This window comes from Streptosporangium sp. NPDC006930, from assembly GCF_040635605.1.
In the GTDB taxonomy this organism is placed as follows: Bacteria; Actinomycetota; Actinomycetes; order Streptosporangiales; family Streptosporangiaceae; genus Streptosporangium.
Genome location: NZ_JBEYID010000033.1, coordinates 1 through 57,671, shown reverse-complemented (window position 1 = coordinate 57,671; position 57,671 = coordinate 1). Strand labels below are relative to the sequence as shown.

Genomic DNA, 57,671 nt, shown 5'->3' with positions numbered 1-57,671 from the left:
CCCGAGTGCTCCCCCGGGGCGGGCGAACAAGGCTCGTGATGGCCGGAAGTGGCCAGATCGGCCGGTCATCGGCCTGATGGGCGCCCACCTGGGACGATCCACCCGCGCGGTACTGGAACGGTCCCGCGAAGGGTCGTACGCGCCTTCGCGGTGTACGGCGACGGGTTCACAAGGGGTCGGCGGTCGGAGGAGACTCCGCTGGGAAGCACCCGCCGCGCGTGCCGTCAGGGAGTCACCCTCCCCGGATGAGGCGGGGTCACGGAAGGAGAGGTGGGCATGCGTTCACTCGGCATCGAGGGTGCGTGGGTGTTCGAACCGGAGGTGTTCCCCGACGACCGGGGCAGCTTCCACGAGTGGTTCCGCGCGGAGAGCTTCCGTGAGGTCACCGGCCGGCCCCTCGCCCTCTCGCAGGCGAACTACTCGGTCTCGCGCCGGGGGACGCTGCGCGGCGTGCACTTCGCCGACGTCCCGCCGAGTCAGGCCAAATACCTCAAGTGTGTCAAGGGTGCGGTTTTCGATGTAGTCGTCGACATCCGCGTCGGATCGCCCACCTTCGGGCGGTGGGAGTCGGTGGTCCTGGACGACAAGGACCACCGGGCCGTGTACGTCTCCGAGGGGCTCGGTCACGCCTTCATGGCGCTGACCGACGACGCGACCGTGGTGTACCTCTGCTCGGAGGGATACGCGCCGAGGCGTGAGCACGGCATCGATCCTCTCGACCCGGAGTTGGGGATCGACTGGCCCGCCGGAGTGAGGCCGCTGCTGTCGGACAAGGACGCGACGGCCCCGACCCTCTCCGAGGCTCGGCGGCAGGGTCTGCTCCCCGCCTATGAGGAGTGCAACCGGTTCTACGCCAGGCTCCGCGCCTGAGACGGGTCTGAAAAGACGGGCGTGAGACGGCGTGCGGCCCGCGGGCGGTGGCGGGCGCGGAAGGCGCGCCTCGCCCGACCGTCCCTCGGCCTCTGACGAGCGGCCCACCGGAGCCGCTCGCCGGAGGGGCGCCGTCCCCGGCGAAGGCGGAATTTGGATGAACTCGCGGCAAAGAGGTCTTTGCCGAGCGAGATTCTAGAAGCTAACGTCGGAAAAACATCGGAAACACGGCTGTACCGGATCAGCGGATGACCGGGCGCCCGTCCGGAGGTGGCATGTCGATGCCCGCGCGATCCCCGCACGCCCTGCGACGGCGTCTCGAATGTTCCCGGCCACGCTGACGTCGGTGTCGGCCCGGTGCCCGCACGCCACGCTCAAGAAGAGCGCTTGGCTTTCACGACCCCTTTTGGCGAGATTCGGTGACGTGATGAAGCGAGATGGTGACCATGTCGGGACGGATCTTCCATGTCGAGGCCAGGCCGGTGGGTCGGGAAGCGGAGTTCCGCACACTGGTGTCCTGGCTGGAGGGGGCCGCGGAGGGCGGGGCGTCTCTGACGCTGTTGCGAGGTCCCGCGGGATCGGGGAAGACCGCACTGCTGGACGCACTTGAGCGATATGCCCGCAGCGTCGGAGTGACGATCCTGCGCGGCTCCTGCTCGCCCGCAGGGGCCCGCCTGCCATGGGGCGGCGCGGAAAGCCTGTTCGGCGGAGGGCCGCTTCCGATGCGAGATGGCACCGTGCCGCTGTCACACCTGTTGTTCCGGCGTGTCGGCGAGGCGGCCGTGTCGGGACCGGTGGCCGTCATGCTCGACGACACGCAGTGGTGCGACGAGGAGTCGTTGGCATGGCTGGACTTCCTGGTGAACCGCGGGCACCATCTGCCGGTGTTCGTCCTGCTCGCTCAGCACCGCTCCGGCCTGTCGAACGGGCGGGCGGTTCCCGGTGTCGTCGCGCGCGGGCACCGCGTCGTCGACCTTGGGCCGCTCTCCGAGGAGGACGCGGGGAAGCTGGCCCGGCGGTGCTGGGAGACCGTACCAAAAGAGCCGTTCGTTCGCGTATGCACCAGTGTTTGCCGGGGCAACCTCGCACTGCTCGCGCGGCTGTTCAGGCGCCTGAGCGAGGAGGGCGTGCCACCTGACGCCCGAGGCGAGTCCAGGGCCGCCGAACTCGGGGCCGAACTCCACGCCGGACATCTGCTCGCGACGCTCGATCGCCGGCCGGAATACGTGCGTGGGGTCGTGGAGGCCTTCGCGGTGCTGGGGCGCCCCGACACGGAACTGGTGGGCATGCTGGCCGGGGTCCCCGAGCCGCTGGTGTCCGCCGCGATCGAGATCCTGCGCGATGAGGAGATCATCGACGCCGGCCTGGACGAGCTGAACGAGCATCATGTGCGGGCCGCGGTGCTGAACGACATGCCGGCCGCCGCGCTCGACCGACGGCGGGAACTGGCCGCCAGGCTGCTCAACGACGGAGGCCGTCCGGCCGAGGAGGTCAGCGCGCAACTGGCGCTGCTGCCCGGACTTCCCGAGACCTGGATGCGGGGCGTGCTCGGGGAGGGAGCACGCCGTGCCGAGTCGAACGGGGATGCGGAGGTGGCGGCGCACTACCTGGACCGGATGGTGATGGCCGATCCCGCCGACGTCGGCGCGCGGGCCGACCTCGCGCGGCTGGTCGGACACGACGATCCGGCGAGAGCGTACGCGATGCTCTGCGACGGGCTGCGGGAGACGGGCGACGTGCGGGGAAGAGCACGTCTGGCGATCCAGATGTCCAGGGTCGCACCGCCCCTGGGAAGGGAACCGGAGGTGGTCTCGACGTTGAACACCGTCCTGGCGGAACTCGACGGAGCGGCCACCGGGGATCACGAGTCGCGGATGCTGGTGGAGTCCGCGCTGTTGCTGATCGGGTGGAACCGCAGGTCCACCGCGAAGACCGTCTCGGAATGGGCGGTGATGTCGCGGACCCCGGGGGTGTCCGCCGGGGGCGGACGCGAACTGCTCGCCGGGCGGGCCCTGGTCTTCGCCATGTCGGGTTTCTCGTCCCGGACCTGCCTGCCGCTCGCCCGTAAGGCGCTCAGCGGCCCGGACGAGGTCTCCTGGAGCCAGGCGGTCGGTGCCGCCGCGTACGTACTCTCGCTCGCCGACGAGGTCGAGGAGGCGGTGCGGGCCATGGGCCGGGTGATCTCGCACGGCGCGGAGCAGGGGGACACCTGGGGGCAGGTGATGGCCCTGTCCAGGCGGTCGTGGATCCTGGGCGAGGCGGGCAACCTCGACGGGGCGCTGGTGGACGCGATCAGGGCCATGAAACTGGCGGACGAGCAGCCGTGGTCGAGAAGTGTGACGGCACCGCGGACGGCCCTGGCCGCGGTGCTCGCCTGGCGGGGCGACCTCGGCCAGGCCGCTTCAGTACTCGGCCAGATGGGCTCGCCGGAGGCGGAGGATTACCTTCTCGACTATCCACGGGTGCTGATGACGAAGTCGTATCTGGCGGCGTCGCGAGGTGACCACGCGAGTGCGCTGTCGTCCCTGACCGAGTGCGGCGCGCTGCTCGCCGAGGCCGTCGTCAGGCATCCGATGTTCGTGCCGTGGTGGCTGGAGGCGGCCTGTCTCCTCGCCGAACTGGGGCGTGGGAACGAGGCGGGGGAGTTCATCGAGCACGGCGAGGAACTCGCCGAGGCCTGGGGGAACGCGCCTGCCCGAGGGCTCGCCCTGCTGGCGAGGGGGGCGATCGCGGAGGGAGGCGACGGGGTGGAGACGCTCACCGAGGCGGTGGAGACGCTGGCCGGGACCCAGGCGCGCTGGTATCTGGTCCGGGCCGAGAGTCTGCTCGGCGAGGCGCTGCTGCGGATGGACGACCGCGAGGGCGCTCGCGGACATTTCCGTCGCGCCGTGCACCTGTCGGTGCGGTGCGGATTTCGCAGGCTGGCCGAGCAGGCCCGTGGCCGGCTCGTCGCCGCGGGCGGCCGGATGTACCAGGGAGCCGGTGGGGTCAAGAACGTGCTGACCACGGGAGAGGGACGCGTGGCGGAACTCGCGGCGACCGGTGCGACCAATCAGGAGATAGCCCAAGCCCTGCGCATCACGTTACGCACCGTCGAAAGCCATCTCACCAGTGTCTTTCGCAAGCTGGATGTGAGTGGCCGTGCGGACCTGGGATGGGCGCTGGAAACGCTTCCCACCCCCTCGCCGAATCCGCCAGCGGATTCGCGGAATACTATGCAAACACCTAGGTATCGCCGAGGACAATCAGCAGACCTTCGTGGGGAGCATCGACCACGCGGCGAGATCGCAGGATGACGGATCGCGATGATCTCGATGGGATGATCATATCCCATCATCGTGCGATCTTGAGGCAAATGATCTTTCGAGAGCAGGTGAGATCCCGGCGATGTCCAACGGTAGGAGGCGACGACGGCGATTCGCTGACAAACCCAGCTACCATGCTTCCGCGTTCGGCGGCTGGGGCGACTACAGGACCTGGGCCGAGCACCAGTTCCTGCCCAAACCCGCGGAAGCGGAGGCGGAAGACGCGCAGGACGTCGAGGTGGAGGACGGCGCGCGGGACGTCGAGGCGCACGACGGCGCGCGGGATGTTGAGACGGACGACGGTGTCTGGGATGCCGAGGTGGCCGTCGTCGGTCAGGAAGGGGCGTACGGCGCCCCGGAGGGATATGACGCCCCGGAGGGGTACGGCGCCCTGGAGAGATACGACGCTCCGGAGGGGTACGGCGCCCCGGAGGGATACGACGTCCCGGAGGGATATGACGCCCCGGAGGGATACGACGTCCCGGAGAGGTCGTGGGCGGACGCCGACGAGCACCACTATGTCGAAAGTTCCCCGGACGCGGTGCCTCGTGCCACCCCCACGCCGGCAACGGACCCGGACTGGGCGCCTCCGCACTCGACGAGGTACGAGAACGAGAACTCGCGGCCGGTCGGACCACGGCCGTACGTGATCTCCGGAGGGCGTACGCACGGCGACGCCCCGCTGCGCATGGACACGCTGATCTCGGTGACGCCGCAGGGCACGCTGAGCGCCGACGATCCCGCGCTGTCTCCGGAATATCGCTGGATCTGCGACATGTGCCGGGAGCCCATGGCGGTGGTCGAGATCGCGGGACGCCTCAGGATGCCGATCGGGGTGGCCATCGTCCTGATCGGTGACGCGATCGGTTGGAACCTCCTCAGAATGCATCCCCTCGCCGAGGTCGACAACCAACCGTCGCTCAGCATCATCACGCGCGTGCGCGAAGGGCTGCTCCGGCTGCCCTGACGCGAGGCGTCTGTGGATCGACCGGGCAAGACTAGGGGTTTTCCCGGCGCCGCCGCTGGTTCACTTACGGTTCGGACGACGGGCGATTCGCAGAGGTGAGCGATGACATTTCCCTCAGTGGCTGTGGTGGACCGAGATGAGCCGTCCCTTGACCCTCGCGACCCGGCGGTTCGGATGTCACGGCTGTCGGATCCGGGCTCGCTTGAGATCATCCACCGGCGCGAAGGCGTGGGAGTGGCGGTCGCCTACGGCCGGGTCGACGGCGTGCGAGTAGTGATCTACTGCACCGACGCCACCGTGAAGGGCGGTGCGATCGGGGTCGACGAGTGCCCGCTGATCGCCGACGCCATCGACCTCGCGGTGCGCGAACGTTGCCCGGTGATCGGCGTGTGGCACTCCGGCGGCGCGAAGCTCAACGAAGGCGTGTCGGCGATGCACGAGATCGGGGAGATGTTCGCCGCGATGGTCCGGGCCTCGGGCGAGGTCCCGCAGCTGTCCGTCGTGCTCGGTCCCGCGGCGGGCGGCGCGGCCTACGGTCCTGCGCTGACCGACATCGTGATCATGTCTGACGCCGCCCGCGTCTTCATCACGGGCCCGGACATCGTCAGGTCGGTCACCGGCGAGCAGATCGACATGGAGAGCCTCGGCGGGCCGGACGCGCACAGCCGGAAGTCCGGGGTGGCCCACATCGCCACGGGGTCCGAGGAGGAGGCCTTCGCCCACGCCCGCCGGCTCGTCACGCTGCTGGCGAAGCCGGGATTCGTCGACGTGGACTCGGTGCGCGAGGCGAGGCCGCTGCGCGACCTGCTCCCCGACTCACCTCGGCGCGCGTACGATGTTCGCCCGCTGGTCAGGGCGATTCTGGACGGCGAGGACGCAGAGAACGGGGAGCCGGGTTTCGTCGAGTTGCAGCCCAGGTGGGCGCCGAACATGGTGATCGGGTTCGGCCGGCTCGCCGGGCGGACGGTAGGGGTGATCGCGAACAATCCGCTGCGCAAGGGCGGTTGCCTCGACTCGCTGTCCTCGGATAAGACATCAAGGTTCGTTCGGATGTGTGACTCGTTCGGCGTGCCCCTGCTCGTGCTTGTCGATGTCCCCGGCTACCTGCCCGGAGTCGGGCAGGAGTGGGAGGGTGTGGTTCGCCGGGGAGCGAAGCTGCTGCACGCGTTCGCCGAGGCGAGCGTGCCGCGGGTCACGTTGGTCACGCGCAAGTCCTACGGTGGCGCCTACATCGCGATGAACTCCCGGTCACTCGGTGCCACCGCCGTGTTCGCGTGGCCGGAGGCCGAGGTGGCGATCATGGGGGCGAAGGCGGCGGTGGAGATCCTGCACCGCAAGAAGCTCGCCGCCGTGGCGCAGGACGAGCGTGAGGAGCTGCTGGCCGGCCTGGCCGCGGAGCACGAGAGGATCGCGGGGGGCGTGGCCAGGGCGGTGAGCATCGGCGTCGTCGACGAGGTGATCGACCCGGCGTACACCCGGCTGCGGCTCGGCGAGGCCCTGGCCGCCGCTCCGGCGCGCCGGGGCCGCCACACCAACATCCCCCTGTAGACGTCAGGTCGCGGGCGCGCCGCCGTACCGGTGAGGTGTGAGGTCGTCCGTTGTCGTCGTGCCACCGCTCGCCCGCTCCTCCTTCGGAGGGGGGCCGCTTCTCCGAGACGCCGGCCCGGTGTCTCCGGCCATTCGAAGGAGAGGTGGTCAGGCCGTCGAACACAGATAAATAAAGGCAATCACAGGTAAATCCAAGGCAAATGCTTGTAAACCAACATTGCTGTGATTAAGGTCTCCTCAGTAGGCGATCGGAGTGCTTGAGATCAAGCGCATGCGTCGTCGATTCGAGGTGCGAAATGTTCAGCGATACTGGACACAGAGTCGAAGCCAAGGTCACGGACGGATCGGTCGGGCTGAACGGCGAGGTTCCCGCGCCCGTCCGTGGCACTGATGCGACCGTGGTCGGGGCTCCGAGCCTGCCCCGGAGGGCTTCGGCCCCCTCTCGTGTCACGGCAGGCCCCGGCGGGGAGTCCGAAGCGGTCTCGCCGGCCGTCAGCGACGAGCCGGTGTCGTGCGCATGGCGCTAGCGAAGGGGAGAGCCGCGACGCACGGGCCGGCACGCACGTGGTCGGTGAGTGTCACCGAGCGAGGCGCTCGCTGGAGGGATGCCGCACCGGAGTTCCTGGCCGAGAGGGAAGGGCAGACAAGCCTGCTGGGTAAGCAGGTGGCGATGCTCCTGCGTGGCCGTCCGGGGGTGGTGACCGTACTCGGGGCGCCGGGCACGGGAAGGAGCGCGCTGCTCAGGGCGGTCGTCGCCCGCGCCAGGAAGGCCGGGCTGCTCGCTGTCCTCGCCCGCTGCTCGCCCGCCGAGGCCGATCTCCGCTACAGCGTGGTCTCGCAGATCGCCGCCGGACTGGCCGGCGCCGGATATCCGGCCTTCGCGCGGCGCCTGTGGGCGGAGGAACAGCCGGCCACGACCTTGATTCCCGCGCTGTGCGGGGAGTTCGTGGCGCTCGCGGGAAACCGTCCGTTGCTGATCGCCCTGGACGATGCCCGGTGGGCGGACGAGGAATCGAAGGCATGGCTGGCGGCCATGACACACCGGCTGCGATATGCGCCGATTCTCCTGGTGCAGGCCGGAGCTCCCGGCGAAGACTGCGCCGTCGAACCGGTCACCGAGCCCGGGCCGGTCTCCAGCAGCGTGATCCACGTGCCGCCGCTGCGCGAGCACGGGGTCCGGGAGGTGATCGTCTCCCGGTACGCGGGGCCCGTCGACGGGGCGTTCGTGACCGCGGCCACCGAAGCCACGGGCGGCAGCCCGGCGGCCCTGCTCGCCGTGCTCGACCATTTCGTGCGCGCCTCCCTGCCGCCCGTCGCGCGGTACGTCCCGGCTCTGCTGGAGCGGGCCGCCGAGGTGAGCGGTGACCAGGTGACGAGGGGCATCTCCCGCCTGCCCGCGGACGCGCTCGCGCTGCTGCTCGCGATAGCCGTCTGCGAGGGCGGCCTCGACGCCGACCTGCTCGCCTCGCTGGCGCCACCGAGGACGATGTCCTCCGAGCAGGCACTGTCCGTCCTCGTGCGCCTGGGGCTGGTGACCGAGGGGAGGACCCCGTCGCCGTCGAGCCCGCTCATCGCCGCCAGGGCGCTGGCCCGGATGGAGATCGGGGAGCGGCAGGCACTCGCGATGCGCGCCGTCGAGCTCGGGTACCGGGCGGCGATCCCGGAGGAACGGCTCGCCCGGTTGCTGCTCAACACGCGGCCGGTCGGTGCCGAATGGGTGGTGAGCCTTCTGAGCCGGGTGGCCACGCAGCGTCGTCTCGACGGGGATCACGAGGGTGCCGCGGCACTGCTCGGCCGGGCGCTCAGGGAGCCGGTGGGGGACGAGCAGCGGCAACGGCTGCTCATCGAGCTGGCGATGATGGAGGCGGACCGCAACTCGGAGACGAGCGACAGGCGGCTGCAGCAGGTGCTGCTGAACAGCGGTACCGAGGTGTCGGTCGGGACACTCGTCCGGGCGGCCGATCTGCTCGGCTCGCGGGGCGACGCGTCCGCCACGTACCGCGCCGTCGCGACGGCCCACGCGCGCAGAGGGGCGGGTGGAGCCGGCCTCGAATCGCTGGCGGCCATCGGATGGCTCGCGGAGAACGACTGCGCGCCCGGTGATCCCGCGCTGCCCGTGCACTCGTTCCCCGAACCGTCCGACGAGCCGGGAGACCCCGTGCGGGCGGGCGTCGCGGCCTGGATGCTCGCCGCCAGGGGGGAGCGTCTGCCACGGGTGCGGGAACTGGCCAGGACGGCCTTCCAGGTGAGGGGTGAGGAGCAGCCGTTCAGCCCCAGGATCCACGCGGCGAGGGCGCTGCTTCTGGCCGACGAGGTCGCCGAGGCGGTGATCGGGCTGGACGAGGTCCTGGCCGACGCCCGGCGCTGCGGCGCACGGGCACCGGCCGCGCTGGCGCTGATCCACCGCGGCCGATGCGAGATGCGGCGGGGAAACCTCGGGCAGGCGGTGTACGACTTCGAGGCGGCACTGGCGGAGTTGCCGCTCACCTCGTGGCATCCGCGGATGGTCCCCTTCCTTGTCGCGACGGAGGCCTACCTGCATCTCGCCGGCCGGTCCGTGGAGAAGGCCGAGCAGTCGCTGGCCTTCGAGTTCCCTTCGGGAGCGGACCAGGGCGTGGCCTGGGCGGCACTGCTGTACACGCGCGCCAGGGTGCACATGGAGCTGGCGGACCCCGAGGCCGCGCTGCGCGACATCAACGAGTGCGGGCGCGTGCTTCTGTCCAGGGGCTGGACGAATCCCGCGGTGCTGTCATGGCGATCGGTGGCCGCCGTGGCGAACAGCGCGTGCGGCAACACCGAGACCGCCAGGCGGCTGGCGTTGGAGGGGTGGGAGCGGGCGAGGGAGTGGGGCGCCCCCAGTGCGCTGGATGTCGCGCGACTGTGCGCGTCGCAGGTGCTGGACGGTGTCCAGGCGGCGAGCGACCTCGAACACGACGTGCGAATCCCGCGGGAGCCGGCGCCGTACGGCCGCCACGCGACGGTGCCGGCCGAGCCCGCCGCGGCGTCGTCGGCGGCGAGGGGATACATCGTGACTCGGAGTCGATCGGAGGCGACGGTGAGAATCGACGCGCCTGCCGCTAGACTCACCGGACGGTCCGAGCGCCCTGCCGTGGAGGTTGTCGCGGAAGGGGCGTCGGCGCTGAACGAAACGAGGTACCCACTGACCGCCAATGAGGAACGGGTCGCGGGGCTGGCCGCCGCGGGTCACTCGAACGCCTACATCGCGAGCGTCCTGTCGGTGAGCCTCCGGACGGTGGAGCTGCGGCTGACCACGATCTATCGCAAGCTCGCGGTCACCAACCGCAACGAACTCGCCTCGCTCCTCGCCTCGATCCCGGCACCGCGGAACATGGGTGAGTGAATCCATGCTGCTGGAACGGGAAAAGGAGCTGGCGCGGGCGGAGCAGGCGGTTCAGGCGGCCGTGGCGGGCAACGGATCCATGATGGCGGTCATCGGCCCGCCCGGCGTCGGCAAGTCGGCCCTGTTGCGCACCCTGGCCGACGCGGCCGCCCCGCACGCGCGGGTCCTGCGCGCCGGCGGCACGCTCCTCGAACAGGACTTCGCGTTCGGCGTCGTCCAGCAGTTGTTCGAGCCGATCCTGGCCGGGGCGGAGAAGGATCGCTGGGATACCTGGTTCCAGGGCACGGCGAGCCTGGTGCAGGGGATGTTCTTCGGTGAGTCGCACGCGATCGGACCGAACCGGTCGCTCAGGCAGGAGTCGGTCCTGCAGGGGCTGAACTCGCTGATCGCCAACCTCAGCGAGGGCGGCGAGGGCGGCGAGGGCAGGGCCCTGGTGGTGGTGGTCGACGACCTGCAGTGGGCGGACGCGCCGTCCCTTCGCTGGCTGGCGTACCTCGCCAGGCGGCTGGACGGCACGCGGGTTCTGGTCGCCGGGGCCTTCTCCGAGGAGTGCGCGGCCTCCGACCCGATGTTGCTCAGGGAGATCGCCGCCTCGGGCGCTCGTACGCTGCACCCGAGGCCGCTCTCCGTCGGAGGAGTGCGTCGGCTGATCGGCGAGGAGTTCGGGGAGTCCTGCGATCTCGAATTCGCCCGAGCCTGTCATGAGGTGTCCGGTGGGAATCCCGCTTCGTTGGCCGCGATGCTGCACAGGTTGCGCACGGCCGGCTTCCAGCCGGTCGCGGCACGGGCCGGTGAGGTTCACGCCGCGAGCCAGCCGTTCCTCCGCGACCGCCGGATGTTCTGCCTCGGCATCCAGCCCGTGGTCGTCCGGGATCTCGCGCAGGCGATGGTCGTGCTCGGAGACCTGGCGGAGCCGGAGCTGATCAGCGAACTCGCCGGTCTGGACAGTATCGACTACAAGTCCGCGATGCAGACCCTGGACCGCCTGGGCCTGCTCGCCGGCGGCGAATTGCCCCGGTTCGTCCACCAGAGCGTGCGGTACGGCATCGAATCGGGGATGAGCACCGACACGCGCGCCTCGATGCACCGCCGGGCGGCGGCGCTTTTGCACACCGTCGGCCACCCGGCCGAGCACGTCGCCGACCAGCTTCTGCAGGTCACCGCAGGGTACGAGGCCTGGGAGATCGGTGTCCTGCGCGCGGCCGCCGGCGCCGCGCTCGAACGCGGTGCCGGGAGGAAGGCGGCCCGTTACATCCGGCACGCGCTGCTGGACAGGCCGCCGGACAGCGAGGCCAGGGGGCGGCTCCTGGTCGACCTGGCCGCCGCCGAGCGGGGATTCGACCTCGCGTCCTCGGTCACCCACATCTCGCAGGCCGTGCCGATGCTCACCTCGGTGACGGAGCGGGCGGAGGCGGTGCTGTGGATCCCGCCCGTGATCGGCACGGTCAACCCGTCATCGGGCGCGCTCGTCCAGGACGTGGCGCGGCAGCTCCATGAGCGGGGTCCTTCGTACGCGCAGGGAGACCTCGGCCTGCGGCTGGAGGCCCGCACCCGCTGTCTCGGGATGCAGGACGCCGCGCATCTCGGCGCGGCGGCCGACCGGCTACGGGGGTTCGGTGCGGAGGTGCCGGTCTCCACGGGTCCCGGGCGGGAGCTGCTGGCCGTGCTCGCGTACGCGGCGACGATGACCGGTGGTGCCACGGCCGCCGAGATCTCCGCCCTCGTCGGCCGGATCCTGGAGCGGGAGCCGCCGCGCGCGGGGCATGCCTACACCGCTCTCCCGCTGCTGGTCCAGGCACTGGTCCTCGCCGACACGGCGGCTTCGGTGACCCCGTGGCTGGAGGCGATGCGAGAACAGGCTCAGCGCCAGGAGCTCGAAGGGGTCATCGCGCTGGTCAACGCGGAGCGGAGCATGATCCTTCGCGCGTCGGGGCATGTGCTCCAGGCCAGGAGCACCGCGCTGAGCGTGGCCGACAACGCCGGTTCGTCCTGGCCGGAGGCGAGGACGCTGTCCATCTGGACGCTCGCCATGATCGCGCTTGAGACGCAGGACGTCGAGCTGGGCGAGCGGGTGATCCGCACCAGTCCGGAGAGCGGTGACCTCCGGGTGGTGGTCGCGCATCGCATGGTCCGGGGGATGCTGGACGCGGTGCGGGGCGATCTGGCGGCAGCGCTGCACAGGTTCCTCGACAGCGGCAGGCAGCTGTCGCGCTGCGGGTGGACGAACGCGGCACTGTACCCCTGGCGGGTATGGGCCGCGGCGGTGAACCACCGGCTCGGGAGGGTGCAGGCGGCGACCGAGCTGGCCGATGAGGAGTACGCCTTCGCCTGCGAGTGGGGCGCCCCCTCGACGTACGGCCGTGCGCTGCGGCTGCGCGGCATGATCGCTCCTGGTGAGGAGGGCGTCGATCTCCTCAGGCGGGCCGTCGAGGCGCTTCGCCGTTCCGAGGATCGGATCGAGCTGTCCAGGACACTCACGCTCCTCGGCAGAAGACTCGCGGAGATGGGTGCCGACGACGCGGAGGAGTTTGTCTCCGAGGGCACGCGGATCGCGAGGGAACGTGGCGTCTCCTGGGCCGAGGGCGACAGGGACTCGGAGCTGAACGGCCCGGCGCTGCGACTGTCCGCACCCGAGCGAGGCGAGCTGACCAAGACCGAGGAGACGGTCGTCGCCTTCGTACTGCGGGGATGGACGAACCAGCGGATCGCCGACTCACTCGGGGTGACCCGGCGTGCCGTCGAAAAGAGCCTGACGAGCACCTATCGCAAGCTCGGGGTGAGCGGCAGGGCGGCGCTCGTCGAGGAACTGGGCGCGCGGAACGCGGACGAATAGGCGGTGTGACGGCCGCTCCGCCGGATCCCGCCAGGCGAATCGCCGCCTGCCACCTTCTGTGAAGGTCTCCGGGGCGTGGCCCCCGATTCCCGCCGTCGTCCGGCGCGGTCTCCGCCGGTCGGACGGCCGGGTGGTCCGCCGGCCGGATGCCTGTGGGCGGTCACCCGGCGGGGGCCGAGGAGCCGGGAGTCCGCGAAGTCATCGCTTCGGGCCGGTCGGCGGAAATCCGCGCCGGGGACCCCGGTCGGCGCCGGGCATCACGGTTCGCGGGTCCGGCATGATCCGCGTCGCGACGGGTAATTTCCGGCGGGCGGTGTGGTGCCGTCGCCGGTTCGAGGGCCCCGGCCGCACGCACGCTATTTAGTGCGGGACGTGAACTATTTCCCCGGGTGGGCGCAGGGAAGTTCGGTACCGAACGAGACCGCCCCACCGCACCGCAAGGTCCGAACCGGACGCCTCACGCACCACAGTCTTTTACTGTTTGTCGTGGACTTATGTTGACCTGCTTTCGGACCGATTAATATCATGTTAATAAGTGGATTTGGTCGTTACCCCATAGTTATCGGGTCATCGTCTCGTCTGCTGGAGGAGAGGAATGGTAATCAGATGAGTATTGATATCGGCATCGCTCCGGTTGATGAGGAACGGCGGCTTCGGTTAGTCGGCCAACCCGCCGACGGGATAGACCAGTATCGTTCCTTTTTCGACCAGTCGGGGATCTGCGTGGCGAATCTCGACCACGCGACCAGGGTTATCGAGGCGAATCTCGAATTCACCAAGCAATTCGGGCGTTCCCTGGCGGACATTCGAGGGCTGGCGTTCTGCGAGTTACTCCATCTGAGCGTCCGCGACAAGCTGGGACAGCAGTTCACCCATCTGACGGACCACCGGCGCGCCCGCTTCGAGGAGCGGGTGATCGCCGTGCGGCCGGACCAGACCGTGCTCGGCGGTGAGCTCACCGGGATCGCGCTGCACGGCGAGGCCGGCCACGTCGAGAGCGTCATGGTGGTGGTACGACCCGACCGGGAGCAGCGTGACGACCTGCTGACCGGGAAGAAGAGACTGCTCAGCAGCATGGAGGCGCGGGTACTCGAAGGGGTGGCCGCCGGGGTGTCGACCGTGCAGCTCGCGTCGATGCTGTACCTCAGCCGCGGCGGCGTGGAGTATCACGTGACGACGCTGCTGCGGAAGCTGAAGGCCACCAACCGCCCGGCTCTGGTCTCCAAGGCGTACTCCATGGGCATTTTCCGGCTCGGCTCCTGGCCGCCCCGGATTCTGCCCGACTTCGTGAAGTAAGTCCATGTAATCGGCCTGCGGTCGCGTGGTGATCTAGACGACCGCGCCGCCGGAACGGCAAGGGAGGTTTCATCGTGACCAGTGCGAAAATTGTGCTATCCGGTGGGCCGGAGCGACTTTCCGGTCAAAGCCCCGTTCGAACCATGGTCGCCCCGGAGGAGAAGGTGAAGATTCTCTCCGGTGCGGGATACGAGCACTTCGTGCACAACGGTGAATTTCTTACGGTCGACGGGGAGAACCTTCCGGTCTTCCAGTGGTCCGAGCGTACCAAGATAGCCGAGTAAACATACTCGACAACTTTGGAAGTGAGCGGTAAATCGTATGCGGGATAACCGTGGTCGCGCTCCCATCGGAATCGGGAGTGGGTTTCCGCGGTTATCGCAGACGATTATCCGAGCAAGAGGTACCCATTTCGGGAAAACGTGGCTCTGGTGAGGTGCGGTGTGGTGGTAACGGGTAAGCTCGTCAGCTTCGATGAATTTCGCGGATTCGGTTTCATCGCCCCCGACTCGGGTGGCGAAGATGTTTTCATGCACGTCAACGACCTGAACAGCGACAAGCGTCTCCTCTCGATCGACACGAGAGTCGAATTCAGGGTCGAGAACGGCGGAAAGGGACTGAAGGCGTCCCAGGTCCGCGTACTCGACAGGCCTGCCGCACCGAAGGCCGCCCTGTCCTCGCCGCCCTCGCCGTCCCTGTCGTCATCGTCGTCCCTGTCGTCTCCGCCCGCCGTGCCGAAACCCGCGCCGACGCCCGCGTCGATCGCGGCGGCACCGGCATCGGCGCCGGCACCGGCTGTCTCCGCCACCGACCGCCAGGGCAACGACGCCGGTTTCTGTGACGTGCTCTCCGTCGGGGAAATGACGCAGGAGATCACGGAAGCCCTGCTCGTGGCCGTGCCGACGATGACGGCGGAACAGTTGCTCGGCGTCCGCCGATGCCTCGTCGGCCTCGCCCAGACACACGGCTGGGTCGAGGAGTAGCGCTTCCGGCACCGGGCCGCCGATCTTGTCAGCCGGATGGCCCGGGTGCCGATCACGATCTCGCCGACGGTTCCGTGGGAGTTCGCGGTGAGCCCTCCAGTCTCTAAAGTCCCAGAAGTCCCAGAAGTCCCAGGAATCCCTGGAGTCCCGGTAATTCCTCGGCGTTTCCCGGCCTTCTCGACTCTGGTGGCAGGCCACTGTCACCGCCGATCATCTGACACCCGGAAGAACTCCCTCGGTCACGGGCCGGCGGTCCGCCGGCCCGACGGACTCGATTCCCGCTGTGGGCACGCCGTCGGCGTCTTCGCGGTCGCGACGGTGTCCGGTCGGAATCTGTTCGCGGTGCTGAAAGGAAAGTGCATGTCCAGGCGCGCGCTGATCACCGGTATCACCGGTCAAGACGGCTCTTATCTGGCTGAGCATCTACTGTCCCTGGGATACCAGGTTTGGGGGTTGATCAGAGGCCAGGCGAATCCCAGGAAATCCCGTGTCAGCCGCCTTGTCAGCGATCTGTCATTCGTCAACGGCGACCTGCTGGACGAGGGGAGCCTGGTGAGCGCGGTGGACAAGGTGCAGCCCGACGAGGTGTACAACCTCGCGGCGATCTCCTTCGTCCCGATGTCCTGGGACCAGGCCGAGCTGACCACCGAGGTCAACGGCATGGGCGTGCTCCGGATGCTGGAGGCGATCCGCCTGGTATGCGGGCTGGACAAGTCACGTGACGGCAACAGTGGTCAGATCCGCTTCTACCAGGCGTCGTCCTCGGAGATGTTCGGCAAGGTGGCGGAGAGCCCGCAGCACGAGACGACGATCTTTCATCCGCGCAGTCCCTACGGGGTCGCGAAGACATACGGCCATTTCATCACCCGGAACTATCGCGAGTCGTTCGACATGTACGGCGTCTCCGGGATCCTGTTCAACCACGAGTCGCCGCGCCGGGGCACGGAGTTCGTGACCAGGAAGATCTCCCTGGGGGTCGCCCACATCAAACTCGGCCTGCAGGACAAGCTGTATCTCGGAAACCTCGACGCGGTCCGCGACTGGGGATTCGCCGGCGACTACGTCAGGGCGATGCACCTCATGCTGCAGCAGGACGAACCCACCGACTACGTCGTGGGCACCGGGCACATGCACTCGGTGCGCGACGCCGTACAGATGGCCTTCGAGTATGTGGGACTGGACTGGCGCGACCACGTCGTCGTCGACCCGGCGCTGGTGCGTCCCGCGGAGGTGGAGACCCTCTGCGCCGACCCGAGCCGCGCCCGGATCGAGCTCGGCTGGGAGCCCAGCGTGAGCTTCGAGCAGCTGATGCACATGATGGTGGAGTCCGACCTCCAGCACGCCTCGCGCGAGCGGGACTTCGGAGACCTCATCCTCGCGTCGAGCTGGTGAGTTCACGGCCGTCTCTCAAGCCCTCGGCGTACAGGGGGAGAGGCGGCCCGTGAAGCACGGGAAAGGCAAACTCGAACCGCTATGTGAGGCTCAGGGATGAACGAAGTGGAAGATGCCCGTCTGGGGGTCCTAGGGGCCGGAGTGATGGGCACGGGGATCGCGGTCGTGGCGATCGGCCACGGTATCCCGGTCGTACTCGTCGACGTGTCGGAGGACAAGCTCGCCGACGCCCGGCACCGCGTCGACCTCCAACTCCGGCACGCGCGGCTGATGGGCACGGTACCGGCGAAGGGTCAGGTGGCCGACCTGACGACGACCACGGACCCCGCGGCCGTCGCCGGCGCCACCGCGGTCGTCGAAGCCGTCGTCGAGGACGCCGAGATCAAGGCGAAGGTACTGGGCGAGACGTCACAGCTGCTCAGGGCCGGCACCCCGCTGATCTCCAACACCTCCGGCATCCCGATCGGGGAGCTGGGAAGGTTCACCGTCCGCCCGGACGAGCTGGTCGGCGTCCACTTCATGAACCCCGCCTACCTGATCACGATGGTGGAGGTGATCAGAGGCGACCTGACGAGCGACGAGACGATGACCGCGGTCACCGGACTGCTGGCACGGATGGGGCGCCGCGGGATCGTCGTGAGGGACGCTCCGGGATTCGTCACGAGCAGGCTGCTCCACCCGATGATCAACGAGGCGGCACGGATCGTCGCGGCCGGTGTGACCAGCGCCGAGTCGGTGGACGACCTGATGCGAGGCTGCCTCGGACACCCCACGGGGCCCCTGCGCACGGCCGACCTGATCGGGCTGGACAACCTGGTCGACGCGCTGCGAGCCCTGTGGGAGCGCACCGGCGACGCGAACTTCCAGCCCTGTGAACTCCTGCTGGAGAAGGTGGCGATGGGCCATCTTGGGCGTAAATCCGGTAAGGGCTTCTACGACTACGAGAAGGTGCTTTCGTGAACACGCACCCAGAAGAGACGCTTCAGCCGACCCCCGACACCATCCGGAAACAGATCCTCGACTTCCTCCAGGAGCGGATCAAAACGGAGGTCGCCGTCGACAGAGACCTGTTCGCCTCCGGGCTCGTCAACTCGATGTTCGCCATGGAGTTGGTCGTCCACCTGGAGCAGAGGTACGGCATCGCCATCCTCGGCGAGGACCTGAAGCTGGACAACTTCCGCACCGTCGAGCGGATGGCCTCCCTCGTCCTGCGGCTGCTGGACACACCGGTGGCGGACCATGCCTGAATGGCTCGCCCAGGCGCGCCAAGGGGTCACCGACCTGGTCGGCGACCAGGCGGCGGAATGGGACCTCGAAGGTCTCCTTCCCACCGAGACGCTGCGGACCCTCGGCAAGCTGGGCCTGCTCTGCGCCGAGGTGCCGCCCGAATACGGCGGTGTCGGTGCGAACAGCTCCGACAACGGCGCCCTCACCGCGCACGTGGGCAGCCTGTGCAGTTCCCTGCGCAGCGTGATGACGTCACAGGGCATGGCGGCCTGGACGATCCAGCGGCTCGGTGACGCCCGTCAGCGCCAGGAGTACCTTCCGAGGCTGACCGGCGGCGAGCTGGCCGCCGTCGCCTTCAGCGAGCGCGAGGCCGGCAGCGATGTGACGGCGCTGACCACGCGGATACGTGCCGACGGCGACACGGTGGTGGTCGACGGGCGAAAGACGTGGACCACCGTCGCCCGCTACGCCGATCTGATCGTCGTCTTCGGACGGTACGGGGACGAGGGCGCCGCCGTCGTCGTCCCCGCCGAGACCCCGGGGGTCACCGTACGCCCGGTGCCCAACCCCAGCGGCTGCCGGGCCGCCGGGCACGCCGACGTCGACCTCGACGCCGTACGGCTTCCGGCGAGCGCGGTGCTCGGGGGCGGCGGCCAGCAGCTCCAGCTGCTGGTCACCACGGCCCTGGCCTACGGCCGGATATCGGTGGCCTGGGGTTGCGTCGGGATCCTGCGGGCCTGTCTCTCCGCGGCGGGCTCGCACGCGGGTACCCGCAGGCAGTTCGGCCGGCCACTCGCCGAACACCAGCTCGTCGCCCGCCACCTCGCCGAGCTCATGGCGGCGGAGCAGGCGGCGACCCGGGTCTGCGAGCACGCGAGCCGCTGCTGGGACGAGAGGTCACCGGAGATGGTGATCGCCACGGTCCTGGCCAAGTACATCGGCTCGACCGAGGCCGCACGCGGTGCGGCGGCGGCCGTACAGGTGCTGGCGTCGGCGGGGGCGCAGGACGGCCATGTGGTGGCGCGGGCCTATCGGGACGCGAAGCTCATGGAGCTCATCGAGGGCAGCAGCGAGATCTGCCAGCTCATTCTCGCCCAGCACGCCGTCGCACAGTCACACTGACCAAGACGAGGAGGACAGGTGCCCGACAAGACCTCGGTGGTGAAATGCCTGGTATGGGACCTGGACAACACGCTGTGGCAGGGAACTCTGCTGGAGAACGACGAGATCCGCCTGCCGGACTCCATCCGTGAACTCATCCGGGTGCTCGACTCCCGGGGCATCCTGCAGTCCGTCGCGAGCAAGAACGACCACGATCACGCCTGGGCGAAGCTCGAGGCGCTCGGCGTCGCCGAGTACTTCGTGCTGCCCCACATCGGCTGGTCGCCCAAGTCCGACTCGATCCGGCAGATCGCGGACGAACTGCGGTTCGCCCTCGACACGATCGCGTTCATCGACGACCAGGCCGCGGAACGGGCCGAGGTGGCGTTCCACCTTCCCGACGTACGGTGCTACTCCGCCGAACACGTCGCCGAGCTGGTCGGGCTGCCGGAGTTCAGCCCGGAGACGGTGACCGAGGACGCGAGAAGCCGGCGGCGGATGTACCAGGCGGGGTTCCGCCGGCAGGCCGCGAAGTCCGGCTTCACCGGTCCTGACGAGGAGTTCATCCGCTCGCTCGGCCTGGTGATGCACATCGAGCACGCGACGGCCGAACACCTCGCCCGCGTCGAGGAGCTGACCCTGCGCACCAGCCAGATGAACGCGACCGGTGTGCACTACTCGCGGGAGACGCTGGAGCGGCTGCTCGACGATCCCGGGCACCGCGTCCTGGTCACCTCGTTGAGCGACCGTTTCGGGCCGCACGGGGCGGTCGGGGTCATCCTGCTGGAGCTGGGCCGCAGGACATGGCATCTGAAGCTGCTCGCCACCTCCTGCAGGGTCGTGTCCTTCGGCGCGGGCACGGTGATCCTGCGCTGGCTGATCGACCAGGCCGCCCGCGCGGACGTGCACCTGGTGGCCGACTTCCGCCGCACCGACCGCAACCGGATGATGGAGATCGCCTACCGGTTCAGCGGATTCACCGAAGGGAAGTGCCCGTGCGTCGGGAGGCTGCCCGCCTCCGGGGTGAGCGGTCTGGAACGACTCCACCTCGTCCCGGCACCGCAGGGCCCGCCCACCACCATGACCCTCGTCGCACGCGACCTCGGGACCCTCGGGACCTCGTCAGGCCCCCGGCCCTTCGATCTGCGCAGCCCCTCACCCGTCGTCTAGCAGGGCGGTTCGGTCGCTCCCCGCTTGCGCACCAGGGTGATGCCGTCCGCCGCCGGCAGCAGTGAGATGTCCACCCGGTGGTCCTCTCGCAGGAGGGCGTTGAACTCGCGGATGGCCTCGGTGTCCGCGTCCCGCGCCGCCGGGTCGGTGACCTTGCCGAAGAACAGGGTGTTGTCCACCACGATCAGCCCGTTCTCCCTGAGCAGTGACAGGGCGGCCTCGTAGTACTTCGGGTAGCCGGGCTTGTCCGCGTCGATGAACACGAGGTCGACCGAGCCGGGCCCCTCGTCGAGCAGGAGCGCGGCGAGGGTGTCCGAGGCGTCGCCGATCCGCAGGTCGATCCGGTCGAGCACACCGGCCCGGCGCCAGTGGGGCATTCCGACGCGGGGCCACCGCTCGGTGATGTCGCAGGTGATGACGCGCCCCTCGGGAGCGACCGCGCGGGCGAGGCACAGCGTGCTGTAGCCGGTGAAGGTGCCGACCTCCAGCACGGTCCGCGCGCCCACGAGCCGGGCGAGCAGCGTCAACAGCTGCCCCTCCTCGGCCATGACCTGCATCGCCATGCCCGCGGGCAGGGCGGCGGTCTCCTCGCGCAGGGAACGCAGGATCTCGTCCTCCCGAAGCGACATCCGCCGAACGTACTCCGACAACTCTGCTGTGACATGCAGCTGACCGGCCATCAGTTCCTCCCGAGGGGACCGTCGTCTTCAGGCGACGGGGGAATCGGGAGCGGGAGGGCCGCCCAAGCCCGAGCGTGTAGTGGCCTGGCGGGTTCGCGCATTCCGCGTCGCCTCTTTCCGGTGTTCGATACGGTGGGAACAAAGGTTCGAGCGAGGGGGGTGGTGCTCGTGCGTAGGTCGTTGAAGTTCCTGTTGCGTCCCACCGCCCGCCAGAGTGCCGCGTTGGCCGCGTGCCTGGATGATCACCGTGCCTTGTACAACGCCGCGCTGGAGCACCGCCGCACCGCCTACGCCAAGGCGAAGGTGAGCATCCGCTACGGTGACCAATCCGCCGACCTCAAGTACATCCGCGCCGACGACGCGGGCGGTCAGGGCCGGTGGTCGTTCTCCTCTCAGCAGGCCACCCTGCGCCGCCTGGACAAGGCATTTGCGGCGTTCTTCGCCCGCGTCAAGGCCGGGCGCACGCCGGGCTTTCCCCGCTTCAAGGGCAACGGACGCCTCGACAGCGTCGAATGGCCGAAAGACGGCGACGGTTGCCGGTGGGACTCCCAGCCTGAACACCCCACCGCGACATATCTGCGCCTTCAGGGTGTCGGCCACGTCCGCGTCCACCGGCACCGGCCGGTGCGTGGCACCGTCAAGACGATCGGCGTCAAGCGGGAGGGCTCGCGCTGGTATGTGATCTTGTCGTGTGACGACGTGCCCGCCGAGCCGCTGCCCGCCACCGGCACTGCTGTCGGGATCGATCTGGGGGTGGCGTCGCTGGTCACCACCAGCGAGGGTGAGCACCTGGCCAACCCGCGCCACCTGGCCGCCTGCGCCGAGCGCCTCGCCGCCGCCCAGCGCGACCTCTCCCGCAAGAAACGCGGCTCCGCGCGGCGCCGCAAGGCGGTGGCCCGCGTCGCGGCCCTGCATGCCAAGGTCCGCCGTCAGCGCTTGGACGGCGCGCACAAGGCGGCCCTCGCGCTGGTCGGCGGCTACGACGTGATCGTGCACGAGGACCTGCGGATCGCGAACCTGACCCGCTCGGCCTCTGGCACGCTGGCGGCGCCCGGCGTCAACGTGGCGGCCAAGTCCGGTCTCAATCGCAGCATTCTGGACGCGGGGTTGGGGGTGTTCCTGACGATCCTCGCGGACAAGGCTGAAAGCGCCGGTCGAGAGCTGATCGCGGTGAACCCCGCCAACACCTCCCGCACCTGTGCCCGATGCGGGCACTGCGCGAAGGAGAACCGCGTCACTCAAGCCGAGTTCCGGTGCGTGTCGTGCGGGCATGCCGCGCACGCCGATGTAAACGCGGCGACCAACATTCTCAGGGCAGGGCTTGCCCTTCGCGACGCTGCGGAAGCGGCTTAACGAGAAGCCGCTCCCTTCAGGGAGCGGAGGAGTCACTGCGCGAGTGTACGGCCCGGCTCGCTGGTCTTTTTCCCACTCTCGGCGCCGGAGTTACTAATGATTTTCGGGGAGCGCGGAGCCGAGACTGATCCGATGTTGGCGGAGCCTGTGGGTTCGACCGCGGCCGGTGTGGTCCGTCCGGCGGTGCTGTGATCGCCGAACTCGGTTGCGAGGCATCCGGGTCCCGGCGAGTTGATGAGTTCGTGCTGGTCGTTGAAAAGGGTTGAGCTGTGGACAACGAAGCGAAACTCCGGGAATACCTCAAGCGGGCGACCACCGATCTCCGGCGCACCCGTCAACGCGTCCACGATCTTGAGGAACAGAACCAGCAGCCGATCGCGATCATCGGGATGACCTGCCGCTACCCGGGCGGTGTGGCCTCGCCCGAGGACCTGTGGCGGCTGCTCGCCGAGGGCGGCGACCCGATATCCGAGCCGCCCGCCGACCGCGGCTGGGACCTCGACCGGCTCCGCGACGAGTACGGCGACGCCGTACCGCCGTCGCTGTCCGGTGGTTTCCTGCGCGACGCGGCGGAGTTCGACGCCGGCTTCTTCGGCATCTCCCCCCGGGAGGCGCTGGGCATGGATCCGCAGCAGAGGCTGCTGCTCGAAGCCACCTGGGAGGCCGTCGAGAGAGCGGGCATCGACCCGATCGCGCTGCGGGGCAGCCAGACGGGCGCCTTCATCGGCGCGATGTCCCCCGACTACCGCGACACCCTGCCGCACGACATCGACGCCTTCGGGCTCACCGGTACGGCGAACAGCGTGATGTCCGGCAGGCTGTCGTACACGCTCGGCCTGGTCGGCCCGGCGGTGACGGTGGACACGGCCTGCTCGTCCTCGCTGGTCGCGCTGCACTGGGCCGCGCACTCGCTGCGGATGGGCGAGTGCACCCTCGCGCTCGCGGGCGGTGTGACGGTCATGTCGACGCCCAGCACCTTCATCGAGTTCAACCGCCAGGGTGGTCTGTCGCCCAGCGGGCGGTGCAGGGCGTACGCCGACAGCGCCGACGGCACGGGCTGGTCCGAGGGCGTGGGCGTGCTGGTGCTGGAACTGCTGTCGGACGCCCGGCGCAACGGGCACGAGGTGCTCGCGGTCATCCGTGGTTCCGCGGTGAACCAGGACGGCGCCTCCAACGGCCTGACCGCGCCGAACGGCCCCTCACAGCAGCGGGTGATCCGTGATGCCCTGGCGAACGCGCGGCTGTCGGCGGCGGACATCGACGTGGTGGAGGGACACGGGACCGGTACGACGCTGGGCGACCCGATCGAGACCGAGGCGTTGATCTCCACGTTCGGCGAGGACAGGGAACGACCCCTGCTGCTGGGGTCGGTGAAGTCGAACATCGGTCACACGCAGGCCGCCGCCGGTGTGGCCGGTGTGATCAAGATGGTGCTCGCGATGCGGCACGGGGTGCTGCCGAAGACACTGCACGTCGACGCCCCCTCGTCGCGGGTGGACTGGTCCGCGGGCACGCTGGAGCTGCTGACCGAGCAGCGGTCCTGGCCCGAGACCGGGCAGCCGCACCGGGCGGGGGTGTCCTCCTTCGGGGTGAGCGGCACCAACGCCCACGTGGTGCTGGAGGAGGCGCCGGAGCCTGAAACGGACGCGCCCGCGGCCGGCAGGACGCCCGCGGGCGTGGTGCCCGTGCTGCTGTCGGGCCGGACCGACGAGGCGCTGCGGGCCCAGGCCGCGCGCCTGCTCGCCCATGTGGACGGTGCGCCCGAGACGTCGCTGGACGACCTGGCGTTCTCGCTGGCCACGACGCGGTCGGCGTTCGAGCATCGAGCGGGGGTCCTCGCCGCCGATCACGCCGAACTGCGAGCGGGGCTGACGTCGCTCGCGGACGGCGGCGCCGCCGGTGTGATCAAGGGCCATGGCAGGCAGGCCAAGCTGGCGGTGTTGTTCACCGGTCAGGGGTCGCAGCGGGCGGGGATGGGCCGGGAGCTGTACGAGCGGTTCCCGGTGTTCGCGGCCGCGTTGGACGAGGTGGTCGCGGAGCTGGATCCGCTGCTTGAGGGCTCGTTGCGTGAGGTGTTGTTCGCCGAGCCGGGGTCGGCGGAGGCGGGGTTGCTGGATCGGACGGGGTGGGCGCAGCCCGCGCTGTTCGCGGTGGAGACGGCGCTGTTCCGGCTGGTGTCCTCGTGGGGGATCCGGCCGAACGTGCTGGCCGGGCACTCGGTCGGGGAGATCGCCGCTGCTCATGTGGCGGGGGTGTTGTCGCTGCAGGACGCGTGCGTGTTGGTGGCGGCGCGGGCGCGGTTGATGCAGGCGCTTCCCTCCGGTGGGGCGATGGCGTCGGTGCGGGCCTCCGAGGGGGAAGTCGTCGAGCTGCTGGCCGGACGTGAGGAGCAGGTGTCGGTCGCGGCGGTGAACGGTCCCGCGTCGGTGGTGATCTCCGGGGTTGAGCAGGCGGTGCTGGAGGTGGCCGCCGCCCTGGAGGAGCGGGGTATCAGGGCGAAGCGGTTGCGGGTGTCGCACGCGTTCCACTCCCCGCTGATGGACCCGATGCTGGAGGAGTTCCGCGCGGTGGCCGGGTCGCTCTCCTTCAGCCCGCCGGAGATCCCGATCGTGTCGACGTTGACCGGGGAGTCGGCGACGGCGGAGCGGTTGTGTTCGCCGGAGTACTGGGTGGAACAGGTGCGTGGCGCGGTTCGCTTCGCCGACGGCATCCGTACCCTGCACGGCCAGGGGGTTCGGGCCTACCTGGAACTCGGCCCCGACGGGGTGCTCACCGCGATGGCCGCCGACACCCTCGCCGCGAGTCCGGACTCACGTGACACCGACTCGACGCCGGATTCGCACCTACACGCCACGGACCCCGCAGGGGAGGCGGACGCGGTGCTGGTGCCGGTACTGCGTGGGGGACGCGACGAGCGAACGGCGGTCATGTCGGCGCTGACGGCCCTGCACGTGCGTGGGGTGCCGGTGGACTGGCAGGCGGTTTTCCCCGGCGCCCGCCGGGTGGAGGTGCCGACGTACGCCTTCCAGCGCGAGCGGTACTGGCCGAACCCGACCTCGACCGGGGATGCCCGAGGGCTCGGCCTGACGGCTGCCCGGCATCCGCTGCTGGGTGCGGTCATGGGGTTGGCCGACAGTGATGAGGCGTTGTTGACGGGTCGTGTCTCGTTGGGGTCGCATCCGTGGTTGGCGGATCATGTGGTGGGCGGGATGGTGATTTTTCCGGGTACGGGGTTTTTGGAGTTGGTGGTGCGGGCGGGGGATGAGGTCGGGTGTGGGGTGGTGGAGGAGTTGACGTTGGTGGCGCCGTTGGTGCTGGGTGAGGACGATGCGGTGGCGGTGCAGGTGCGGGTGGGGGCTGCGGATGGGGTGGGTCGGCGTGAGGTGAGTGTTCATGCTCGGCCTGCGGGGGCCGGTGAGCATGATGCCTGGGTACGGCACGCGAGTGGTGTGCTGGCCGGTGGGGGGATCGGCGCGGGAAGTAACGGTGCGGCGGCCGGTGGCCGGGCCGGGGAGGAGTTCGAGGCTTTCGAGGGTGAGGCGTGGCCGCCGAGGGGTGCGTCGGTGGTCGAGGTGGACGGGTTGTACGAGCGGCTGGCCGGCAGCGGGTTGAATTACGGGCCGGTGTTCCAGGGGGTGCGGGCGGCGTGGCGGGGGGTGGACGGTGCGCTGTTCGCCGAGGTGGTGGTGCCTGAGCAGGTTGCCGATGCGGGTGGTTTCGGTTTGCATCCGGCGTTGCTGGACGCGGCGTTGCATGTGGTGGCTTTTGCTGATCTGGATGGTTTTGAGGGTGTGCGGTTGCCGTTCTCGTGGGGTGGGGTGCGTCTGCACGCGGGTGGGGCGTCGGTGCTGCGGGTGCGGTTGGCGTGGGTGGGTGATGGTGAGCTGTCGTTGAGCGCGGTGGACGTGGTCGGGGAGCCGGTGCTGTCGGTGCGCTCACTGGTGCTGCGCCCGATCCCGTCCGACCGGCTTGGCGCGGCCTTCCAGAGCGGGGGAGTCGAGCGGGAGGCGCTGTTCGGGGTGGAGTGGACGCCGGTGGCGGAGCCCTCTTCGGCTGATGTGTCACCGGTGGCGGTGCTCGGCCCGGACGTGCTGGGTGTCGCCGAGGTATGGCGGGCGGCCGGGCAGGCGGTTCCGGCTCATGAGGATCTGCCCTCGCTGGTGCCGGTGCCGGACGCGGTGGTGGCCGAGGCGGTCTCGGATCCGGCGGGCGCGGTGGTGGGGGCGGTGCGTGCTTTGACCGTTCGTGTTCTGGGGTTGGTGCAGGGGTGGTTGGCCGATGAGCGGTGTGTGGGTTCGCGGTTGGTGGTGGTGACGCGGGGTGCGGTGGTCGCGGGTGAGGGTGAGGTGGTTGCGGATTTGGGGGCTGCGGCGGTGTGGGGGTTGGTGCGTTCTGCGCAGGTGGAGAATCCTGGTCGGTTCGTGCTGGTGGACATCGATGAGGAGTTGTCGTCGTCTGTGTTGGCGGGGGTGCTGGCCTCGGGTGAGCCGCAGGTGGCGGTGCGCAGGGGTGAGGTGCGGGTGCCGCGCCTGGCGCGGGTGACGCCCGCCTCCGAGCGCGGCGTTGATCTCGGGTCCGGTTCCGTCTCCGGCTTGGGTGAGGGGCGGGTCTGGGATTCCGAGGGGACGGTGTTGATCACTGGTGGTACGGGTGGTCTGGGGGGTTTGTTCGCGCGGCATGTGGTGGCCGAGCGTGGGGTGCGTCGTCTGCTGCTGACCAGCCGTCGGGGGTTGGATGCCCCTGGCGCGGTGGAGTTGCGGGCGGAGTTGATCGCGCATGGGGTCGAGGTCGAGGTCGTCGCGTGTGATGTGGCCGATCGGGATCAGGTGGCGGAGCTGCTGGCCGAAGTGCCGGAGGAACACCCGTTGACGGCGGTGATCCACACCGCGGGTGTGCTGGCCGATGGGACGATCCCGTCGTTGTCGGCTGAGGATCTGGATGTGGTGTTGCGGCCGAAGGTGGACGCCGCCTGGCATCTGCACGAGCTGACCCAGGATGAGGATCTGGCCGATTTCATCGTGTTCTCGTCGGTGGCGGGGACGTTCGGTGGGGCGGGGCAGGGCAACTATGCGGCGGCGAACGCGTTCTTGGACGCGTTGGCTGAGTATCGGCGCGGGCTGGGGCTGGCGGGGGTGTCGTTGGCGTGGGGTCCGTGGGAGCAGGGCGCGGGGATGACGGGTGGGTTGGACGAGGTTCAGGCGCGTCGGTTGACGCGTGCCGGGATGTCGGCGATCACGCCGGAGCAGGGTGTGGTGTTGTTCGAGGCGGCGATCGGGTCCGGCGGGCCCGCCGTGGTTCCGGTGCGGTTGGACCTGGCGGCGGTGCGGGTGGGTGGTGAGGTGCCGCACCTGCTGCGCGGGCTGGTGCGCGGGGTCCGCAGGTCGGCGGTGTCAGGGATGGCGTCGGCCGTGGCCGGCGACGGCGCGCTGGTGGGACGGCTGATCGGGGCGGAACCCGCCGAGCGTGTCCGGCTACTGGTGGACCTGGTGCGTACCGAGGTGGCACTGGTACTGGGGCACACCTCGCCGAAGGCGGTGGACGTCCGGCGGGAGTTTCGGGAGCTGGGCTTCGACAGCCTGACCGCGGTGGAGTTGCGCAATCGGTTGAACGCGGCGACCGGGCTGCGCCTGCCGGCCACGCTGGTCTTCGACCATCCCACGCCCGCCGTGCTGGCGGAGTTCCTGCTGGAGGAGGCGCTGGGCGAGCGGGACGTCGCCGTTCCGGCCACGATCACGCCGGTCGCCGACGACCCGGTCGTGATCGTCGGGATGGGCTGCCGCTATCCGGGTGGCGTCGCCTCGCCGGAGGACCTGTGGCGGTTGGTGGCGGAGGGCCATGACGCGATCACGGGCTTCCCGGTCAATCGCGGCTGGGATCTGGGGGTGCTCTACCACCCGGACGCCGACCACGCGGGCAGCTCGTACACCAGGCAGGGCGGCTTCCTGCACGACGCGGCGGAGTTCGACGCGGACTTCTTCGGAATGAGCCCGCGGGAGGCACTCGCGACGGACGCGCAGCAGCGCCTGTTGCTGGAGACCTCCTGGGAGGCCGTCGAGCGGGCGGGAATCGACCCGGCCACGCTCCGGGGCAGCCGGACGGGCGTGTTCGCCGGGGTGATGTACACCGACTACAGCGGGATCCTGGGCGCGGGCGAGTTCGAGGGCTACCGGGGTACGGGGACCGCCGCGAGCGTCGTCTCCGGCCGGGTGTCCTACACGCTGGGGCTGGAAGGGCCGGCCGTGACGGTCGACACGGCCTGCTCGTCCTCGCTGGTCGCGGTGCATCTGGCCGCACAGGCACTGCTCTCGGGGGAGTGTGAGCTCGCCCTGGCCGGCGGTGTGACCGTGATGGCCACGCCCGGGGCCTTCGTGGAGTTCTCCCGGCAGCGAGGGCTGTCCGCCGACGGGCGATGCAAGTCGTTCGCGGACGGCGCGGACGGCGTGAGCTGGGCCGAGGGCGTCGGGGTGCTGGTGCTGGAGCGCCTGTCGGACGCCCGGCGCAACGGTCACGACGTGCTGGCGGTGGTGCGGGGTTCCGCGGTGAACCAGGACGGCGCGTCCAACGGGCTGACCGCGCCGAACGGCCCCTCGCAGCGGCGGGTGATCCGCCAGGCCCTGGCCGGAGCGCGCCTGTCGGCGTCCGAGGTGGACGTGGTGGAGGGGCACGGGACCGGGACCACTCTCGGTGACCCGATCGAGGCGCAGGCGCTGCTCGCCACCTACGGTCAGGACCGGCCGGAGGACCGGCCGCTGCTGCTGGGGTCGATCAAGTCGAACATCGGTCACACGCAGGCGGCTGCGGGTGTCGCCGGTGTGATCAAGATGATCATGGGGATGCGGCACGGCGTCGCGCCCAGGACCCTGCACGTCGACGCGCCGTCCTCGCACGTGGACTGGGCCGCGGGCGCGGTGGAGCTGCTGGCCGAGGCGCGGGAGTGGCCCGAGACGGGTCACCCGCGCCGGGCCGCCGTGTCTTCGTTCGGCTTCAGCGGCACCAACGCCCACCTCATCATCGAGCAGGGCGTCGAACAGGACATCGCCGAGGGGACCCCGTCGGCCGACGGGGAGACGCCCTCGGCCGCCGGGTCGCCGACGGCGGGCCTGCCGCTGCCGCTGCCGGTCTCCGGCAGGACGGAGGGGGCGGTGCGGGCGCAGGCCGCGCGGCTGCTGTCCCACCTGGAAGGCCGTCCCGAGGCGTCCCTCGCCGATATCGCGTTCTCGCTGGTGACCACCCGTTCTCTCTTCGAGCACCGGGCCGTCGTGCGGGCCGAGGACCACGCCGGAGCGCTGGCCGGGTTGCGTGCGCTGGCCGGAGGCCTGACCGCGCCGGGAGTCGTACGAGGCCAGGCCAAGGACGAGCCGAGGCCGGCGTTCCTGTTCACCGGCCAGGGCGCCCAGCGAGTGGGCATGGGCCTGGAGACCTACGAGCGGTTCCCGGTGTTCGCGGAGGCGCTCGAAGGCGTGCTCGCGGCGCTGGCTCCCCGGATGAGTCCTCACCTGGACCGCCCGCTGCGGGAGGCGCTCTTCTTCGACGCCGAACTGCTCGACCGCACGGCGTACACGCAACCGGCGCTTTTCGCCCTTGAGGTCGCGCTGTACCGGCTGGTCGAGTCGTGGGGCGTGCGTCCGGCCGCGCTGGCGGGGCACTCGATCGGGGAACTCGCCGCGGCGCACGTCGCCGGGGTGCTGACGCTGGAGGACGCCTGCGCGCTGGTCGCCGCGCGGGGCCGGTTGATGCAGGCGCTCCCCGCCGGTGGCGCGATGGTGGCGATCCAGGCGAGTGAGGAGGAGATCCGTCAGGCGCTGGCCGGGCGCGAGGACGAGGTGTCCGTCGCGGCGGTGAACGGCCCGGCGTCGGTGGTGATCTCCGGGGTCGAGGCCGCGGTGCTGGAGGTCGCCGCCGGGTTGGCCGCCCAGGAGCGCAGGACCAAGCGGCTGCGGGTGTCGCACGCGTTCCACTCCCCGTTGATGGAGCCGATGCTCGCGGAGTTCAGGGCGGTCGCCGAGACGGTGTCGTACGCGCCCCCTCGGATCCCGATGATCTCCAACGTGACCGGCGGGTTCGTCACGGACGAGGTGTGCTCCCCCGACTACTGGGTGCGGCACGTGCGGGAGACCGTCCGGTTCCGGGACGGCGTGCGGGAACTGCACGGGACGGGCGTGACCGCGTTCCTGGAGATCGGGCCGGACGGCGTGCTGACCGCGATGGCCCAGGACGCCCTCCCCGAGGAGGCGGAGGCGCTGCTACTGCCCGTGCTGCGCGGCGACCGCGGCGAGGGCGCCGCGCTCATGACCGCGTTGACCGAGCTGCATGTGAACGGCGTGCGCGTCGACTGGCCGGCCCTGCTGCGCGGGGCCCGCCGGGTGGACCTGCCGACGTACGCGTTCCAGCACGAGTCGTTCTGGCCGGAGCCGCCGCCCGTCGCGAACGACGCGGTCGCCGATCCGGCCGACGCGCGGCTCTGGGACGCGGTCGGGCGCGGTGACGCCGGGGACGTGGCCGCGATCCTCGGCCTGCGCGACGAGCACGCCTCCTCGCTGGACACCCTGCTCCCGGCCCTGTCGTCGTGGCGGCGGAGCCGGAGCGAGGTGGCGACGCTCGACTCCTGGCGCTATCGGGTGGAGTGGAAGCCCCGCCGTACGCCCCCTCTCGCCGTACTGGAGGGCACCTGGCTGGTCGTGACCGCCGACGGGATCTCGGACGGCGACGTGGTCGCCGCGCTGGAGGGACACGGGGCGCGGGTGCAGCGGCTCGTGCTGGAGGGGACGGATGCCGATCCAGCCGACCCCGCGTCGCTCGCGGCCCGGCTCGGGGAGCTGGACGAGATCTCCGGTGTGGTGTCGATGCTCGCGCCCGCGGAGGCGCCCGTCGAGGACGGTGGGGCGGTGCCGAGCGGTCTCGCACTCACGGTCGCGCTCCTGAGGGCGCTCGGCGACGCGGAGATCGATGCGCCGCTGTGGTGTGTCACCCGTGGCGCCGTGTCCGCGGCTCCCGGCGATCGGGTGACCCGTCCTGTGCAGGCGCAGGTGTGGGGCATGGGCCGGGTCGCGGCCCTGGAGCATCCGGAGCGCTGGGGTGGTCTGGTCGACCTGCCCGAGGTCGTCGAAGGACGCTGCGCCCAGGGGCTGGCGAGCGTGCTGGCGGGCCTGGACGGCGAGGACCAGGTGGCGGTGCGGGCGTCGGGCGTGTTCGGGCGGCGGTTGCGGCGTCACCCCGCCGCGTCCGGCCAGGCCGGCCCGACCGGCGGTGCCGTGCGTGGTTCCGGCGGTGCGGTGTCGAATTCCGATGCTGTCGTGCGGGATTCCGGTGGTACGGCGTCGGGTTCCGGTGGTGGGATATCGGGTTCAGGCACCGTCGGGTTGGGCTCCGGCGGCACGGTGCTGATCACCGGTGGGACCGGTGCCCTCGGCGCGGCCACCGCGCGGTGGCTGGTACGCGGCGGCGTCACGCGTCTCGTGCTGACCGGCCGGCGCGGCATGAACGCCCCCGGGGCGCCGGAGCTGCGCGACGAGCTGCTCGCGCTGGGTGCCGAGGTGAGCGTCGTCGCCTGTGACGTGGCCGACCGCGACGCGCTCGCCGCCGTGCTGGCCACGATCCCGGCCGAGCACCCGCTCACCGGGGTCGTCCACGCGGCCGGGGTGGGGCAGGCCGTCGCACCCCTTGAGCGGGCGGACGCCGCCACCCTCGCCGAGGTGACGACGGCAAAGGTGGCCGGTGCCGCCAACCTGGACGGCCTGCTGGGGGATCGCGAGCTCGACTTCTTCGTGCTGTTCTCCTCGATCGCCGGGGTGTGGGGCAGCGCTGGGCAGGGCGCCTACGCGGCGGCCAACGCCTATCTCGACGCGCTGGCCGAGCACCGGCACGCGCGAGGTCTCGCCGCGACGTCGGTGGCCTGGGGCGCGTGGGCGGAAGCGGGCATGGCCGTCGCGGGGGACCTCACGGGGGACAGTGCGAGGGGCGCTGCCGCGGAGGGAAACACGGCTGCGGCGGGCGACACGGCCGGGCAGGGGGACGCCGCTGCGGCCGGGGACATGGCCGCGGAGGGAGGCATGGCCGGTTACCTGCTCAGGCGCGGCCTGGCCCTGCTGCCCCCCGATATCGCGATCGGCGAGATGAACCGGGCGGTCGGCGGCAGGGACGCGGTGGTGACGGTCGCCGACGTCGACTGGGACCGGTTCTATCCGATCTTCACCTCGACCCGGCCCAGCAACCTGTTCGGCGAGCTCGCGGAGGTGAGGGCGCAGCGCGAGAGCGAGGACGGGCCAGGAGCCTCCGGCGACCCGGAATTCGTCGCGCGGCTACGTGGCCTGACCGACAAGGAGCGCCGGCGCGAGCTGCTGAACCTGGTACGCGCCGAGGTGGCGGCCGTGCTGGGACACGCCTCGGCCGAGACGGTCTCCGAGCGGCGCGCCTTCCGAGAGCTGGGCTTCGACTCGCTCACCGCGGTGGAGCTGAGAAAGAGGCTCGTCGCGGTGACCGGTCTGGCGTTGCCGAGCACGCTGGTGTTCGATCACCCGAACCCGGCCGCGCTGGTGGAGTTCCTGCGGGCGCGGGTCGCGGGCGCGGAGGGTACGGCCGGTGAGGACGGCGAAGACGGCGAAGACGGCGAAGACACAGCCGGAGGCTCCATCGCCGTCCGCGCCGACGAGCCGATCGCGATCATCGGGATGGCCTGCCGCTTCCCCGGCGGCGTCGGCTCTCCGGAACAGCTGTGGGAACTGGTGACCGAGGGGGGCGACGCGATCTCCGGATTCCCCGCGGGCCGGGGCTGGGACGCGGAAGGGCTCTACGACCCCGACCCCGATCACTCCGGCACGACCTACTCGGTCGAAGGGGGGTTCCTGCACGACGCCGGCGACTTCGACCCCGGGTTCTTCGGTATCTCACCGCGTGAGGCGCTGACCATGGACCCGCAGCAGCGGCTGCTGCTGGAGACCGCGTGGGAGGCCATCGAGCGGGCCGGCATCGATCCCCTCACGCTGCGCGGCCACTCCACCGGCACGTTCATCGGCTCCAGCTACCAGGAGTACGGCTCGGACTCCGCCGACGCCGAGGGACACCAGGTCACCGGCACCATCCCGAGCGTGCTGTCGGGCCGGGTGTCGTACGTACTGGGCCTGGAAGGTCCCGCGGTCACGGTCGACACGGCGTGCTCGTCGTCGCTGGTGGCGCTGCATCTGGCCTGCCAGTCGCTGCGCGAGGGCGAGAGTTCGCTCGCCCTGGCGGGCGGCGTGACGGTGATGACCACCCCGGCGGCCTTCGTGGCGTTCAGCCGCCAGCGGGCACTCGCCGCCGACGGCCGGTGCAAGGCGTTCTCCGACGCGGCCGACGGGATGAGCCTGGCCGAAGGGGTCGGCCTGCTCCTGGTGGAGCGGCTGTCCGACGCGCGGCGCAACGGCCACCCGATCCTCGCGGTGGTGCGCGGTTCCGCGGTGAACCAGGACGGCGCCTCCAACGGTCTGACCGCGCCGAACGGCCCCTCACAGCAGCGGGTGATCCGCAAGGCGCTCGCGGGCGCGCGGCTGTCGGCGGCCGAGGTCGACGCGATCGACGCGCACGGCACGGGGACCGGCCTGGGCGACCCCATCGAGGCCCAGGCACTCCTCGCCACATACGGGCAGGACAGGGAGCGCCCGCTCCTGCTCGGGTCGGTCAAGTCGAACATCGGCCACACCCAGTCCGCGGCGGGCGTGGCCAGCGTGATCAAGATGGTCATGGCGATGCGGCACGGGACGCTGCCCAAAACGTTGCACGTGGGCACGCCGTCGTCCCACGTGGACTGGACGGCGGGCGCGGTCGAGCCGCTGACCGAGGCCACCCCGTGGCCGGAGACCGGAAGGCCGCGCCGGGCCGCCGTGTCCTCCTTCGGGATCAGCGGCACGAACGCCCACGCGATCCTCGAACAGGCGCCGGACGCGGAGGAGCCGGTCGGCGAGGTCGCGCTCGCCGGTCCCGACGGCCGCGAGGATTCCGCAGCCGCGGCTTCCGACCCCGTTCTCGCTCTCGGCGCGGTGCCGTGGGTGGTGTCGGGCAGGACGAAGGAGGCGCTGCGCGCGCAGGCGCGACGGCTCGCCTCGCACATCGCCGACCACGGCACCGTGGGTGATCTCGATCCGGCCGCCGTGGGCTTCTCCCTGGTGACGTCGAGGTCGGCGTTCGAGCACCGCGCGGTCGTGGTGGGCGGTGACCGCGAGTCGCTCTCCGCCGCGATGAGCGCGGTGGCCGCGGGCGAGCCCGCGCCGGGTGTGATCCAGGGCATGGCGGACGCCGAGGGCAAGACGGTCTTCGTGTTCCCCGGCCAGGGCGCGCAGTGGGCCGGTATGGGCGCCCGGTTGCTTGAGCAGTCCCCGGTGTTCGCCGAACGTGTCGCCGAGTGCGCCCTCGCCCTGAGCCGGTACGTCGACTGGTCGCTGATCGACGTGCTGCGCCAGGCGGAGGGCGCGCCGTCGCTGGACCGGGTGGACGTCGTGCAGCCGGTGTCGTTCGCGGTGATGGTCTCGCTCGCGGCGATGTGGCGCGCTCACGGGGTGGAGCCCGACGCGGTGATCGGGCACTCCCAGGGGGAGATCGCCGCCGCCTGCGTGGCGGGCGCGCTCTCCCTGGACGACGCCGCGAGGGTGGTGGCGGTGCGCAGCCAGGCCATCGCGCGGCGGCTGGCCGGCGCCGGAGGGATGATGTCGGTCTCGCTTCCGCTGCCCGACGTCGAGGAGAGGCTGCGCCCCTGGGACGAGCGGATCTCGGTCGCGGCGGTCAACGGGCCGCGTTCGGTCGTGGTGTGCGGCGATCCCGGCGCGCTCGACGAGCTGTCGGAGCGGTTGACCGAGGAGGGGGTGCGCTCCAGGCGGGTCGCGGTCGACTACGCCTCGCACTCGGCCCACGTCGAACGCCTCCAGGAGGAGCTGCCGCGAGCCCTGTCGGAGATCCGGCCGGAGCGGGCCGAGGTGCCCTTCCTGTCCACGGTGACCGGGGAGTGGCTGGACGGTACGGAGCTGGACGCCGGCTACTGGTACCGCAACCTGCGCCGAGCCGTCCGGTTCGAACCCGCGGTGCGGTGCCTGCTGGCCGAGGGGCACCGGGCGTTCATCGAGGTCAGCCCGCACCCGGTGCTGACGGGCGCGATCCAGGAGACGGCCGAGGAGGCGGCCGAGGAGCCAGGCGGGACCTCGGCGGTGGTCACAGTGCTCCCAGTGGTCACCGGGACCCTGCGCCGCGACCAGGGCGGCACGGAACGCTTTCTCACCTCCCTGGCGGAGGTGTTCGTACGCGGTGTGCCGGTCGACTGGCGAACGGTCTTCGAAGGCACGGGCGCCCGCCGGGTGGAACTACCGACGTACGCCTTCCAGCGGGAACGGTTCTGGATACAGCGCGCCGAGGCGCCGACGGCCGGCGCGGCGGACCCGGCGGACGAGCGGTTCTGGGCGGCGGTGGAGCGGGAGGACCTCGACTCGCTCGCTTCCGGACTGGACGTGGGCGCGGGGGCACTCGCCGAGGTGGTACCCGCGCTGTCGTCCTGGCGTCGCCGGCAGCGGGCCCGGTCCACCGTGGACTCCTGGCGCTACCGCGTCGCCTGGCGGCCGGTGACCGGCCCCGCCTCCGCCTCCCTGTCGGGCACGTGGCTGCTCGTCACCCCGGAGGGCCTGGAGGGCGACGACGTCGCCGAAGCGCTCACCGCGCACGGCGCGCGGGTCCGCAGGGTCGCGCTCGACGAGTCGTGTACCGACCGCGCCCTGCTGGCACGCGTGCTGACCGGTCCGCCGTCCGGGGCGCCGGGCGATGCCGGTGCGCCTGGCGATGCCGGGGGACCGGGCGCCGGGCCGGACGTCTCGCCCGGCGAGGGAGAACACATCTCCGGCGTCGTGTCCCTGCTCGCCCTCGCCGAGCAGCCCGCCGGCCGCCACCCGGAGCTGGCCGTCGGTCTGGCACTCACCGTCGCGCTCGTACAGGCCCTGGGCGACGCGGAGATCGACGCGCCCCTGTGGTGCCTCACCACGGGCGCGCTCTCCACCGGCCGGTCGGACCAGGTGACCAACCCCGTCCAGGCGCAGGTCCACGGCGTGGGCTGGACGGCCGCGCTGGAGCACCCGCGACGCTGGGGCGGGATGGTCGACCTGCCGGGGACGCTCGACCAGCGCGCGGCGCGGCGTCTGGCGAGCATCCTCGCGGGCGGCGGCGGCGAGGACCAGCTCGCGATCAGGACCTCGGGCGTGTTCGCCAGACGGGTGGTGCCGGCGCCGGCGGCCGACCGGAAACCGGCGCGTGGGTGGACGCCACGCGGGACCACCCTGGTGACCGGCGGCACGGGAACGCTCGCCCCTCACCTGGCCCGCAGGCTCGCGGCCGAGGGGGCCGAGCACGTGGTGCTGACCAGCCGCCGCGGCATGGACGCCCCCGGCGCGGCCGAACTGCTGGCGGAGCTGGCCGCACTCGGCACGACCGCGACGATGGCGGCGTGCGACGTGTCCGATCGCGACTCCGTCGCCGGCCTGCTCGCGCGGCTGCGGGCGGAGGGCCACGTCGTCCGTACGGTGGTGCACGCCGCCGCCTCCATCGAGCTGCACACGCTGAACGACACCACCGTCGAGGCGTTCGCCGAGGTGGTGCGGGCCAAGGTCCTCGGCGCCAGGCACCTGGACGAGTTGCTGGACGCCGACGAGGTCGAGGCCTTCGTCCTGTTCTCCTCGACGGCGGGGATGTGGGGCAGCGGGCGGCACGCGGCGTACGTGGCGGGCAACGCCTACCTCGGCGCGCTGGCGGAGAACCGGCGTGCCAGAGGGCTGCCGGCCACGTCGATCTCCTGGGGTATCTGGTCGGACGACCGCGATCTCGGACGGGTCGATCCCGAGCAGATCCTGCGCAGCGGGCTCGTGTTCATGGAGCCGGACCTGGCGCTCGAAGGGTTCAGGCAGGCGCTGGACGGCGAGGAGACCGTGCTCGCGATCGCCGACGTCGACTGGGAGCGGTACTTCCCCGTCTACACCTCCGCACGGCCGAGCCGGCTGTTCGGCGAGGTGCCCGCCGTACGGCGACTGGAGGAGGCCGCGGAGCGGCCGGCGATCGCCGCGAGCGACGGGGAGTTCGTCACCCGGCTGCGCGGGCTGCCCGCGTCCGAGCGGGACCGTCTGCTGCTGGAGCTGGTGCGCGCCCAGGCGGCGACCGTGCTGGGCCACTCCTCGGCCGACGCCGTCGCCGAGCGGCAGGCGTTCCGTGACATGGGCTTCGACTCGGTGACCGCGGTCGACCTGCGCAACCGGCTCGCCGGTGCGACGGGCCTCGCGCTGCCCAGCACGCTGGTGTTCGACCACCCGAACCTGGAGGCGCTCGCGGGGTACCTGCGCGCCGAGATCGCCGGGGTGCGGGCCACTCCCGTCGCCGTGGCCGGTCCCGCGCGGGCCGCCTCGGACGAGCCGATCGCGATCATCGGAATGGCCTGCCGCTACCCGGGCGGGGTTCGCTCCCCCGAGCGGCTGTGGCAGGTCGTCCTCGACGGGGTCGACGCGATCTCCGGGTTCCCCGGCGACCGCGGCTGGGACGCCGAAGGGCTCTACGACCCCGATCCGGGCCGGCCGGGGAAGACGTACTCCACCTGGGGCGGCTTCCTGCACGACGCGGCGGAGTTCGACGCGGACTTCTTCGGGATCTCGCCGCGCGAGGCGCTCGCGATGGACCCGCAGCAGCGGCTGCTGCTGGAGACGGCCTGGGAGGCCGTCGAACGGGCCGGGATCGCCCCCTCGTCGCTGCGCGGCAGCCTGACCGGCACCTTCGTCGGGGCCAGCTACCAGGACTACGCTCTGGCGATGGCCGGCGGAAGAGAGGGCCTGGAGGGCCATCTGATCACCGGCACCATCTCCAGCGTGCTGTCCGGCCGGGTGTCGTACCTGTTCGGCCTTGAGGGGCCGGCCGTCACACTGGACACCGCGTGCTCGTCGTCGCTGGTGGCGCTGCACATGGCCTGCCAGTCGCTGCGCGACGGCGAGAGCTCGCTCGCGCTCGCCGGTGGAGTGACCGTGATGTCCACCCCCGACGCCTTCATCGGGTTCAGCAGGCAGCGGGCGATGGCCCCCGACGGCCGGTGCAAGGCGTACTCCGACTCGGCGGACGGGATGAGCCTGGCCGAGGGGGTCGGCCTGCTGCTGGTGGAGCGGCTGTCCGACGCCGAGCGCAACGGGCACCCGATCCTCGCGGTCATCCGAGGGTCGGCGATCAACCAGGACGGTGCGTCCAACGGGCTGACCGCGCCGAACGGTCCCTCGCAGCAGCGGGTGATCAGGCAGGCGCTGGCCAACGCGGGGATCGCGGCGGCGGACGTCGACGCGGTGGAGGGCCACGGGACCGGTACGGCGCTGGGCGACCCGATCGAGGCGCAGGCGCTGCTCGCGACCTACGGCCAGGACCGGGACCGCCCGCTCCTGCTGGGGTCGGTCAAGTCCAACATCGGGCACACCCAGATGGCCTCCGGTGTCGCAGGCGTGATCAAGATGGTCATGGCGATGCGGCACGGCCTGCTGCCCAGGACGCTGCACGTGGACACCCCGTCGTCGCACGTGGACTGGTCAAGCGGCGCGATCGAGCTGCTCACCGAGCCGAGGGAGTGGGTGCGGGCGGGGCATCCGCGCCGGGCCGCGGTGTCGTCGTTCGGACTCAGCGGCACCAACGCCCACGCGGTGCTGGAGGAGGCGCCGTCCGTCGCCGCGCGGGCCGGGAAGGCCGCGCCCGTCGTCGTCCCCGTTCTGGTGTCGGGCAAGAACGACCAGACCCTGCGCCACCAGGCGGGACGGCTGCTGTCGCTGCTCCAGGAGTCGCCGGACCTCCACCCCGCGGACGTCGCCCTCTCCCTGGCGACCTCGCGCTCCCACCTCGACCGGCGCGCGGCGCTCGTCGGACGGGAACGCGAGGAGATCGTCGACGGGTTGCGGGCGCTGGCGGAAGAGCCGCCGGACGGCGCCGTCGTCGCGGGGACCGTCCTGCGCGGCAGCGCGGTCCACGGCTCCCTCGCCTTCATGTTCACCGGCCAGGGCGGGCAGCGCGCGGAGATGGGCCGCGAGCTGTACGGTCGCTTCCCCGCGTTCGCGGACGCGCTCGACGAGGTGCTCTCCCACCTGGACGCGGACCTGGACCGCCCGCTGCGCGAGGTGCTGTTCGCCCCGGCCGGTACGGCACAGGCCGCCCTGCTGAACGAGACCGGCTACACCCAGCCGGCGCTGTTCGCCTTCGAGGTGGCCCTGTTCCGGCTGCTCGAATCGTGGGGGGTGCGGCCCGACCACCTCACCGGCCACTCGGTCGGGGAGATCGCCGCGGCGCACGTCGCCGGCGTGCTCTCGCTGCCGGACGCGTGCACCCTGGTGGCGGCCCGCGCACGCCTGATGCAGGCGCTGCCCACGGGCGGGGCGATGATCGCCCTTGAGGCCCGTGAGGAGGAGGTGCTCCCGCTGCTGGCCGGCCGCGAGGACGAGGTGTCGATCGCGGCGGTCAACGGCCCGACCTCGCTCGTCATCGCCGGCGAGGAGGACGCCGTCCAGCAGATCGCGGCGCGGCTCGCCGCTGGAGGGCGCAGGACCAGGCGGCTCCAGGTCTCCCACGCCTTCCACTCTCCTCGGATGGAGGCGATGCTCGACGACTTCGGCCGGGTCGCTCGCGGCCTGTCGTACGCGCCCCCGCAGATCCCGGTCATGTCGAACGTGACCGGCGAGCCGGCGACCGCGGAGCAGCTCTGCTCGCCCGACTACTGGGTGGAGCACGTCCGCAGGCCGGTCCGCTTCGGCGACGGCGTGCGCCGGCTCGCGGAGCAGGGCGTCGTCACCTTCCTCGAACTCGGCCCCGACGCGGTGCTCACCGCGATCGCCGCCGACTGCCTCGCGGACCGCGCGGACGTCCGGACGATTCCCACGGTGCGCCGGGACCGGGGCGAGGAGCAGCCCCTCACGACCGCGATGGCCCGCCTGCACACCCTGGGCGTCACCGTGGACTGGCGGGAGTTCTTCGCCGGCACCGGCGCCGAGACGGTCGACCTGCCGACCTACACCTTCCAGCGCCGCCGGTTCTGGCCGGAGGCGAGGGCGGCGGCCGTACCGGCGTCCTCCGGTGCGGCGGACACCGACTTCTGGGACGCGGTGGAACGCGGTGACGTGGCGACGCTGGCGGAAGGGCTCGGCGTCGACGGCGGCACGCTGGAGACGCTGCTGCCCGCGCTGTCCTCGTGGCGCCGCCACCGATGGGAGCACTCGGCCGTGGACGGCTGGCGGTACCGGTCCGTCTGGAAGCCGCTGCCCTGGTCGCCACCCGCCTCGCCCTCCCCGAACGCGGGAGCCCGGTTGCTCGTGGTGATCCCCGAAGGGTACGCGGACGAGGAGTGGGTGACCTCGCTGGCGGGCGCGCTGGGCGCGGAGGCCGACCGGATCGAGGTCGGGGAACCCGACAGGGCGGCGCTGGCCTTACGGGTACGGGAGCTGTGCTCCGCGGGGCCCCGGCCCGTCGGGATCGTGTCCCTGCTCGCCCTGGACGAGCGCGACCTCGCCGGTCATCCCGGGGTTCCCACCGGTCTGGCGCTCACGGTCACGCTGGCGCAGGCCCTCGGCGACGCCAGGGCCGAGGTCCCCCTGTGGTGTGTGACCCGAGGCGCGGTGTCGGTGGGGCGCTCGGAACGGGTGTCCCGGCCGCTGCAGGCCGCCGTGTGGGGGCTCGGCAGGTCCGTGGCGCTGGAGCAGCCGCATCTGTGGGGCGGGCTGGTCGACCTGCCGGAGAGCCTCGACCCGGGCACGATCTCCCGCCTGGTCGGCGTGCTGTCCGGCATCCGGGGCTCCGGCCTTGAGGGCGAGGACCAGCTCGCCGTACGCACCCCCGGGGTCTACGGCCGCCGCCTGGTGCACGCCCCGATCGGCGAGAATCCCGTCGCGCGGGAGCTCACCCCGCCGGGCACGGCCCCGATCGGCCCGGGCACCGTACTCATCACCGGAGGCACCGGTGCGCTCGGGGCACGCGTCGCCCGCTGGGCGGTCCGCGCGGGTGCCGCGCACGTCCTGCTGGTCGGCCGACGCGGGCCGGACGCCCCGGGCGCGGCCGAACTGCGGGACGAGCTGACCGGCCTCGGCGCCGAGGTCGACCTCGTGGCCTGCGACGTCGCCGACCGCGACGCCCTGGCCGCCGTGCTGGCCGGCATTCCGGGGGACCGGCCGCTGAGCGCGGTCTTCCACGCGGCGGGCGTGGTCGACGACGGGGTGCTCGACGGACTGACGCCCGAACGCCTCTCGTCGGTGCTGAGGTCGAAGACGGCCGCCGCGCTCAACCTGCACGAGCTGACCGAGAACCTGGACCTGCCGGCGTTCGTGCTGTTCTCCTCCACCTCCGCCACCTTCGGCTCGCCGGGGCAGGCGAACTACGCGGCCGCGAACGCCGTGCTCGACGCGCTGGCCGAGCATCGGCGCGCGCGGGGCCTCGCGGCGACCTCGATCGCCTGGGGACCGTGGGCCGGGGCCGGCATGGCGGCGGACGCCGCCGGCGTGGAGAACCGGATGCGCAGGGCCGGACTGGAGATGATGTCTCCTGACCTGGCGATCCACGCGCTGCGGCAGGCGATCGAGCAGGACGACACGACGCTGACCGTCGCCGACGTCGACTGGTCCCGATTCGTCGGCGCCTTCGCCGCGATCCGGCACAACCCGCTGGTGAGCGACCTGCCCGAGGTCGCCGCGGCCGCGGCGGTGGCGGACGCGGGGGCGATCGGCGCCGGAGGGGACGGGGCCGCCACGACCGAGCCGGCGTTCCGGCGGCGGCTGGCCGGGCTGCCCGCCGCCGAGCGGGGCCGGGCCGTCCTGGACCTGCTGCGCGGCTGCGTGGCCGCCGTGCTCGGCCACGCCGACGCCGACGGCATCGCACCGGACCGCCCCTTCAGGGAGCTGGGCTTCGACTCGCTCACCACCGTCGAGCTGCGCAACGTGCTGGCGGCGACGACGGGGCTCACCCTGCCGGCGACGCTGGTGTTCGACTATCCCGCCCCGAGCGCGCTGGCGGACTTCCTGCTGGCCGAGCTGCTCGGCTCGATGTCGCAGGAGGGTACGGCCGCCCGCACGCCGGCCGTGGCCGTCCGCGCCGACGACGGCGATCCCATCGTGATCGTCGGCATGAGCTGCCGGTTCCCCGGCGGGGTGAGCTCCCCCGAGGAGCTGTGGCGGCTGCTGGTGGACGGGAGAGAAGGTCTCTCCCCGTTCCCCGACGACCGGGGATGGGACCTGGAGACGCTCGCGGGAGGGCTGTCGTCCACGAACGTCGGCGGCTTCCTGCGGGACGCGACCGAGTTCGACGCCGAGTTCTTCGGCATCTCGCCGCGTGAGGCGCTCGCGATGGACCCGCAGCAGCGCCTGGTCCTGGAGGCGTCCTGGGAGGCGCTGGAGCGGGCGGGCATCGACCCCCTCGACCTGCGGGGCCGCGACGGCGGGGTCTTCGTGGGCACCAACGGCCAGGACTACGTCGGTCTGCTCAAGGGCTCCGACGCGGACGTGCAGGGGCACGTGGCCACCGGCACCACGGCGAGCGTCATGTCGGGACGGCTCTCCTACACGCTGGGGCTGGAGGGACCCGCCGTCACCGTCGACACCGCGTGCTCGTCCTCCCTGGTCGCCCTCCACTGGGCCGCGCAGGCCCTGCGCGGCGGGGAGTGCTCGCTGGCGCTGGTGGGCGGCGTCTCGGTGATGTCGAGCCCGGACTCGTTCGTCGAGTTCAGCGTGCAGGGCGGCCTCGCCCCGGACGGGCGGTGCAAGGCGTTCTCCGACTCGGCCGACGGCACCGGCTGGTCGGAAGGTGTCGGCGTGCTCGTGCTGGAACGCCTGTCTGACGCGCGGCGCGAGGGGCATCCGGTCCTCGCCGTCGTACGCGGCTCCGCGGTGAACCAGGACGGCGCCTCCAACGGGCTGACCGCCCCGAACGGCCCCTCACAGCAGCGGGTGATCCGGCAGGCCCTCGCCGTGGCCGGGTTGTCCCCGGCCGAGGTCGACGCGGCCGAGGCGCACGGTACCGGTACGGCGCTGGGCGACCCGATCGAGGCACAGGCCCTGCTGGCGACGTACGGCCAGGAGCGGGACCACCCGCTGTTGCTGGGGTCGATCAAGTCCAACCTCGGCCACACGCAGGCGGCGGCGGGCGTCGCCGGTGTGATCAAGATGGTGCTCGCGATGCGGCACGGCCTGCTGCCCAGGACGTTGCACGTCGAGGTGCCTGCGTCGCACGTGGACTGGTCGTCCGGGGCCGTGGAGCTGCTCACCGAGGCCAGGCCGTGGATGCGGAAGGATCGGCCGCTGCGGGCCGGTGTCTCCGCCTTCGGGATCAGCGGCACCAACGCCCACGTCATCCTGGAGCAGGCGCCCCCGGACGAGCGGTTCTCCGATGAGCGCTCTCCCGGCGAGCCGTCTCTCGACGGACGGACTTCCGGCGAGAGGTCCCTCGGCGAGCTGTCTCCCGACGGGCGGCTGCCCGAGCCGCTCGGCGGGCCGAGGGTTCCCGCGGTCGTGCCGTGGGTCGTCTCCGGCCGGACCAGGGAGGCGCTGCGAGCCCAGCTCGATCGGCTGCCGGCCGCCGACTCCGGCCTCGATCCGGTGGACGTCGGCTACTCGCTGGCGAGCCGGTCGATGTTCCGGCACCGTGCGGTGCTGCTGGCCACCCCGGACGGTGCGTCGGAGATCGCGCGTGGCGAGGCCACCGCGGTGGCGGGCAGGTCGGCGATGCTGTTCGCGGGGCAGGGCTCCCAGCGTCCCGGCATGGGCCGGGAGCTGTACGCCAGGTTCCCCGTGTTCGCGCAGGCACTGGACGTGGTGCTCGCGCAGTTCGACGTCGAGCTCGACCATCCGCTGCGGACGATCCTGTTCGCCGAGGCGGGCTCCGCCGAGGCCGAGCTGCTCGACCGGACCCAGTGGACGCAGCCCGCGCTGTTCGCGGTCGAGGTGGCCCTGTTCCGCCTGGCGGAGTCGTGGGGACTGCGCCCGGACCTGGTGGCCGGGCACTCGATCGGCGAGATCGCCGCGGCGCACGTCGCCGGCGTGCTGACGCTGGCGGACGCGTGCACCCTGGTCGCCGCGAGGGGGCGCCTGATGCAGGCGCTGCCGGCCGGGGGCGCGATGGTCTCCGTGCAGGCGGGTGAGGACGAGGTCGTGGCGATGCTCGCCGGACGCGAGCACGAGGTGTCGATCGCCGCGGTCAACGGGCCGTCCGCAGTGGTGATCGCCGGGGTGGAGGGGCCGGTCACCGAGCTCGCCGCCCACTTCGCGGCCGAGGGCCGCAAGACCACCCGGCTGGCTGTCGCTCACGCGTTCCACTCGCCGTTGATGGACCCCATGCTGGAGGAGTTCCGCCGGGCCGTACGAGGGATCGGCTTCTCACCGCCGGCCATCCCGCTCGTCTCCGGTCTGACGGGCGAGCCGGTCGCCGTCGAACGGCTCTGCTCACCCGGCTACTGGGTCGACCACGCCCGGCAGGCGGTCCGCTTCGCCGACTGCGTGCGCACCCTGCGTGGCTCCGGCGTGAGCACGTTCGTCGAACTCGGCCCGGACGGCGTGCTGTCCGCGATGACCCAGCACTGCCTGGCGGCCGACGACACCGAGACCGGCACCCTGGTCGTGCCGCTGCTGCGCAAGGACCGCGGCGAGGAGGCGTCGGTCGTGGACGCGCTGGCCAGGCTGCACGTTCACGGGCTGCCGGTGGACTGGCGGTCCCTCTTCACCGGATGCGGCGCGCGCCGCGTCGACCTGCCCACCTACCCCTTCCAGCGCCGGAGGTACTGGCCGGAGGCCGCCGCCGTGCGGGATGGAGGTCCGGTGGCGGACCCGGTGGACGCCGAGTTCTGGGCCGCGATCGAGCGTGCGGACCTGACGTCCGTGGCGGCCACGCTGGATCTGGAGGCGGAGTCGCTGTCGACGGTGCTTCCCGCGCTGTCGTCCTGGCGCCGCGCGCGTCGCGAGCGCACCCTCGTGGACTCCTGGAGCTACCGGGTGGCGTGGAAGCCCCTGGACGCCGTGCCGTCCGCCGTCCCTTCTGGGAGGTGGCTGGTGGCCGTACCGGCGGGCCTGTCCGAGGAGGGGAGCTGGGCGGAGGTTCTCGACGCCGTGGGCGCGGCCCTGGGCGACCCCGGCGCACTGACGCGTCTCGACGTCACGAACGCCGACCCCGTGCGGCTGGCCGCGAGGCTCGCCGAGCTACTCGATGATCCCGACGGTCCGGCGCCGGTGGGGGTGATCTCCCTGCTCGCGCTCGCCGGGACGGGCGGTGCCGGTCTACCCGGGGACGGTCTACCTGAGGGTGGTCTGCCCGGGCTGGCGTTCACGGCCGCGTTGGTGCGGGCGCTGGGCGTTGCCGGTCTCGACGCGCCGCTGTGGTGCGTCACCCGGGGCGCGGTGTCGGTGGGCCGGTCCGACGCCCCGCCGAGCCCGGGGCAGGCCGCGGTCTGGGGCCTCGGCCGGGTGGCGGCGCTGGAGCACCCTCGGCGCTGGGGCGGCATGATCGACCTGCCGGGACAGCTCGACCGGCGGGCCGTCGCCAGGTTCGCCGGTGTGCTGGCCGGCGGTCCTGACGGCGAGAGCGAGGTCGCCGTGCGCGCCTCGGGAGTGTTCGGCCGCAGGCTCGTCCCGGCTCCCGCCGGGGACGCCGACCGCTCCTGGCGACCTCGCGGCACGGTGCTGGTCGCGGGGGACACGGGAGTCTCCGGCGAACGCGTCGCCCGCTGGCTGGCCGACGCGGGCGCCGACCGGGTCGTACTGGCCGGGCGTCCGGTCCCGGCTGAGCCCGGGGAGACCGGGGAGGCCGGCGAGCTCGCGGGTCGGGTGGAATCCCTGGAACGGCTGGAGGCCGCCGACCGGGTGGAGGCGGGGAAGACCGCCGCCCCGGTGGAGCTTGAGGAACCACGGGAGAGCGCCGGTCGGGCGGAACCCGCCGACGCCGATCTCCGGGTGACGATCAGGCACTGCGACCTCGCGGACCGGGAGGCCGTGGCCGCCCTGCTGGCGGAGTTCCCGCCGGACGCGGTCGTCTACGCCGAGGAACCGGCAGGGGCCGCCCCCCTCGAAGGGGCCGAGCCCACGGACCTGGCCGAGACCGCCGCGGCCCACGTCGCCGGGGCGCTCCACCTGGACTCCCTGCTGGAAGGCCGGGAGCTGGACGCGTTCGTGCTGTTCTGCTCGCTCTCCGGAGTCTGGGGTGTCGCCGGCCGGGGGGCCGCCGCCGCCGCGGAGGCGGTGCGGGACGCGCTGATCGAGGCGCGCCGCGCCCGGGGCGCGGTGGGGACCGCCGTGTCCTGGTCGGCCTGGGCCGACAGCGGCGTGACCGCGGACAGGGGAATGGACCTGCACCTACGGGCGAACGGGCTGCCCGCCCTCGCGCCCGCCCTCGCGCTCGGGGCGCTGGGCCGGGCCGTCGCGAACGGCGAGAGCGCGGTGACCGTCGCCGACGTGGAGTGGGACCGGTTCGCCCCGGCCTTCCTCGCGCTGCGGCCGACCCCGCTGCTGGACGAGCTGCCCCAGGCCCGGAAGGCGATCGAGGCGGCGGGCGGTGCCCGCGACGGCGAGCCCACCGTGGCGGCCGAACTCCGGGACCGTCTTCTCAAGCTGCCCGCGGCCGAGCGTACGGGCCTCGTCCTCGAACTGGTCGTGGCCAGGGCGGCCTCGGTCCTCGGGCACGCGGACAGCGCCGCGATCGAGGCCGACCGGGCCTTCCGTGACTTCGGGTTCGACTCCCTCACCGCGGTCGACCTGCGCAACCAGCTCAACGCCGCGACCGGACTGACCCTGCCGGCCACACTCGTCTTCGACCACCCGACCCCGGTGGACCTCGCGGGACACCTGGCTGGCCTGGTACTCGGCGAGGAGAGCCCCGACGAGGGCGGTCTCGGCGAGGGGAGTCCTGCGCCCGTACCGGCCGCGCTCACGGACGACCCGATCGTCATCGTCGGTATGAGCTGCCGGTACCCGGGCGGTGTCCGCTCGCCGGAGGACCTGTGGCGGCTGGTCACCGAGGAGGCGGACGCGGTCGGCGCGTTCCCCGCCGACCGGGGCTGGGACCTGGCCACGCTGTCCGGCGGGGACGCCGAAGGACGCGGTCGCAGCACGGCGGCCGGAGGCGGCTTCCTGTACGACGTCGCCGACTTCGACCCGGGCTTCTTCGGCATCTCGCCCCGTGAGGCGATGGTGATGGACCCGCAGCAGCGGCTGGTGCTCGAAGCCGCCTGGGAGGCGTTCGAACGGGCGGGCATCGACCCCGCCGGCCTGCGGGGCGGCGACGTGGGCGTCTACGTCGGCGCCACCGGCGGAGACTACCGGCCACCCCGCGATCACCACGGCCACGCGCAGACGGCACAGGCGGCCAGCGTGATCTCCGGCCGGCTCTCCTACACCTTCGGCCTGGTGGGTCCCTCGGTGACCGCGGACACCGCGTGCTCCTCGTCGCTGGTGGCGTTGCACCTCGCCGCGCAGGCGCTGCGGTCGGGGGAGTGCTCGCTCGCTCTCGCCGGCGGGGTCACCGTGATGTCCACCCCGGTGGGTTTCGTCGAGTTCGGCGAGATGGGGGCGCTCTCCCCGGACGGCCGGTGCAAGGCGTTCTCCGACGCCGCCGACGGCACGGGCTGGGCGGAGGGCGTCGGCATGCTCGTCGTCGAACGGTTGTCGGACGCCAGGCGCAACGGCCATCGCGTGCTCGCGGTCCTGCGCGGTTCCGCCGTCAACCAGGACGGCGCCTCCAACGGGTTCACCGCGCCGAGCGGTCCTTCGCAGCGCAGGGTGATCCACCGTGCCCTCGCCGGTGCCCGGCTGACCCCGTCCGAGGTGGACGTGGTGGAGGCGCACGGCACGGGGACGACGCTGGGTGACCCGATCGAGGCGCAGGCCCTGCTGGAGACCTACGGTCAGAACCGCGAGCGGCCGATGCTGCTCGGGTCGATCAAATCCAACATCGGCCACACGCAGGCCGCGGCGGGAGTCGCCGGACTGATCAAGATGGTGATGGCCATCAGGCACGGGATCGCGCCGAGGACGCTGCACGTGCAGGCGCCGTCGTCGCACGTGGACTGGTCGGCGGGCGCGGTGGAACTGCTCACCGAGGCGAGGCCGTGGCCGGACTCCGGACGCCCGCGCCGGGCAGGGATCTCGTCCTTCGGAGCCACCGGCACGAACTCCCATGTGATCATCGAGGAGGCGCCTCCCGCCGACCTCACCGGGGTGTCCGAGGCGGTCGAGCCATCGGGGTTCCACAGGGCGCCATCCGCCGCCCTCGGCGGGGCACCGGGGTCCGCTGTGGGACTCAACGGGACGTCCGTCGGGCATCTCGCGGACCGGGCCGAGACGGTTCCCGGCCTCCTGCCGGTCCCGTTGTCGGCGAAGACCCCGGCCGCGGTGCGGGCACAGGCGCAGCGCCTGCTCGACCACCTCGCCGAACACCCGGACCTCGGCCTGGCCGACCTCGCGTACTCCCTCGCCACCACCCGGTCGAGCTTCAGGCGGCGGCTCGTCGTCCTGGCCGGCGGTCGTACGGAGCTGGTGGACGGTCTGAGGGCGGCGGCGGACGGAACCCCGGCCCCGCACGTGCTCGACGGCGGGATCGGGCGCCCTGGCAAGACGGCGTTCCTGTTCACCGGCCAGGGCAGCCAGCGGCCGGAGATGGGCCGCGAGCTCTACGACAGGTTCCCGGTCTTCGCCGACGCGCTCGACGCCGTGCTGGCGCAGCTGGACGCCAGGCTGGACCGCCCGCTGAGGGAGATCCTCTTCGCTCCGGCGGGAACACCCGAGGCCGAGCTGCTCGACGGGACCGGGTGGGCACAGCCGGCGCTGTTCGCGGTCGAGGTGGCCCTGTTCCGCCTGCTGGAGTCGTGGGGGCTCACCCCTGACGTGCTGATCGGACACTCGGTCGGCGAACTGGCCGCGGCGCACGTCGCGGGCGTGCTGTCACTCGGGGACGCCTGCGCGCTGGTGGCGGCGAGGGGCGCGCTCATGGGAGCGCTTCCGGCCGGCGGTGCGATGGTCGCCGTCCAGGCAGGCGAGGAGGAGGTGCTGCGGGCACTGTCCGGATACGAGGGACAGGTCTCCGTCGCAGCGGTCAACGGCCCGGAATCCGTGGTGATAGCCGGGGCGGAACGGGCGGTGCTCGACGTGGCGGGCGCGCTGGCCGACAGCGGGCGCAGGACGAGGCGGCTGCGGGTCTCGCACGCGTTCCACTCGCCGCTGATGGAGCCGATGCTGGCGGACTTCCGCGCGGTCGCGGAAGGCGTCTCCTACTCCGAGCCGCGAATCCCGGTGATCTCGAACGTCACCGGCGGCGCCGTCACGGCCGAGCTGTGCTCCCCGGACTACTGGGTGACGCACGTGAGGAACGCCGTACGGTTCGCCGACGGGATCCGGGCGGCGCACGAGGCGGGGGTGACCCGCTACGTCGAGATCGGCCCGGACGGAACCCTCACCGCGATGGCACGGGAGACCGTCCCCGCGGAGGCCGAGGCCGAGCTGGTCTCCCTGCTGCGCAGGGACCGCGACGAGCACCGAACCGTCGTCACCGCCCTCGCCCGGCTGCACGTGCACGGGATGAGCCCTGACTGGACCTCGGTCCTCGCCGGTACCGGCGCCCGGCAGGTGGACCTGCCGACGTACGCGTTCCAGCACGAGCGGTTCTGGCCCGACGCCGGTCACCCGGGCCAGGCCCGCGCGGCGGACCGGGACGGCACGGTGGACCCGACGGTGGACCCGGTGGACGCCGAGTTCTGGGCGGCCGTCGAGGAGGAGGACGCCAAGGCGCTGGCGTCGCGGCTCGACGTGGACGGCGACGCGCTGACCAAGGTGCTGCCGGCGCTGTCGTCGTGGCGCCGGGAGCGGCGCCGGAAGTACACGATGGACGCCTGGCGGTACCGGATCGTCTGGAAGCCTCTCACCGGTGACGGCGCGGCCGCACCCGGCCGGACTTCGCGGACCGGTCCGGCCGGACCCTGGCTGGTGGTGCTGCCCGAGGAACTGCGTACCGACGCCTGGACGGGCTCGGTGATCGACGCGCTCGGTGCCGACGTGGTCCGTGTGGAGGTGGCCGACCTCGCCGCCGTGCCTTCGGATCGGGCCGCGCTGGCGGAGTGGCTGGGCTCGCACGCCGACGGCCGGCCGCTCGCCGGAGTGGTCTCGTTCCTGGCGTTGCGGGAGTCCGCGGCCGCCGGAAACGCCGGGAGCCTCGGGAACCTCGGGCACGCCGGGAACACAGTGCTTCCCGACGGCCTGGCCCTCACGACGCTGCTGATCCAGGCGCTGGGCGACGCCGGTGTCGAAGCGCCGCTGTGGTGCCTCACCCGGGGGGCTGTCGCGGCCGAGCCCGGCGACGTCCTGCGCGATCCGGCGCAGGCCGCGATCTGGGGTCTGGGCAGGGTCGCCGCGCTGGAGCATCCGCAGCGATGGGGCGGCCTGATCGACCTGCCGGAGGGGTTCGGCCGGGAAGCGGCGCGGCGGCTCGCGAGCGTGCTGGCAGGTCTGGACGGTGAGGACCAGGTCGCCGTCCGGGCCACGGGCACGTACGCCCGGCGGCTGGTGCAGGACCCGGCGGGCCAGAGCGGCGAGCCCGGCGAGTGGACACCGTCGGGAACCGTACTGATCACCGGTGGCACCGGCGCGCTCGGTGGACACCTGGCCCGCTGGCTGGCCCGGCACGGCGCGGAGCACCTGGTGCTGGTCAGCCGGCGGGGAATGGCGGCCCCCGGGGCCGCCGAGCTGTGCGAGGAGGTGTCGGAGCTGGGCGCCCGGGTGACCGTCGCGGCCTGCGACGCGGCCGACCCGGACGCGCTCGCCGCCGTGCTGGCCGACATCCCGGCCGAGTTCCCGCTGACCGGTGTGGTGCACGCCGCCGGCGTGGTCGACGACGGTGTGGTGGACGGCCTGACCAGGGAACGGTTCGAGACGGTGTTCCGAGCCAAGGTGGCACCGGCGGTCGTGCTGGACGAGCTGACGCGGGACATGGATCTGCCGGTGTTCGTGCTGTTCTCCTCCGCGGCGGGGACGCTCGGCACCCCCGGCCAGGGCAACTACGCCGCCGCCAACGCGGTGCTGGACGGCCTGGCGGAGCGGCGCCGCGAGCGCGGGGCCGCGGCCACGGCGGTGGCGTGGGGGGCCTGGGCAGGCGGAGGCATGGCGGAGGTGGCCGCGGCGCAGGAGGCGTCCCGGCGCATGGGCGTACGCCCGATGGACCCCGAACTCGCGGTCGCCGCGCTGAGCGGCCTCGTCGCCGGAGGCGAGCCGATCGCCGTGGTCGCGGACATCGAGCACGAGCGGTTCGTCCGCTCCTACACGGCGGGACGGCCCAGCCGGCTGCTGCGTGAGCTGCCGGGCTACCGTGAGCTGGTCGAGTCGGAAGGCTCGGCGCAGGAGACCTCACGGTCGGCGTCCGCCCTGCGGGACAGGCTGGCCGTCCTCGCGGGACCCGAACGGCTCGGCGTGCTGCTCGACGTGCTGCGCGATCAGATCGCGATGGTCCTCGGGCACTCGGGTCGCGAGGTGATCGGCGCCGACCAGGCGTTCAGAGACCTCGGATTCGACTCCCTCAGCGCGATCGAGCTGCGAAACCGGCTCACGGCCTCGACGGGGCTGAAGCTGCCCTCCACGCTGATCTTCGACTATCCGACCCCGCAGGCCCTCGCCGAACACGTGATCGCCCAGCTCCTGCCGGAGACGGGCGCGGCCTCGGGCGTGAACGGCGTGAACGGTGGCGGCGAGGAAGAGACGCGGGTCCGGGCGCTGTTCGCCTCACTGTCCATGGCGAGGCTGCGGGAGATCGGCGTGCTGGACGCGCTGCTGCACCTGGCCGGTGACCAGGAGAGCTCCGTCGACGACGATGCCGACGAGGACGCCGACGACGCGCTCGACGCGATGGGACTCGACGAGCTGGTGCGGGCGGCCCTCGAGGGCGGGGGACAGTAGCTCGGGGCCGGGACGACGATCAGGACCGGCACCTCGGGGGCGCGGGCGGCCCGCGACGGCGGAGCTCGACGAGCTCCGCCGTCCCGTCGTCTCGGGTTTCCGCGGTCCTGCCGCCTCGGCGTCGTGGTCCCGACCGCGTGGGGGACCACCGTATCCAGAGAGACAGGGGAACGTCAGTCTTTGCAAGGTCACGCCCGCGCGAGGGGATCACCGAGGGCGGCGGGACCGGAGGGGAACGGCCGGGAACGCGAATCGACCCGGCCAGGTGTGCGTCGACCCGGCCGGGTCGGGTTCGTGCGGGCGGGGTGCGATCACCCGCCCGGTACGGTCCTCAGCTCTCGGTCAGCGAGATGGACCTCGACGGGCAGGCGAGGACCGCCTCCCGGGCGCCGATCTGAGCGGAGTCGTCCAGGGTCTCGACCAGGACCATGACGGTTCCCTCGTCGCTCTGGTCGAAGACCTCCGGCGCGATGAGCACGCACTGGCCGGCACCGACGCAGTGCTGGGCGTTCACATTGACACGCATGACATTCCTCATCCTTGGGAGACCGGGGCGGACGGCGACCGGCAGTGATCGACAGTGACCGGTGGGGGCCTGTGGCGCCGTCACCAGCGGACCGGGAGCGCGTGCAGCCCGAACAGCACACCGTCGTACTTGAACGGCAGGTCCTCGACCGCGCCGTCGAGCCGAAGGGTCGGAATCCGCCGGAACAGGGACGTGAAGACGGCCTCCATCTCGATCCTGACGAGGTTCTGCCCGAGACACTGGTGCACGCCGTACCCGAACGCGACGTGCTGGCGGGCCGAACGGCTCGGATCGAACTCGTCGGCCCGCTCGAACGCGTCATGGTCGTGGTTCGCCGCGGCGCCGAGCGGCACGATGCCCTCGCCGGCCTTGATGACGTGCCCGCCGATCTCGACGTCCTCGACGGCCACGCGGAGCGCGACCCGGTCGGCGACGGACAGGTAACGCAGCACCTCCTCCACCACTCCGGGCGCGCCGATCCACTGCCGGTTCAGCAGCAGCATGACCACGCCGAGCGCGATGTTGTTCGCCGTCGTCTCGTGTCCGGCGATCAGCAGCAGCAGGGCGACACCGGAGATCTCCTTGGGGGTGAGCACCCCGGCCGACAGCAGCCGGCTGGTCAGGTCCCTGCCGGGGAACCGCTGCTTCATGGTGATCAGCTTGGAGATGTACAGCAGCAGATCCTTGGTCGCGGACTCGCGTTCGTCGTCGGTCGACGTGAGGGTCACCAGGACGCGCGTCCTCGACTCGAAGAGCTCACGGTCCGTACGCGGCACGCCGAGCAGCTCACAGATGATCAGCGAAGGCACCGGCAGCGCGAACGCGGACACCAGGTCGGCGGTGGTACCGGCGTTGAGCATGTCGTCGATGCAGGCGTCGACGACCCGCTGGACGGCCGGACGGAGCTCGGCGACCCGCCGTACGGTGAACTCGGGGATGAGGGCCTTGCGGAAGCGGGTGTGCTCCGGCGGGTCGTACGCGACGAACCAGCCGGGAATCTGGTCGGGCGGAGGCACCGTCCCGTTGCGCCCGATCGTCGGAAAGCCCGCGTGCAGGGGGCTGGCGCTGATCCGGGGATCGGTGAGCACGGTGCGCACGTCATCGTGCCTGGCGACCAGCCACACGGTGCTGCCTCCTGGCAGCGCCGACCTGACCGGTCCCGGCTGTTCCCGGAGTGAGGCGTACTCGTCCGGCGGAGAGAGCTGCCCGCGCCGCCGCCTCGGGAACTCGATGGATGTCGGGTCGCCGTTGTGCGTTTTCATGGTGTCGCCACGTCCTTCGGCAGTACCTGGTCGGATCATTTCAGCGCCGGGTTGCCCAGGATCAGATCGGCGGCCACCCTGGTGCCTCCCGCCTCCTGCTGCGCCTTGGCGAAGAACTCGGCGCGCTCACGGAAGGAAGGGGTGTCCAGCACCTGAGTGATCTTGCCGACCACGTCGTCGACGTCGATGGTCTGCGGATCGTCGAGGGTGAGGCTCACCCCGCTGTCCACGCCGCGCACAGCCTGGTCGTAGCAGTCGACCCACAGCGGGCGGATGATCTGCGGCTTGCCGAAATACAGGCTCTCGTGGAAGGCGTTCGCGCCGCCGTGGTTGAAGAAGAGGGCGACGTTGGGATGGGCCAGCACGTCAAGCTGGGAGGGAATCCAGCTCTCGATCCTGAGATTCGGCGGCAGCTCCTCCCGGGGAGGGAGGAACTGTTGCTGCCCGGCCGGGAGCTTCCACAGCACGGCGTGCCTGCCGTCCAACCGGCGGGCGACCTCCACCAGCGCGTGCACCTCGGGGCGGGTCAGCCGGGTGATGGTGCCGAGTCCGACGTAGATCACGGAGGGGTTGGCGTCGAGCCAGCCGGACAGGTCGCGGTCGTCCTGCGCCTCGGGTAACGGCGGGATGATCGCGCCGACCAGGTGGAACTTGTCCGGAAGGGGAAACGGGTACTCCAGCCCGAAGACCGTGTAGCACAGGACGAGATCGGCGCGGTCGACCTTCGCCGACGGACGGAGCGCCTCCTTCGGAAGCTGGATCTGCTTCGCGTACGAGATGCCCTTGAGCGCGAGCCTCAGCATCCTCGGGTGCAGGAACATCAGCGCGGCCCGGATCTTGAACACGTTGCTGCGGACCCGCTGCGGGAACGACATGTTCAGGGGCAGCCCGGTGTGCAGCATGGGGAATCCGCGCGGTGTCCTGGTGATGAGCAGATTGCTCGGCAGGAAGGGCGAGCTGAGGACGTACGGGATGTTTCTCCTGAGCGCGATCATGAGCGCGACGGGGTTCACGCTGTCGAAGACCATGAGAGCCGGGTTCAGCTCTTCGACCAGGGCGTCGAGTGCCAGATACTTCTGCTCCCCGCTGTCGGGGTCGAAACCGCGCCGCACCACCGCGTGGTGTGCCTTCCAGCGGGACCGCTGGGTGGCCAGCCGGTACATCTCGTCGTCCCAGTCGGCGGGGGATTGCAGTGGATCCGTCTCGCCGAGCGAGGCGAACCGTACGCCGCTTCCCTCGTTGATGCTCTCGATGTCGGCCCTGCAGGACTCATCCGTCGCGAACCACAGATCCTCCGTACCACGCCTGGCCAGCTCGGCGGCGATCACACGCAGCGGGTTGAAGACACCGGCCCCGGGATTGCTGACGAACAGCACTGGCTTGCGGCCCTCGCCCATCACACACACCTCCATCGCGGGAGCCGGGCTGTTCGAACAGCCAGTGACGCGCGGGCGCCTGCTCCGTGCGGATCCGTCCTCGCCGTGCGCGTCTTCCCTGCTCTGACGCCGGCGTGCCCGCACGGTATCGCGGCGACATTAGGGGGATCACTAGTTTTCCCGGGGCGCGGGGCGGTGGGCGCGGCAGGTCTCTCCCGGAGGTGGTCCGCGCGGTCGGGGTCGCCCGGAGGCGGTCCTGTGGGCGCGGCCGGCTCGCCGGGCTTTCCAAAGACTAGGCGTTTGCCGAGTCGCCATCGGCCTAACTTCGCCGAATGGATGGCATGCTCGACGACTTCTCTCTCAACGGGAGTCCCGTCGTGCATACCGCCGGTCATCCTCTCCGACCATGTGGAGACCCGTGCTACCGCCCCCCCTCCCCGGTGGGGACGCCTCGCCGGGTGAGAACACCGCGTGCCGGTGCGTGCGGAGAGGGCCGTGGTGACTGACGCGATCGACGCGGCGGTGGTGGGTGTCCTGGTACCGGCGACGCCGGACGCAGGTTTCCCGACCCCGCCCGACGTACGGAGGCTGTGATGGATACGCCCAGTGAGCAGGTCGTACAGGCGCTCCGGACCTCCATGAAGGAGGCCGAACGGCTAAGGCGTCAGTACCAGAAGCTGGTCGCGGTCACCACAGAACCGATCGCCATCGTGGCGATGAGCTGCCGGTTCCCCGGTGGAGTGTCCTCGCCCGAGGACCTGTGGCGGCTGATCGCCGAAGGTGGTGACGCCACCTCGGGCTTCCCGTCCGACCGCGACTGGGATCTCGATCTGCTGTCGGCTCCCGATTCGGATGGCCGGCCTCGGAGCGACACCGACAAGGGCGCCTTCGTCAGCGACATCGCGGACTTCGACCCCGGTTTCTTCGGGATCTCGCCGCGTGAGGCGCTGGCGATGGATCCGCAGCAGCGGTTGCTTCTTGAGGTGTCGTGGGAGGCCGTCGAGCGGGCCGGGATCAACGCGGCCAAGCTGCGCGGTAGCCGTACCGGGGTCTTCGTCGGCATGAGCGGCCAGGACTACTCCTATCTGATGGTCGGCTCGCTGGCCGATCTTGAAGGCAACATCGGGACCGGCATGGGCGCGGCCGCGGCCTCCGGCCGGCTCTCGTACACGCTGGGCCTGGAGGGCCCGGCGGTGACGGTGGACACCGCCTGCTCGTCGTCGCTGGTGGCGGTGCACCTGGCGACGCAGGCGCTGCGCAGCGGTGAGTGCTCGCTGGCGCTGGCGGGCGGGGTGACCGTGATGGCCACCCCCGGCGCGTTCGTGGAGTTCACCCGGCAGGGCGGGCTGGCACCCGACGGCCGATGCAAGGCGTTCGCCGACGCGGCGGACGGCACGGGGTGGGCCGAGGGCGTGGGCGTGCTGGTCCTGGAGCGGCTGTCGGACGCCCAGCGCAACGGCCACCAGGTCCTCGCGGTCCTGCGCGGTTCCGCGGTGAACCAGGACGGCGCGTCGAACGGCTTCACCGCGCCGAACGGTCCTTCGCAGCAGCGGGTGATCCGCCAGGCGCTGGGCAGTGCCGGGCTGAACCCCGCCGACGTGGACGTGGTGGAGGCGCACGGGACCGGCACGACGCTGGGTGACCCGATCGAGGCGCAGGCGCTGCTGGCGACGTACGGTCAGGATCGGCCGGAGGATCGGCCGCTGCTGCTGGGTTCGGTGAAGTCGAACATCGGTCACACGCAGGCGGCGGCCGGTGTGGCGGGTGTGATGAAGATGGTGCTCGCGATGCGGCACGGGGTGCTGCCTCGGACGTTGCATGTGGACGAGCCGTCGTCGCACGTGGACTGGGCCTCGGGCGCGGTGAAGTTGCTGACCGAGCCGACGCAGTGGCCGCGGGTGGAGCGGCCGTGGCGGGCGGGTGTGTCGTCGTTCGGTCTCACCGGCACCAACGCTCACGTGATCATTGAGCAGGCGCCGCACAGCAAGCGAGTCGAGGTGAACACGGAGGACTGGTACCCGGCGGTGACCCCGGATGTGCCTCCGGTGCTGATCTCCGGTCGTACGGCGGAGGCGCTGCGGGCACAGGCCGAACGGCTGGTGTCACACCTGGACGCCGAACCTGATTTTGATCTGACCGACATCGCCTTCTCCCTCGTCTCGACGCGATCGGTCTTCGAGCACCGGGCCGCCGTACTGGCCGGTGCTCGCGAGAATGTCGTGGCCGGGCTACGAGCCGTGGCCGAGGGGCGACCGGGCGCGGGCGTCCTGCTGGGACAGAGCGGGCGGCAGGGCAAGGTCGCGTTCCTGTTCACCGGTCAGGGCAGCCAGCGCGCCGGGATGGGCCGGGAGCTGTATGAGCGGTTCCCGGTGTTCGCGGCGGCGTTGGACGAGGTGGTCGCCGAGTTGGATCCGCTGCTCGATGGGTCGTTGCGTGAGGTGTTGTTCGCCGAGCCGGGGTCGGTGGAGGCGGGGTTGCTGGATCGGACGGGGTGGGCGCAGCCGGCGTTGTTCGCGGT

Annotated in this window: 21 protein-coding genes; 17 read left to right on the top strand and 4 right to left on the bottom strand. The window is 71.6% G+C overall.

Annotation, left to right across the window (positions count from 1 at the left end; translation table 11 throughout):
* Window positions 1-276: 276 nt before the first annotated feature.
* The 14 genes from rfbC to ABZ664_RS36730 all read left to right on the top strand — a co-directional run bounded on the left by rfbC (window position 277) and on the right by ABZ664_RS36730 (window position 20,053).
* A complete protein-coding gene (gene rfbC / locus ABZ664_RS36795; RefSeq protein WP_362521215.1) occupies window positions 277-870 on the top strand; it encodes a dTDP-4-dehydrorhamnose 3,5-epimerase in 594 nt (197 codons plus the stop codon).
* Window positions 871-1,307: 437 nt separating this feature from the next.
* Window positions 1,308-4,166: a BREX system ATP-binding domain-containing protein gene (locus ABZ664_RS36790; protein WP_362521212.1), complete on the top strand. Its 2,859-nt coding sequence runs from the start codon at window positions 1,308-1,310 to the stop codon at window positions 4,164-4,166.
* 91 nt (window positions 4,167-4,257) lie between these two features.
* Window positions 4,258-5,142, top strand: coding sequence for a DUF742 domain-containing protein (locus tag ABZ664_RS36785; protein ID WP_362521209.1), 885 nt, complete (start codon window positions 4,258-4,260; stop codon window positions 5,140-5,142).
* Between the two features lie 102 nt (window positions 5,143-5,244).
* Window positions 5,245-6,690: a carboxyl transferase domain-containing protein gene (locus ABZ664_RS36780; protein WP_362521206.1), complete on the top strand. Its 1,446-nt coding sequence runs from the start codon at window positions 5,245-5,247 to the stop codon at window positions 6,688-6,690.
* Between the two features lie 571 nt (window positions 6,691-7,261).
* Window positions 7,262-10,051 carry a LuxR family transcriptional regulator gene (locus tag ABZ664_RS36775; protein WP_362521203.1) on the top strand — a complete coding sequence of 930 codons (2,790 nt, stop codon included), beginning with the start codon at window positions 7,262-7,264 and terminating at the stop codon, window positions 10,049-10,051.
* Window positions 10,044-12,884, top strand: a complete 2,841-nt coding sequence (locus tag ABZ664_RS36770) for an AAA family ATPase (RefSeq protein ID WP_362521200.1) — start codon at window positions 10,044-10,046, stop codon at window positions 12,882-12,884. Before ABZ664_RS36775 ends, ABZ664_RS36770 begins: the two co-directional genes overlap by 8 nt.
* 525 nt (window positions 12,885-13,409) lie before the next feature.
* Window positions 13,410-14,180: a LuxR C-terminal-related transcriptional regulator gene (locus tag ABZ664_RS36765; RefSeq protein WP_362521197.1), complete on the top strand. Its 771-nt coding sequence runs from the start codon at window positions 13,410-13,412 to the stop codon at window positions 14,178-14,180.
* A 74-nt stretch (window positions 14,181-14,254) separates the two neighbouring features.
* Window positions 14,255-14,464: a DUF5988 family protein gene (locus tag ABZ664_RS36760; RefSeq protein WP_362521194.1), complete on the top strand. Its 210-nt coding sequence runs from the start codon at window positions 14,255-14,257 to the stop codon at window positions 14,462-14,464.
* Between the two features lie 138 nt (window positions 14,465-14,602).
* Window positions 14,603-15,163, top strand: coding sequence for a cold shock domain-containing protein (locus ABZ664_RS36755; RefSeq protein ID WP_362521191.1), 561 nt, complete (start codon window positions 14,603-14,605; stop codon window positions 15,161-15,163).
* A 360-nt stretch (window positions 15,164-15,523) separates the two neighbouring features.
* Window positions 15,524-16,555, top strand: a complete 1,032-nt coding sequence (locus ABZ664_RS36750) for a GDP-mannose 4,6-dehydratase (RefSeq protein ID WP_362521188.1) — start codon at window positions 15,524-15,526, stop codon at window positions 16,553-16,555.
* Between the two features lie 96 nt (window positions 16,556-16,651).
* Window positions 16,652-17,515 (top strand): 3-hydroxyacyl-CoA dehydrogenase family protein, encoded by an 864-nt coding sequence (locus ABZ664_RS36745; RefSeq protein WP_362521185.1) that lies wholly within the window; start codon window positions 16,652-16,654, stop codon window positions 17,513-17,515.
* On the top strand, window positions 17,512-17,802 hold the full coding sequence (locus tag ABZ664_RS36740; protein WP_362521182.1) for an acyl carrier protein: 291 nt from the start codon (window positions 17,512-17,514) through the stop codon (window positions 17,800-17,802). The genes ABZ664_RS36745 and ABZ664_RS36740 overlap by 4 nt, the downstream gene beginning before the upstream one ends.
* Window positions 17,795-18,904 carry an acyl-CoA dehydrogenase family protein gene (locus tag ABZ664_RS36735; RefSeq protein ID WP_362521179.1) on the top strand — a complete coding sequence of 370 codons (1,110 nt, stop codon included), beginning with the start codon at window positions 17,795-17,797 and terminating at the stop codon, window positions 18,902-18,904. The genes ABZ664_RS36740 and ABZ664_RS36735 overlap by 8 nt, the downstream gene beginning before the upstream one ends.
* Before the next feature lie 18 nt (window positions 18,905-18,922).
* Complete coding sequence (locus tag ABZ664_RS36730) at window positions 18,923-20,053, top strand: HAD-IIIC family phosphatase (protein ID WP_362521177.1); 1,131 nt, start codon at window positions 18,923-18,925, stop codon at window positions 20,051-20,053.
* Here ABZ664_RS36730 and ABZ664_RS36725 read toward each other — a convergent pair.
* Window positions 20,050-20,682 (bottom strand): class I SAM-dependent methyltransferase, encoded by a 633-nt coding sequence (locus ABZ664_RS36725; protein ID WP_362521174.1) that lies wholly within the window; start codon window positions 20,680-20,682, stop codon window positions 20,050-20,052. The two genes, ABZ664_RS36730 and ABZ664_RS36725, sit on opposite strands and share 4 nt — an antisense overlap.
* 219 nt (window positions 20,683-20,901) lie before the next feature.
* Here ABZ664_RS36725 and ABZ664_RS36720 point away from each other — a divergent pair, with 219 nt between their 5' ends.
* Together ABZ664_RS36720 and ABZ664_RS36715 are read left to right on the top strand one after the other, a co-directional pair.
* On the top strand, window positions 20,902-22,086 hold the full coding sequence (locus tag ABZ664_RS36720; RefSeq protein WP_362521171.1) for a transposase: 1,185 nt from the start codon (window positions 20,902-20,904) through the stop codon (window positions 22,084-22,086).
* A 269-nt stretch (window positions 22,087-22,355) separates the two neighbouring features.
* Window positions 22,356-51,989 (top strand): type I polyketide synthase, encoded by a 29,634-nt coding sequence (locus ABZ664_RS36715; RefSeq protein WP_362521168.1) that lies wholly within the window; start codon window positions 22,356-22,358, stop codon window positions 51,987-51,989.
* A gap of 331 nt (window positions 51,990-52,320) precedes the next feature.
* Here the strand turns inward: ABZ664_RS36715 and ABZ664_RS36710 are convergent, their stop codons facing one another.
* From ABZ664_RS36710 to ABZ664_RS36700, 3 genes are all read right to left on the bottom strand, one after another.
* Window positions 52,321-52,515, bottom strand: a complete 195-nt coding sequence (locus ABZ664_RS36710; protein ID WP_362521164.1) for a ferredoxin — start codon at window positions 52,513-52,515, stop codon at window positions 52,321-52,323.
* 80 nt (window positions 52,516-52,595) lie between these two features.
* Complete coding sequence (locus ABZ664_RS36705) at window positions 52,596-53,777, bottom strand: cytochrome P450 (RefSeq protein ID WP_362521161.1); 1,182 nt, start codon at window positions 53,775-53,777, stop codon at window positions 52,596-52,598.
* Between the two features lie 35 nt (window positions 53,778-53,812).
* The gene (locus ABZ664_RS36700) at window positions 53,813-55,174 is read right to left on the bottom strand and encodes a glycosyltransferase (RefSeq protein ID WP_362521158.1); all 1,362 of its coding nucleotides are present in this window, start codon (window positions 55,172-55,174) and stop codon (window positions 53,813-53,815) included.
* Window positions 55,175-55,746: 572 nt separating this feature from the next.
* Between ABZ664_RS36700 and ABZ664_RS36695 the strand changes: the two genes are divergently transcribed.
* Window positions 55,747-57,671, top strand: a 1,925-nt coding sequence (locus ABZ664_RS36695; RefSeq protein ID WP_362521155.1) for a type I polyketide synthase, incomplete at its 3' end; no start/stop codon positions are given.

Bases quoted from the DNA above. Each gene is read 5' to 3' on its own strand.
- ABZ664_RS36700 (WP_362521158.1), bottom strand. From the start codon at position 55,174: ATGGGCGAGGGCCGCAAGCCAGTGCTGTTCGTCAGCAATCCCGGGGCC.
- ABZ664_RS36725 (WP_362521174.1), bottom strand. From the start codon at position 20,682: ATGTCGCTTCGGGAGGACGAGATCCTGCGTTCCCTGCGCGAGGAGACC.
- ABZ664_RS36780 (WP_362521206.1), top strand. From the start codon at position 5,245: ATGACATTTCCCTCAGTGGCTGTGGTGGACCGAGATGAGCCGTCCCTT.
- rfbC (WP_362521215.1), top strand. From the start codon at position 277: ATGCGTTCACTCGGCATCGAGGGTGCGTGGGTGTTCGAACCGGAGGTG.
- ABZ664_RS36705 (WP_362521161.1), bottom strand. From the start codon at position 53,777: ATGAAAACGCACAACGGCGACCCGACATCCATCGAGTTCCCGAGGCGG.
- ABZ664_RS36765 (WP_362521197.1), top strand. From the start codon at position 13,410: ATGTTAATAAGTGGATTTGGTCGTTACCCCATAGTTATCGGGTCATCG.
- ABZ664_RS36710 (WP_362521164.1), bottom strand. From the start codon at position 52,515: ATGCGTGTCAATGTGAACGCCCAGCACTGCGTCGGTGCCGGCCAGTGC.
- ABZ664_RS36735 (WP_362521179.1), top strand. From the start codon at position 17,795: ATGCCTGAATGGCTCGCCCAGGCGCGCCAAGGGGTCACCGACCTGGTC.
- ABZ664_RS36785 (WP_362521209.1), top strand. From the start codon at position 4,258: ATGTCCAACGGTAGGAGGCGACGACGGCGATTCGCTGACAAACCCAGC.
- ABZ664_RS36745 (WP_362521185.1), top strand. From the start codon at position 16,652: ATGAACGAAGTGGAAGATGCCCGTCTGGGGGTCCTAGGGGCCGGAGTG.
- ABZ664_RS36750 (WP_362521188.1), top strand. From the start codon at position 15,524: ATGTCCAGGCGCGCGCTGATCACCGGTATCACCGGTCAAGACGGCTCT.
- ABZ664_RS36790 (WP_362521212.1), top strand. From the start codon at position 1,308: ATGGTGACCATGTCGGGACGGATCTTCCATGTCGAGGCCAGGCCGGTG.